The organism is Psychromonas sp. 14N.309.X.WAT.B.A12, from assembly GCF_030397575.1.
Lineage (GTDB): Bacteria > Pseudomonadota > Gammaproteobacteria > Enterobacterales > Psychromonadaceae > Psychromonas.
The window spans coordinates 173014-230684 of sequence record NZ_JAPNXS010000003.1; the positions used below are offsets into that span (position 1 = coordinate 173014).

Below are 57671 nucleotides of genomic sequence, written 5' to 3' on the forward strand. Positions count from 1 at the left end.
ACCTCAACCTGCAGCTGAGAAAAAGCCAGCTGCAAAAGTACCTGTTAAACCTCAAGCAGAACAAACCGTCCGTGTTGATACAAGTACCCTTGATGAAATCATGAATATGGTTGGAGAACTGGTACTGGTTCGTAATAGATTAGTGAGTCTAGAATCTACCTCCGAAAATGAAGAAATATCTCGGGCAGTAGCTAACTTGGCGATCGTTACCAGTGATCTACAAGGCTCTGTGATGAAAACCCGAATGCAACCTATTAAAAAGGTATTTGGTAAGTTTCCTCGTGTGGTCAGGGATTTAGCTCGTCAACTTGGAAAAAATATTCGCTTAGATTTAGTGGGTGAAGAGACCGATTTAGATAAAAATCTAGTGGAAGCATTAGCCGATCCATTGGTGCATTTAGTGCGAAACTCTGTGGACCACGGTATTGAAATGCCTGAAATTAGAATGCAATCAGGTAAAGAAACACAAGGTAGAGTCTTACTATCAGCTGCACAGGAAGGTGATCATATCTTGCTAGTTATCCAAGATGATGGCGCTGGTATGGATGCAGAGAAGTTAAAACAAATTGCTATCGGTAAAGGCATCTTAGATCAAGATGCGGCTGAGCGTATGACTGATAAAGATGCTTATTCACTTATCTTTGCGCCAGGTTTCTCTACTAAAGTAGAAATATCGGATATTTCTGGCCGCGGTGTTGGCATGGATGTGGTTAAAACCAGTATTACTAAGTTAAACGGTACCATCTCTATCGACTCCGAAATTGGTAAAGGCACACGTTTAGAGATTAAAGTCCCGCTAACCTTAGCGATTTTGCCGACCTTAATGGTGTTAGTCGCGAATCAAACATTTGCATTACCTTTAACTAACGTAAATGAAATTTTCCATTTTGATTTAGCAAAAACTAATGTGGTCAATGGACAATTAACCGTAGTAATTCGTGATCATGCCGTACCATTATTTTATCTACGAGATTGGCTCGCGCCACAAGCACCTCGTAATGAGAAAGCGGATGGCTTAGGACATGTTGTTATCGTTCAACTTGGTATCCAACAAGTAGCATTTGTAGTGGATGGATTATTAGGACAAGAAGAAGTCGTTATTAAAGCCTTAGATAAATTGCTATCAGGTACACCTGGGATGGCTGGTGCAACCATTACTAGTGATGGTGGTATTGCTTTGATTTTAGATCTACCTAGCTTATTAAAGCATTACGCATAAAGGAACTGTAAATGGCAATCAAAGTGTTAGTAGTCGATGATTCTAATTTTTTTCGTCGTCGAGTAAGTGAGATTATCAATGCATCTCCTCACTTAGAAGTTATCGCGACGGCTAATAACGGTAAAGAATCTATTGAGATGGTACTCAAACACAAACCTGATGTGATTACCATGGATGTTGAAATGCCGATAATGGATGGCATTACAGCGGTACAAAAAATAATGGATGTCGCTCCGACACCTATTTTAATGTTTTCATCATTAACTCACCAAGGTGCGAGTGCTACGTTAGATGCTTTAGAAGCAGGTGCTTGTGACTTTTTACCTAAAAAGTTTGAAGATATTGCTCGCGATAAAGAAGAAGCGACAACGTTACTACAGCAGCGTATTCAACAAATTGCTAAACGTCGTGTTATGCGAGTTGCTGATAAAAAATCAGGGATTACAGCGAAGGCATCTCCAACGCTAACTAGTAACACAAGTACGGTTGTAAAACCTACTTTGAACCGTTTATCAACGATCAACGATCGCAGTGAACTAACTGCTAAGCCATCACCTATTAAACGCCATAAAGCATCTGGTAAGAATTATAATGTGTTAGCGATTGGTACTTCAACGGGAGGCCCCGTTGCATTACAAAAAATACTAACAGCTTTACCGGCACACTTTAAATTACCTATTGTCTTAGTTCAACATATGCCGGGTACGTTTACCAAAGCCTTTGCTGATAGACTCAATAGTAATTGTAAAATATCAGTTAAAGAAGCGGCTACGGGGGATATTTTAAAGCCTGGCTGTGCTTATTTAGCACCAGGTGGCAAACAGATGTTAATTGGTCCGAATGGCCAAATTAAAATACACCCAGGTAATGAAGCATTAAACTATAAACCAAGTGTTGATATTACCTTTGCTTCATTATCTAAATCTTACGGCAGCAAAGTATTAGCTGTTATCTTGACTGGTATGGGAGCGGATGGTCGAGATGGCGCTCGTTTATTGAAAGATAAAGGTGCTGAAATCTGGGCGCAAGATGAAGCAAGTTGTGTTGTTTATGGTATGCCTCAAGCGGTTGCTAAGGCAGGCATTGCAACAGAGTCAATACCATTAGATCAAGTTGCTCAACGGATATTAGTGGAATTAAAGCATGAGTAAAATAGGGCTACTTGGTTTTATTGTTATTGCTGTAAGCATTGTTTTTGCACAGCTTTATCATGATGCCCCTTTGAGTAGCCTCTTTGATTTTGCTGCATTTTTGATTGTTTTTGGCGGCACACTAGGTGCCATTTTAATTCAATCTTCAGTCAAGCAATTAAGTCATGCCTTTAAACAATTGTTAAGTTTATTTGCAAAACCATCGGTACTGTTGGATACGCAGATAACATTAATAAAACGTTGGTCAGTCATCTCGCGACAAGAAGGGTTGTTAAGTTTAGAAAAGCAAAACAATGAAGGCTTAGATCATTTTTCAGAAATGGCCCTAGCAATGCTCATTGATGGCTGTGATCCGGTTGATTTACAACAGATCTTAGAGCAAGAAATTGAATTAGAAATGGACCAACATGAGCGCAGTGCTCAAGTCTTCGATGCAATGGGAGGCTACAGCCCGACCATAGGAATTATCGGAGCCGTATTAGGCCTTATCCAAGCAATGGCGTTTCTTGACCAACCTGAGCTGTTAGGTCAAGGCATTGCTGTTGCATTTGTCGCAACTATATATGGTGTGGCTTTTGCAAACTTTTTGTTCTTACCGATTGCCAACAAAATACGTTTGAATTACCAGCATAAGGCGTTATTTAACGAAATGACCATGGTAGGTGTGATTGCCATTGCACATGGTGAAAATAGCTTGTTACTAGAGCGTCGATTACATGGGTATTTAGCTAGAGCGGTTTACTAATGCCTATTTATCATAGACGTAACGCACATAAAGCGCATAGTAATCATGTCCATCGTTGGACGGTTTCCTATGCAGATTATATGACTTTGATGTTTGCGCTATTTGTTGTTTTGTATGCAGTCTCTTCGAATAATGAAGAAAAGTATCAAGAGGTAATTGAAATTATTCAGCAAGCGAGCAAATTTGTCGAGGCACCACATAGTGGGTCGAATGCGAATGGTATTTTAACTAAACGCAGTAATGATATAAAAGAGAATACTGGGCCAGCTTTACTCAGTGACGGAGAAGATTTTGCATTAGGGCATGTAAGTGAGCTTGAAAGTGAACAACTATCTAGCCCTGCACAAACTTATACCGGGAAGTCATTACAAGCGTTACAGTTATCCTTAGAATCAGCATTAAAAACAGAATTAGAAAGTGGGGCATTTAGTGTCGACTTAAATGGTGATTGGTTAACCATTGAAATGAGTGGCCCCTTGTTATTTGCTAATGCTAGCCATACTTTATTAAATGGTGCAAAACGTAATATTAAACAGATAGCTAACGTTTTATCACCGGTTAACAATATGCTTAGGCTTCGTGGATATACAGACCCAGATAATATTTCTAATGAAATATATGCATCGAACTGGGAATTGTCAGCCATGCGAGCAATCAGTGTATTAAAAGCATTGAGTGAGCAAGGTGTGGGTCAACACCGCATGGTGATTGAAGCCTATGGGAAATTTCAGCCTGTTATCAATGAGAATGGTGTTGAGGATAAACTTAAAAGTCGACGAGTTGTGATTGCCATTTCTAAATATGCTGTATTTGAAAAGGAAGTGGTTGAAAATAAAAGTAAAAATAATGAAGTAGTAGAGCCAGAGGTTCCACGTGTAGTAACACCAGATAGCGATGAAATTCGTGAAATATACCGTCCAGATGGGCGACTCATCATTACAACAAGGCAGGAGTGAAGGTGAAAATTTGGACGATTTCAAACCAAAAAGGTGGGGTAGGTAAAACCACGACTGTGATTTCACTGGCAGGATTATTGGTAGACCGAGGTTACCGTGTATTGTTAATTGATACGGACCCACATGCATCATTAACCAGTTATTTACAATATGACTCAGACCAGTTACCGGTTAGTTTATATGATTTGTTTCAAGACCCAGCAACAACTCGGTCTGGATTATTACAACTTATCTTACCAACGGAAATTGATAACCTCTCTTTGATTCCTGCTTCTATGTCATTAGCTACCTTGGATAGAGTATTAGGAAACCAAGAAGGGATGGGGTTGTTCTTAAAGAAACAACTAAAATTAGTAGAAGATGATTACGACTTTGTATTGATAGATTGTCCTCCTGTATTAGGGGTAATGATGGTGAATGCATTAGCTGCTTGCGAACGTATTTTGATCCCAGTACAAACTGAGTTTTTAGCCTCAAAGGGCTTACAAAGAATGGTACAAACCTTGGGAATAATGCAATATTCTAAGGGCAATGACTTTAATTATTGCATTATTCCTACTATGTTTGATAAACGAACCAGAGCGTCAATTAATACGTTAAATGATTTACAAAAAACTTATCAGGGCAAAGTATGGAAAGGTGTCATTCCAATCGATACTAAATTCAGAGATGCGAGTTTAGCGCATCTACCAATCTCGCAGTATACAAAGAACTGTCGAGGGGCATTTGCCTATGAAACTTTGTTAAATTATTTGTTACAAACCGAGCATAATTAGATGAAGAATAACAACAACGAAGCAATGAAAAACTATTTTGATTCAATGCTTCGAGATGACCAAGCTACAGAGCAACCAGAGAACAAGCAAACAGAGTTTGCAGATCCTATTCCTGTGGATGTATCAACATTACCAAAGAACTTGGTTTTTTCTGAGTCTATTGTAGGCGTTGAAAAAGCCAGTGATGAAGAGGAACCAGCACCTGCTGAGCAGTGGAAAAATCTTCAGGTTGAAGATAATTTTCAAGTTTTGTTCTTCGAATTAAATCAGGTGACTTTTGCTATTCCGTTAACTGATTTAGGCGGGATTTATCAGTTAAGTGATTCACTTAACTTTTTAATGGGTAAGCCAGCTTGGTTTCGTGGCGTGATGAGCCATAATGAAAGGCTATACAACATCGTTGATACGGCATCTTGGTTACAATTAGACAAAAATGCTGAGGATCTTCAATATAGCCATTTTATTTTATTAGGTAGTACCGCTTGGGGTTTATCTTGTGAAAAGTTAATTGGCACTGAAACGCTAAATAAAGACCAAATTAGATGGCGTGAGGAAAAAGGCTCACGACCATGGCTCGCTGGGATGGTTAAGCAAAAAATGTGTGCTTTAATCCATGCTGAAGAGCTAGTGAAATTATTAGATCAGGGAATGGACATTCGCAGCTAAATTTTTAAGCTGAATTTAATTAACCAATAATTTTAAGTAGAGATAAAATGAATAGAGAATCTAGTTTGTCAGATAAAACGTCTAACGATGAAATTTTACAACGTGTAACGTTTCTTTTAGATAACGAAACCTACGGTATTAACGTAATGCAAGTGCAAGAAATCTTACGTTATACTGAAATTGCTGCCGTACCTGGCGCACCACAGTATGTATTAGGTATCATTAATCTTCGTGGTAATGTGGTAACTGTTATCGATACACGTACTCGTTTTGGATTAATGCCTGCTGATATTACTGATAGTACTCGTATTGTAATTATTGAAGCAGAAAAGCAAGTTATCGGTATTTTAGTAGATAGTGTTGCTGAAGTGGTGTACTTGAAGAAATCAGAGATCGAAGCTGCGCCGCATGTGGGGACTGAAGAAAGCTCACAATTCATCCAAGGTGTATGTAATCGTGATAGTGGTTTATTAATTTTAGTTGATCTTAATAAATTACTTACTGATGACGAATGGGATGAGCTACATTTACTGTAAGTGATTATTACCTAAATTAGGTGCATATGTTTATACAATATATTCCTTGGCTAGCTATTTTGTTAGTCATTGTGAGTTTTGCTACGACGCTTTTTTTATTGAAAAGAGTAAATAAGAAAAACCGTAGTCTTGAAATACTGGTTAAGTCTCTATTAGCGCAGCAAGAAAGTAATAAAAAGCAATTTTCAGAGGTGCACTCTGGAGCAATAGGCTTAGGTAAAAAGTTAAAGCAACTTGATCATACGGTAAATAAGATACAAGAGCATCAAGTAGACCTAGTGGCTTCTGCGCCTGAAAATAGACTCTATACCCGTGCCACTAAAATGGTTGAGTTAGGAGCGAGTATTGAAGAGTTAATGCAGGAATGTGAATTACCACGTGCAGAGGCTGAGTTATTATTAAATTTACATCGTAAATAATGGCTATACACCTCTGAAGCACCACTTAATAGCTTTTTAGGCAGTTTATTATTTAGATAGTGAATTGTGTGATTAATCACAAACAAGTTGGCTAATCACATTCACTTCGACCTTATTGGCTGCAGAGTGGCCCATTAATTACGCTATTTTTTGAGTGTTTAACTCAATATTACCTCACTTAGGTTTTCTTTTATCATTGCTCTTATAATACTCATACTTTTTCTTACTGTTACTAGCCCTTGCTGATAGTTACTCATGTGTGTTTTCTATGTTAGGATCCTCTGCTATTTTGATTGTCTTTTAATAAGGGTAAGCATTAATGCTTGAGTGCAGAAACTTAACTTGTGTTCGAGAACAACGTGTTTTGTTTAAACAGTTAAACTTCATGCTTTCTGCTGGTGAAATATTACATCTAGAAGGGCCTAATGGCGCGGGTAAAACCAGTTTATTACGCTTATTGACGGGCTTGTCCTCAGCTTATTCTGGTGATATTTATTGGCAACAAGAAAACATCATCAAACAACGAGAAAGTTATTATAAAGCACTCCTTTATCTAGGACATAAATCTGGGATAAAACCTGAATTAACCGTTCTAGAAAATCTGCAATCTTTTCAACGTTTATATTCTACACAAGCTGATGCAGACCTATTTGAAGCATTGCTTATGGTCGGGTTAGTTGGTTACGAGTATGTCCCAGCTGCACAGCTTTCTGCGGGGCAACAACGACGTATTGCGTTAGCTAGAATGTATATCACTGATTGTAAATTATGGATACTTGATGAACCTTTTACTTCCCTTGATAAACATGCCGTTCAGGTGCTTGAAAAACGTCTCATTAAGCACGCAGAGCAAGGTGGAGCCATTGTTTTAACCACACATCATGAGCTATCTATACCTGAATCAGCTTATAAAAAACTAAGATTAAGTGCGCCAGCTGAAGAGGAACAATATGTTTGATGCTTTTGTGCAGGTGGTTCGTCAAGATTTATTGGCTGCATTTCGCCATCAAAGTGCCATTTTAAATCCAATTTGGTTTTTTGTTATTGTGGTGACCTTATTCCCCTTAGGTTTAGGCTCTGATCCCACTTTATTATCTCGTATTGCGCCCGGTATTATTTGGGTAGCGGCATTATTAGCTGCATTACTTTCTTTTGAGCGCCTTTTTAAAGATGATTTCATCGATGGGTCACTAGAGCAAATGATGCTTTCACCTTATCCATTGGCTTGGTTAGTCAGCGCTAAAATATTTGGCCACTGGGTATTAACAGGTTTGCCTATTTTACTAGTTTCTCCTTTATTAGCGGTTTTTTTATCATTAAAGATGGATGCTTTTTGTGCACTTTTTCTAACGCTACTCATTGGAACACCAATATTAAGTCTATTAGGCGCTATTGGGGTTGCATTAACTGTGGGTTTGCGTAAAGGTGGAATATTGTTGAGTTTAATCATGTTGCCCTTTAGTATTCCTATTTTAATTTTTTCTACCATGGCTATTGAGGCTGCCTCTTTTGGGCAATCATACTTAGGATTTATCGCTCTGTTATTAGCTATGTTAGTAGGTGCAATTACCTTAGCGCCTTTTGCTATCGCCGCCGCATTACGGGTCAGTGTCAGTTAACTATGTTTAAATTAGAGATTTAATTATGTGGAAGTGGTTACATCCTTACGCCAAAGCTGAGCACAGTTATGCACTAGCGGGTAAGTTGATGCCGTGGTTTCTGGTATTAACAATACCGAGTTTCATCATTGGCATTGTTTGGGGGCTTGCATTTGCTCCGGCTGATTACCAGCAGGGTGATAGTTTTCGTATTATCTATATTCATGTTCCCGCTGCCATGATGGCGATGGCCGCTTATTCAACTATGGCTATTGCCGCTTTTATTGGCCTTGTTTGGCAGCTACGTTTAGCTGAAATGGCTGTTGCAGCTGCCGCACCTGTTGGAGCTATCTATACTTTTATTGCATTATTTACAGGCGCTGCATGGGGGAAACCAATGTGGGGCGCGTGGTGGGTTTGGGATGCGAGACTAACCTCTGAGTTAATTTTGTTATTTGTTTATATGGGGATTATCGCTTTATATAATGCATTTTCCGATAAAGTATTAGCAGGTAGAGCGGCTTCTATTTTAACTTTAGTGGGGGTCATTAATTTACCGATTATTCATTTTTCAGTGGTGTGGTGGAATACCTTGCATCAAGGTGCCACAATCACGAAGTTTGAACAGCCCTCTATTGCTACTGAAATGCTAATTCCTCTGCTAATTATGATTTTTAGTTTTGCCACTTTTCTGGGGGTTATGATCTTATATCGTTTTCGTAGTGAGTTATTACAAAGAGAACAACACCGAGCTTGGGTGATTAAGTTAGTGCAAATTAAAGGGCGAGGTTAATATGGCGTTTACATCATTTTCAGATTTTATTGCAATGGGAGGATATAGCTTTTATGTTTGGCTAGCCTATGGGGTTTCTATCGTCAGTGTGATCGCCTTAATTACCCATAGCGTATTGACCCGTAAAAAAATATTGAAGCAAGTAGAGCAACGCCTTCAACGTGAAAAACGTATAAAAGCAGCTAATAATAGAGAGCATAGTTTATGAATCCTAGGCGTAAAAAACGTTTATTGATTACCTGCTCTTTGATCTTTGGTTTATCCTTGGCAATGGGCTTAACTCTGTTTGCTTTACAACAGAATATCGACCTGTTTTATACTCCTAATGAGATTTTAGAGGGGAAAAATGAAACCGGTGTTAAACCTGAGATAGGACAACGTTTACGTGTTGGCGGTATGGTTTTGACTGGTTCGGTGAAACGTGACCCTGATAGTCTGAAGGTGAGTTTTGATTTAGTAGACAACAAAGCGGGACAAGTGACTGTGTATTTCGATGGGATCTTGCCAGATCTGTTTCGAGAGGGGCAAGGTATCGTTGCTCAAGGTACTTTAAAAAGTAAAAATAGTGTTGATGCTTTTGAAGTGTTGGCAAAACATGATGAAGATTACATGCCGCCCGAAGTAGCTGATGCTGTTAAAGGTATGTCTAATTTAAAAACCGAACAATAAAAGGGCAATATTAATGCTTCCTGAGATAGGCCAATTTTCTTTAATACTGGCATGTATATTATCCTTATTACAGACGGTTTACCCATTGTATGGTGTACGCACTGGTCATCAAGGAGCTATTCGTAGCGCTAAAATGTTTACTGTTTTACAGTTTATTGCAGTGGCTATTTCTTTTGTTATTTTAGCTTACCTTTTCTTTATTAATGATTTTAGTGTGAGCTACATTGCCACTAACTCTAATTCAGCTTTACCCTGGTATTATCGATTATCTGCAGTGTGGGGGGCGCATGAAGGCTCACTATTACTTTGGGTTTTCTTATTAGCAACCTGGAGTATTGCCGTTGCATTAATGAGCAAAAACTTACCTGTTGAATCTATGGCGCGTGTATTAGCGGTATTAGGCTTACTGGCTTTTGGTTTTTATCTTTTCGTTATTCTCACCTCTAACCCTTTTGAACGAACGCTACCGTATTTCCCAATTGATGGTCGTGATTTAAATCCGTTATTACAAGACTTTGGGTTAGTGATTCATCCTCCTATGTTATATATGGGCTATGTGGGGTTTTCTGTAGCCTTTGCTTTCGCTATTGCCGCATTATTAGAAGGACGTTTAGATAGTGCATGGGCTAAATGGTCTCGACCATGGACCATGGCTGCTTGGACGTTTTTAACCGTAGGTATTGCATTAGGCAGTTGGTGGGCTTATTACGAACTAGGTTGGGGTGGTTGGTGGTTTTGGGATCCCGTTGAAAATGCATCCTTTATGCCTTGGTTAGCGGGTACTGCATTAATTCATTCTTTAGCGGTGAGTGAAAAGCGAGGCGTATTTAAGTCGTGGACGGTATTATTAGCATTAAGTGCATTTTCATTAAGTTTATTAGGTACCTTCTTAGTACGTTCTGGTGTTCTCGTATCTGTACATGCCTTTGCTAGTGATCCTACTCGTGGTTTATTTATTCTTAGCTTTCTGATTTTAGTTATCGGCGGAGCGTTACTTCTGTATGCAGTACAAGCATCTAAAGTGAAAAGCCGTGGACGTTATGAATTAGCATCACGAGAAAGTTTACTTTTGTTGAATAATATTTTGCTAATCGCTGCATTGATCGTGGTGTTATTAGGGACGTTATTGCCTTTAGTACACAAAGAAATCGGGTTAGGTAGCATCTCTATTGGCGAACCTTTTTTCAATCGTATGTTTACTATTTTAATTGTACCTTTTGCGTTATTTCTTGGTATTGGTTCGCTATTTCGTTGGAAACGTCAAAAGCTAAGTGAATTAGTTAAGCCTATATTAATTATTCTTTTACTTAGCCTTTGCTCGAGCCTTGTTTTTTTGTTTGTTTTTGCCCCTGCATTAACCTGGTTAGCGATGTTAGGCGTATTTTTAGGCTTTTGGATCATAGTCAGTGTGGGGTATGAAATCTATTTACGTTCAACTCATCGTTATTCATTTATTATTGGTATTACTAAATTAGGCAATAGCCACTGGGCAATGAGTTTAGGGCATTTGGGATTAGCAGTAATGATCATAGGCATTACCATGACGCAAAACTATTCCATTGAAAAAGATGTCAAATTAGCGGTTGGAGAGCACATTAGATTTGAACATTATGATTTTCATTTTGACCAAATTAGTGCGCTTAATGGTCAAAATTATGTGGGAACAGTCGGTACCTTTTCTGTATTACATAACCAACAAAAAATAGCGGTAATGAACGCAGAAAAGCGCATTTACACAGTACAGCGTATGCCGATGACTGAGGCAGCGATTGATGCCGGCTTTATTAGGGACCTTTATATTGCCATGGGTGAGCAATTACCTGATGGTGCATGGGCTGTGCGCATTTATTATAAACCGTTTATTCGTTGGATTTGGTTAGGGCCGTTAATCATGGCGTTGGCTGGCTTTATCATGATCTGTGATAAACGTTATCGAACCAAAAAACAGCCATTAACAGATTCTAAAAATGAAACTGGAGAACAAAATGCTTAACAAACGTCGAATATTAATGTTGTTAGTGCCTTTTGTTATCTTCATTATTGGTGCTGTTTTTTTAGCTACCCCATTATTAAAAGGCAGTGATCCTAGTAAATTAGAGTCAGCGTTAATTGGTCAGCCGATACCTCAGTTTACACTACAAGATATCTTCGACCAGGATAAACAATACAATGCTGATATTTTTAAAGGTCAGAAAATGCTGCTTAACGTATGGGCTACATGGTGTCCAACTTGTTATGCAGAGCATACTTATTTAAATAAATTAGCTAATCAAGGTTTATATATCGTTGGTATGAACTACAAAGATAACCGTAAAAAAGCGATCCGTTGGTTGAACGAATTACATAATCCTTATCAAATCAGTCTATTTGATGAAAGCGGTTTATTAGGATTAGATCTAGGTGTGTATGGCGCGCCTGAAACCTTCTTAATTGATAGCCACGGCATTATTCGTTACCGACATGTTGGTGACCTTAATGAACAGGTGTGGAATGATAAGTTATCTTCTATTTACGAGGAGATGCAATGATTACTATCCGTCATATGTTCTTTTATATTGGGTTGTTAATCTCGCTAATTACTTTAGCAACCCACTCTGCTCAAGCAGCTATTGATACCTTTGAGTTTGATAATGTACAGCAAGAGCAAACTTTCCATGAATTAACTAAATTATTGCGTTGTCCGAAATGTCAAAACCAAAATATTGCCGACTCCAATGCTGAATTGGCAAAAGATCTGCGTAATAAGGCTTATCAATTAGTTAAACAAGGGCAAAGCAAAGAGCAAATAGTAGATTATATGGTGGCTCGTTTTGGGAATTTTGTTCGCTATGATCCTCCGTTAACACCTGCGACTATTTTTTTGTGGTTAGGTCCTTTATTGTTTGTCATTGGTGGGTTGTTAATTTTATTCAAGCAAGTGAAAAAGAACAAAACCAAACAGGCTGCGTTAGCACCACAGGAGCAACAAAAGCTTGCCTCTCTATTAAAGCAGCATACTAAGGGAATAGAAAAATGATCACCTCCCTTGTAATTATTATCGTGATATTATTATTGGTTTTTTCAGGGTTAATCTTGGTGCCTTTTATCCGCCATAGAAAAATGACTGAGATTAATCAACAACGTCGTAATCAATTAAATCATGATCTCTACGACCTCCGCTTACAGGAAGTTGAAGACGACCTAGCACAAGGAGTAGTGTTAGATAAACAAAGTATAGTCGCCGAGTTACAATACAACTTACTCGATGATATTGATGATAACCACCAACTTAAAACTAACACTAATCAATTAATTTGGTTACCTGGTGTCGCATTTTTAATCATTGCTAGTATTGCCTTATATTGGTCTGTTGGGTCGTTCAAACAGGTGAGTGAATGGCAAAATACCTTACAACGCTATCCCGATGTTTATCAAAAGTTATTTGGAGATAATGCAACTGAACCAGAACAGAAAGATCTGCAAGATCTAATGATTGGATTGCGAACTCATCTAGTCGATCAACCCGGTGATGTAAAGGGGTGGGTTTTATACAGCCGTTTAGGCAGTATCTTTAATGATCAACAACTTGCTATAGAAGCAATTGATAAAGCTGTTGCTGCTCAACCTCTGAATACTGAAATTGTACTTGAATCGATTGAATTAAAAATGAAAATTGGTGACGAATATGAAAAGGCTAGAGCAGAATTGCAACTTAAAAACTTTTTAAAGCAGCATCCTGAAAACTATCAAGCTTGGTCTATGTATGGTCTTTTGGCGTTACAGCAAGAGAATTTTGAAACTGCGATTAAACGTTGGCAAACCGTTTTGCCTTTGTTGAGCGATAGTAGCGGCGAGCAATCACGCGTTTTAAATAACAGTATCGCCTATGCTCGACAACAATTGGCCTTACAAAAAGAAAAAAATAATACAGTGGCTGACTTAGAACAATATGAGATCAGTATTACGCTAGCAAAACAGGTATCATATACGCCCGGCAGCAGTATTTTTATTTACGCACAAGCCGTTGATGGCTCCCCTATGCCTATTGCGGCCGTTAAGTTAGCTATTGATACTTTTCCAATACAGGTTTTTTTGTCTGATGCGAATGCAATGATTGAAGGTAATAAACTCAGTAATTATGAGCAATTTATCATAAAAGCACGTATTACAGCTGACGGTACTGCGAATACACAAAGTGGCCAGTGGTTTGGACAAAGTCATATTGTAAAATCAGGTGATACAACGCCTATTAGTATTATTATTAATCAACAATCTTAATTTATATGGATGTATCTATATGTTTATACGAATCTTATTGCCAACGCTCCTGTTAATGGTGAGCAGCTCTGCTTTCGCTCAATCTGTTCAGGGCAATAAAGAAACTTACATGAGTGACCCAATTGAACCGGTTAACCGTTTAGTTTGGGACTTTAACTATTACGTATTAGATGATTACATCTATAGACCAGTTACAGAAAGCTATGTTGATTGGGTTCCAAAAGCTGGTCGTGAAGCAATTAATAATGCAGTACAAAACCTAGAAGAGCCTTCAACGATAGTCAACAACTTGCTACAGCTTGAGTTTCAACACGCAACTGATGCTTTTTTCCGTTTTGCATTTAACTCTACATTCGGTGTATTTGGTTTGTTTGATGTTGCTAAGTACGGCGGGGTAGAGCGCCGTAGAGAAAGTTTTAGTAATGTATTAGGTAATTGGTATGTGCCTCAAGGGCCTTATCTAATGGTACCCGTTACAGGGCCAAGCAGCGCACGTATTGTAGTCGGCAGTATTGTCGATAACCTCTATTTCCCAACGACTTACTTTACTTGGTGGCAAACGGCGACTATCTGGATTTTTGATGGTTTGGATGCCCGCTCAAGTGCATTAGGACAAGAAGTATTAGTAGAGCAATCACTTGATTCATATACTTTTGTAAAAGAAGCTTATATTCAGTCGCGCATAAATGCGCTGCATAAAGATAGCAATGAGTTCTTTGAACTTAAGCAGCAATCTGCTGATAAACAAGTGCAAGAGCAAGCGGATCTAAGCGACTTCTTAGATGAAATAGATTAAAGAATTACAGAATAAAATAGTCAATAAACACGTCAGTTAATTACAAGGTTGGACGCAAAATGTCAGTTTCAAATTTAATCACTATTGATGGTCCAAGTGGGTCAGGAAAAGGCACCGTGTGCCATATTTTAGCGAAAAAGCTAAAATGGCATTTGTTAGATAGTGGTGCGTTGTATCGTATATTGGCATTTGCAGCATTAAAAAAACAACTCCCATTAAATGATTCAGATGCGTTAGCTGCATTAGCTTTAACACTTGATGTATCTTTTGTGTCTAATGGCAGTGGTGTAGATACTTTATTAAGTGGCGAAAATATTGGCGATAAATTACGTACTGAAGTGGTAGGACAAGCTGCCTCTGAAGTCGCTTCAATTGAACAAGTACGTGCGGCACTACTTGCTCGTCAACAAGCTTTTTTACAAGCCCCTGGTTTGATCGCTGATGGTAGAGACATGGGAACCGTGGTGTTTCCAGACGCACCAGTGAAAATATTCCTAGATGCGAGCGCTGAAGAACGCGCTAAGCGCCGTTTTAATCAGTTGCAAGATAAAGGGTTTAATGTTAGCATCGCGCAAATTTTAAGCGAAATTAAAGAGCGCGATTATCGCGACCGTAACCGAGCTGTTGCTCCATTACGACCTGCTGATGACGCATTTGTGATTGATTCTACCTCATTAACTATAGATGAAGTGGTTGAGCAAATACTCAACTTGACGGCGCTGAAATTAAAAATTGCAACTGAATAATCAGTTGTGTACTAAAACTACTTCATGGATGAAGTGGTAATCTTTCTTGCCTCCCATACGAATGGACTGTATGTGGTTGTATAAAATAAGTGTGAATAAATAGATGATGGAATCTTTTGCTGAACTATTTGAAGAATCTCTTCAACAAGTAGAAACTCGCCCAGGTACAATTGTTAAAGGTACAATCGTACGTATTAGCAACAACTTAGTATTCGTTGATGCAGGTCTTAAATCTGAAGCTGCTATCCCAGTTGAAGAGTTCAAGAACGCTGCTGGCGAAGTTGAAGTTGAAGTTGGCGATGTTTGTGATGTAGCGTTAGACGCTGTAGAAGACGGTTTCGGTGAAACTAAACTTTCTCGCGAAAAAGCTAAACGTCACGAAGCTTGGATCCAATTAGAGAAAGCGTACGAAGACCAAGAAACAGTTATCGGTGTTATTAACGGTAAAGTTAAAGGTGGTTTCACTGTTGAATTAAACGGTATCCGTGCTTTCCTACCTGGTTCATTAGTTGACGTACGTCCAGTACGTGACACTGCTCACCTTGAAAACAAAGATATTGAATTCAAAGTGATCAAGCTAGACCAAAAACGCAACAACGTTGTTGTATCTCGTCGTGCTGTTATCGAAACTGAAAACAGTGTTGAACGTGATGAACTTCTTGAGAACCTACAAGAAGGTCAAGAAGTTAAAGGTATCGTTAAGAACCTAACTGACTACGGTGCTTTCGTAGACTTAGGTGGTGTAGACGGCCTATTACATATCACAGATATGGCTTGGAAACGCGTTAAGCACCCAAGTGAAATCGTAACTGTTGGTGAAGAAATCAACGTTAAAATCCTTAAGTTTGACCGTGAGCGCACTCGTGTTTCTCTAGGTCTTAAGCAATTAGGTGAAGATCCATGGGTTGCAATCGCTAAGCGTTACCCAGAATCAACTCGTCTAACTGGTAAAGTTACAAACTTAACTGATTACGGTTGTTTCGTTGAAATTGAAGAAGGCGTAGAAGGTCTTGTTCACGTTTCTGAAATGGATTGGACTAACAAAAACATCCACCCATCTAAAGTTGTTAACTTAGGTGATATGGCTGAAGTTATGGTTCTAGACATCGACGAAGAACGTCGTCGTATTTCTCTAGGTCTTAAGCAATGTAAAGCTAACCCGTGGGAAGAGTTCTCTTCAACACACGATAAAGGACAAAAAGTTTCTGGTAAGATTAAATCTATCACTGACTTCGGTATCTTCATCGGTCTTGACGGTAACATCGACGGCCTAGTTCACCTTTCTGACATCAGTTGGGAAGTTGAAGGCGAAAAAGCTGTACTTGACTACAAAAAAGGCGACGAAATCGAAGCTGTTGTATTACAAGTTGACCCAGAGCGCGAACGTATTTCTCTAGGTATCAAGCAAATCGCTGCTGACCCATTCAATAACTACCTAGCAGAATTCAAGAAAGGTGCTATCGTTACTGGTACTATCTCTGAAGTTGATGCTAAGGGTGCTACAGTTACTCTTACTGAAGGCGTTGAAGGTTACATCCGTGTTGCAGATATCTCACGTGACCGTATCGAAGATGCATCTACAGTACTAAAAGCTGGTGAGTCTGTTGAAGCTAAATACGTAGGTGTTGATCGTAAGAATCGCGTAATCAGTCTATCTATCAAAGCGAAAGATGAAGCTGATGAGAAAGATGCTATCGATAGCTTGAAGCAACAAGACGAAGCAAGCATGGGTAATGCAATGCTAGACGCGTTTAACGCTGCTAAAGGTAAATAATTAAATGTGGCTGTTAACAGCCACGTTTAAAGCATTAACCTGGAGTCTTTTTTAATTTGTATTCACATAATACGAGGTAAGTTATGACTAAGTCTGATCTAATCGAAAGGCTAACCAGCAAACACTTTCAATTGTCGGTTAAAGAAGTTGAAGATAGTGTAAGAGAAACATTAACTCTGATGACGAACTCTCTCGCTTCTGGCGAAAGAATTGAAGTAAGAGGTTTTGGTAGTTTTTCTTTACATTACCGTGCCCCACGTATCGGCCGTAATCCTAAAACAGGTGATAAGGTTGAATTGGGGGGTAAATATGTTCCGCACTTTAAACCGGGTAAAGCGTTGAGAGAACGTGTTAATGCGTTAAATACCTAAATATCCAAATGGTGCCGAAAGGCACCATTTTTTTACTTGTCTATTTTTACCTGCTTTTATCATCCCTTTTCTTATAACTGTATTAATTTGATCACTATCTGAGTCGATAATCATAAACGAAGCATATCAATGATTTATTCCCTGATTGATTTATAATACACTCAGTACTTCTGTTCTTGTGTGGGTATCAGTATGAAAAGATTTCTAACTATATTAATCACAGTGATATTTTTTATTATCGTGATTGTATTAGGTTTACAAAACCAACAGTCGGTTACATTTAATTATCTTATTGCGCAAAATGATTTACGCTTATCAACCTTATTAGCGGTTATATTTTCCTTTGGTTTTATAATTGCGTTGTGTCTTGGTAGCTATTTCCACCTCGCTTTAAAAATGAAATGTCGCCAATTGAATAAATTGAATATAAAGCAGCGCCGAGAGTTGAATGATTTACGTGACCGTATCGAAAAAGATTAATTCTTAGTGCAAGAAATATTCTTCCTCCTACTCCCCGTAGCTGCCTTTTATGGCTGGTACATGGGCGTGCGTAGCGTTTATCAAAAGAAACAAAAGAAAGGTAATCAGCTAAGCAGGGAATATGTGCAGGGGTTAAATTTCCTGTTAAATGAACAGCCGGATAAAGCGGTTGATCATTTTATTGCTTTGCTTGATGTTGATGATGAAACCATTGAAACACATCTTGCTCTGGGTAATCTATTTCGCCAAAACGGTGAAGTTGACCGCGCTATTCGCATCCATCAAAATTTGATTGCTAGGCCTTCTTTGACACTAGAACAACGTGACTTAGCTATGCTGCAATTGGGTAAAGACTTTTACCAATCAGGTTTGTTCGATCGCAGTGAAGAAACCTTTATTCAACTCAAAGAGTCTCCTGAATACAGACAAGTTGCACTTGAGAATCTGTTACTTATTTATCAACAATTAAAAGATTGGCAAGAAGCGATTAATTGCACTGAGCAAATGGATAAGATAGGCAAAGCACAGGCTAAGCCAAGAACCTTATCCTATTTATATTGTAGTTTGGCTGATCAAATGAAAAAGCCTGAACAACAAAAGCAAGCGGTAAAGCTATACCAAAAAGCATTAGTGACCTTTCCAAAATGTATTCGTGCTTGTTTAGCAATGGCTGATTATTATGAGCAAAACCAGCAATTAGATAAAGCCTTACAGATATTAGAGCAAGTTCCTGAACTAGATATAGACTTTACAGAAGTCATCTTAGAAAAGTTGCACACACTACATAAGCAAGCCAATACTGAGCAAGAGCTAATGTTGTATTTGAAGCGAATTATCCAATTAGGTGCTGGCGCAAGTGCGGTTATTTTGCTGGCTAAATTGATTGCAGAATTTCAAAGCATTGAAAAAGCCCAAACCTTTATGTTACAAGAGCTGCGCCGCAACCCAACAATGAAAGGCTTTAATCATTTGATGACTTATCATCTGAGTTTAGCACAATCAGATAATGAAAAAGAGAGCCTGTTATTTTTACATAAATTAGTAAGCGAACAGATTACCTTTAGACCTCAATATCGCTGTCAAAAATGTGGCTATTCCACTAAGAAATTATTTTGGCAATGTCCATCCTGTAAAAGTTGGGGACGAATTAAACCAATTAGAGGTTTAGATGGCGAATAAATATGTTAGTAATAAAAAATTAGTTAACCCTCTAAGATAGGAAAAGAGATGAGTCAATCAGTCGACCCAAAAGTTGTTATTGCTTTAGATTATGATAACAAAGCACAAGCACTTGCGTTTATCGAGCAGCTAGATCCAACCACTTGCCGTTTAAAAATTGGTAAAGAGATGTTTACCCATTTTGGACCTGAATTTGTACAATTATTAGTCTCTAAAGGTTTTGATATTTTCCTTGACCTAAAATTCCATGATATTCCAAATACAGTCGCTAAAGCAGTAAAAGCAGCGGCGGATCTAGGAGTCTGGATGGTAAATGTACATGCTAGTGGTGGCCGTAGAATGATGGAAGCTGCTAAAGCTGTTTTAGAACCTTACGGTGATAAAGCGCCATTATTAATTGCAGTAACAGTATTAACAAGCATGGACCAAAGTGACTTGACTGAGTTAGGTATTAACTTGACACCTGCTGAGCAGGTTAAACGTCTTGCTTTACTCACTAAATCGTCTGGCTTAGATGGGGTGGTTTGCTCTTCACATGAAGCTGAAGAATTAAAAGCCTTACTAGGTGACGAATTTAAGTTAGTAACGCCTGGTATTCGCCCAGAGGGAAGTGATGCCGGTGACCAGCGTCGTATTAAAACACCTAAGCAAGCAATCGATAGCGGCTCTGATTACTTAGTGATTGGTCGACCTATTACACAGGCTGAAGATCCTGTTACTGTGCTACATAATATTAACGATTCATTAAGATAAATTTAGATCGTTATGGAAGCTCAAGCTCTATGAAAAAAATCGATATTAATAAATATAAAACAGAATTCATGCAAAAGATTGCGTTTGATTTTAAGCAATGGATGTCACCAGCAGTGCGCGATTATTATGCGCTGTTTTTAAAAACAACACATTATAAAAGAGCTCACCTTTTAGCTTGGATTAAAGAATATTCGGTTTTAGAAAATGGGCGTTCTGTAAAAGTTGCACAACAACCTATACAAGTTTCATCAGAAGCTCGAGAATTGTTTTTATGCTTACAAACTAAAATTGGTGAAGAAGTTCACGTGGGGGAATGGTTAACAATTACCCAGGATAGAGTTGATCAATTTGCCAATGTAACAGGTGATCATCAGTGGCTTCATAATGATGTTGAACGAGCGCAGAAAGAGTCTCCTTTTAAAACGACTATTGCCCATGGTTTCCTAACATTGTCATTATTACCTTATTTGACAGATAGTGTTGATCCAGAGCGTCCAGCATATGCGAATGCCAAAATGACGGTTAACTATGGGTTAAATAAAGTACGCTTTCCTTACCCTGTTAAAACTGGTTCAGTCATTCGAGCGCATAGTCGTTTAATTAAAGTTTCTCCTATTAAACGAGGCCTTGAGATCGAAAAAGAGATCTCTGTTGAGATCCAAGGGACACGTCGACCAGGATGTGTTGCGGTCTCAGTTGTACGTGTTTACTTTTAATTCAAATAGTTAGATTTAAAAATTGATAGATAAGGCGTTGGATCTGAAGATTCAGCGCCTTTTTTTATGGTTAAAAAATATTAATTAATTTAATAAAAGGGCTAAAGATCTTTTTCCGATGGTCGATATAGTAATTAAGTCTGAACATTGACTGCTTTAACAAGGAACCGTTAACAGAAAGTAATTAATCAAAAACATTAAAGTTATTTTTTAAGCGGTCGATAAAACACTATGACAAACAATTACAACTAACTTCATTATTATGAATTTTAGAAAGATATAAACCAAGGAGCTCATCATGGCATCAGTAGTAAACACAAATGTAATGTCGCTTAATGCACAACGTCAATTAGGCAAAACGCAAGCAGCATCAAACCAAGCAATGGAACGTTTATCTTCTGGCTTGCGTATTAACAGCGCAAAAGATGACGCTGCTGGCTTAGCAATTTCAACGGGAATGAATTCTCAAATTAAAGGTTTAACGCAAGCTGTTCGTAACTCGAATGATGGTATCTCAATGGCACAAACTGCTGAGGGTGCGATGGATGAAATGACTAACATCCTACAACGTATGCGTGAGCTATCTGTACAGTCTGCCAATGATACAAACTCTTCATCTAACCGTCAGGCAATCCAAGAAGAAGTTGATCAACTACATGATGAACTTGACCGTATTGCTAATACCACTGAATTTAATGGTAAGAAATTATTAGATGGTTCTGCGGGGACTGCAACATTACAAATTGGTGCAAACGAAGGACAAACATTAAGTTTTTCTATCGACTCTGTATCAACTAATGATCTTGGCTTAAACGGTGGTTTAAACAAAGGTGAACTTAATGGTGGTCGTGTTGCAGCTGCAACAACAGGCACTGCTGGTGAAATGTTAGTAAATGGTGTTGATATCCCTGCATCTGAAAGTGGTTCAGCAACTGATATTGCAAAAGCAATTAACCTTAAAACAGCTGAAACGGGTGTAACTGCAAGCGCATACAATGTTATTCAAGGTAGTGATGAAAGCACAACAGTAACAGGTGTTACTAACGGTATGACTATTCAAGTGGGTACTAATTCAGCAATAGAATTAGGTGCAACATCTTCAATGGATAGCTTAGTTGAAACAATTAACCGTGATGTATCTGGTGTTACCGCTTCTTTAGGCGATAATGGTGAGTTAATCATGACTAACGACACGGGTGAAGATATCACCGTTGGTGGTGGTCAAGGTGCTTCAACAGGCGTGACTGATGGTACTTACACTGGTTACATTGCACTAGACAGTGCTGATGATAAAGCTATCTCTGTGACGGGGACTGCGACAGCTAATGCTGGTTTCACTGTAGCGAATGGTGCAGATGCTATCACTGGTGGAGTTGCAACAACGGCCAACATTACTGAAGCAGATAAATTACAAATCAATGGTGTTGATATTGGTCCAGCAACACTTGCTACAGATGCTGACGTAATTGCACATATTAATTCTTACTCAGATCAAACAGGTGTAACTATTTCAGGTACAGCTGCAGCAGGTTACCAATTCTCTGCTGAAGATGGTGTTGGTATTGAAGTAACGTCAAGTGCTTCTACGCAAGCAGGTCGTACTGCTGCACTAACAACCTTGGGTATGCAGAGCGAAATGGGTGGTAAAGTAATTGATAGCCTAGGTACAAATGTATCAACGATGAACAGTGCTTCAAATACGATTACTAAAGTGGATGATGCGTTATCTAAAATCAGTTCTTCACGAGCTGGCTTAGGTGCGATTCAAAACCGTTTAGATTCTACTATCTCTAACTTAGAAAATGTTTCTCAAAACTTATCTGCATCTAACTCTCGTATCCAAGATGCTGACTTTGCTTCAGAAACATCTAATATGAGTAAAGCACAGATATTACAACAAGCAGGTACATCTATGCTTTCACAAGCTAATTCATCTGCTCAAAGTGTATTATCACTACTTGGTTAATCCATTAGGATGGCTACTAAGTAATTGATTTAATAGCCTCCTATCGATTAGGGGGCTTTCTTGCTTATTAGATACGATAAAAGAGGTTGATTATGTCAGAGCTCAATAGCGTGATTCCAATGACGGGATATCAAACAGCGAATATAGATAAACCAATGACGTCTGTTAGTCAGGTGATGGATAGTTTAACTCAAAATATTAGAGGTGAAAAAAAATTTACCGATGAGTATACGGAAACAGCAACGCCACTTAGTGCAGAAGAAATAGCCAAAACAGTACAAGAAATGAATGATTTTTTGCATGATATGAAACGTAATTTATCATTTTCAATAGATGATGAGTTAGGTAAAAGTGTCATTATTGTTAAAGATTCAGATAGTGATGAGGTGATTCGACAGATCCCTTCAGAGGAGTTAGTGGTCTTGCGTAAAAAGATGGATGACGTAGCCGGTATTTTATTTGATACTAAAGTATAAATAACTGCTGAATCTAATTAAAATTATGTTCAGTTGTAGTATTTAAAATACTATTATGGCTTAGTTTTTGCTTACTTTTATATATAAGTGTACAGCAAAAAAAACAGAGTAATGAGGAACAACAATGACATCGATTACATCAACAGGCCTAGGTTCTGGTCTTGATATTAATAACATCGTTACTGCCATTGTTGCAGCGGAAAAAGATCCCGCTGCTGCTTCCATATTAGCTGATACCACAGAAGCCACTGAAAAGATCTCCGCTTTTGGTACCATCAACAGTGCGCTCTCAGATTTCCAAGATTCCTTTGCTGATTTATCTCGTGCTTCCACCTTTTCTGCGACGAGTGCCACTAGTAGTGATGAATCGATCTTAACCACAACCTTGGGGCTAGGTGCTGAAACAGGTAGTTGGAGTTTTGAAGTTAAACAACAAGCTAAAGCACAAACCATCGCCTCTTCTCCCGATAAATCTTATTCTGAAGCGACTTCTCAAGTGGGCACAGGCATCATTAGTTTGAGTTATGGCACTTACAATGACGATGGCTCATTTTCTATTAACCCCAATAAACCTGTTGAAACCTTAACCATTGATGCTGAGAATAACTCTTTAGATAAGATGCGCGATACCATCAATGAAGGCGACTATAGCGTTTCCGCGTCATTAATTAATGACGGCAATAATTACCGCTTAGTGTTAATTAATAAGGAGACGGGTGAAGAAAATGCCATGCAACTAACCGTTGAAGATGATGATGGTATTAATAACGACGGTACAGGGTTATCAGCCTTTACTTTTACCAGCGACACTAAAAATATGCAGCAAACCTCTGTTGCTCAAAATGCAATAATGGTTATGGATGGGATTGAAATTAGCCGTCCAAGTAATAACATCACTAATGTGATTGAAGGTGTAACGCTGAATATTGCCGGTGAGACGGAACCAAACTCCAAAGTGTCACTTACTATTGTGCCTGATATGAGTACAGTAGAAGAGCAGATTTATGCTTTTGTTGAAAATTATAATGGCACTATTAAGCAAATGAATGCTTTAAGCAACTATGGAGCAGATGTAAGAAGTAACGGTATTTTAAGTGGCGATTCAACGGTACGAAACATTAAAGGGCAAATGCGTGATATTTTAAACACTAACATCTCACATCTTGATGGTAGTGTGCGCAGTTTCGCCGATTTAGGTATGTTAACGAATCGTGATGGTACTTTAGCGTTAGACGCTGAAAAGTTAAATAAGATCATGAATACCGATATGCAAAGTGTTGCTGACTTCTTCACCGCTTCAGGTGGCGCGACAGATAGTTATATTGATTATGAGAGTAAAGGGCGCTCAACGGTACCTGGTTCTTATGATATTGCCGTAACAAAATTAGCAAGCAGAGGTGAATTAACTGCTTCATCTGCTATTTCTGTTCCCTTCAGTATTGATCAAGATAATGATAGTTTTAAAATGCGTTTAGATGGCTACTTATCTGGTGATATTGAGCTGGCTTCAAAAACCTATGACACTATTGAAGAGTTTACTACAGAGTTACAATCCAAAATAAATTCAGATCCTAATTTCGTCGAAAACAATTTAAATGTCAGTATTCTAGAAAATGCAGGCATGATTTCTATTGTTTCTAATGCTTATGGTTCTATGTCTACAGTCGCAATAACCGAGATAGAAGATCCTAGTTTCTTTTCTTCACAGTTAGGTTTAACGGTTGCGGGCGGAGTCGCTGGTGAAAATGTTGAAGGGTTAATTGATGGAAAAGCCGCGTCAGGTCGAGGCCAATTTTTAGAGTCAACAGAGGGCAAGTCAAAAGGGTTAAAAGCCGAAGTCACAGGCGGGGAGCTAGGAGATAGAGGTAAGATATCCTATTCTCAAGGCATTAGTTCAATGCTCAATAGTATGCTCGATGGCATTATTGACTCTAATGTAAGCTCGTCGGACGGTGATATCGATGTCAGTGGCTCTACTATTGATACTAAATTTGATTCTCTATACAAACAAATTGGTTCGTTGCAGGAAGAAAAAGAGAGTTTAACCTTCCGAATGGAGAATCTAGAAGAGCGCCTATATTCACAATTTAATGCCATGGATACCGCTGTTTCTAATCTCAATTCCATGAAAGACTATTTGAAATCTGCCTTAGATGCGCTGCCAGGGTATACGAAAGAGAAATAAGCTCAACTAGCCGTTAGGCAGGAGAGTGCCGCACATAACTATTGTGCGACTAAAATCAGTCTAATCCATTAAATATGTTCTCTATATCTTGTGTATAAAAAGTGTAAGTGACATAAATAATGGTTGTCTTTATGAAACTTACCACACAGAAATATGTAGTTATAAGCTGTTAAATAACGCTGCGAGGAGTAAGTAAATATTATTTATAAGCTTTTATCTTTTTCTTATTTCGCTGTAGGATAAGCGATTTTTCCTTAAGATCTAGACTGATACCTTCAGCTCTCTGTTGCAATGTATTAAGACTTTCTTGCAGCCGTTTAAGTGGGGCAATCACATCTAGTAATTGCTCCTCTGTATAGCTATCCACACAAGTTTTTAGTTGATTTCCAAAGATCTCTTGCTGTTGCAAAAACTGCTCATATTGTTGTTCATCTAATAATTTATGAAGGTGCTTTTCCGATTCTAGTAACCTATCGATACTTGCTTGTACATTGGTCATGAGGGCCTACTGAATGATTAACGATTATATTGTTGACGTATATCTAATGGAATCCCATCCCAACCAGATTTAATTTCAGTAATTAATTTAAGTACTTCTGTTAATGGCTCAGCATCATTTTGACGATTTGCTTGATTAACTCGGCGGATCATATAAGCGTATAAGTCATAAAGGTTAGTGGATATTTCCCCGCCTTTTTCCATGTCTAAACTATTTTGTAATTCGCCAATAAGCCCAATCACTCGTGTCAGCATAGTATTTCTATTTTCAATTTCTTTACGCTCTATAGCCCCTTTGGCACCGGCTAAGTTTCCCTGTATATGCTGCATGATCAAAGAGACTAAAGTATGAGGATCTGCTTGCTCAATGTTATTCATATTCGAGTTTTTATATTGTTGAAGCGAACGACGCATATTACTTTCCTTGCTAAAAAACAGTTAATCTATGATATTTTTATGTATGTCTAATATTAAAAAACAACAATTGATAGTTGCAGCTATTTTATTTAGCAGCAATTTTGCCTATTTTAGTGCTAGACATGCTTTGTAACATATTTCAAAAGCCAGTTTTATGACTTATTAAGATTTATAGCAATACTTAAGCAAAAATCAGGCCTATTCTATAGCTTATATGGTTAAAATATTTTTCTATGTATACTATTCAACCATATAATAATTATTTTAAGTGTCATTTTACGGTCATTGTCATCTTTTTGACGATTTTACATGCAATAATAAAAAATTACTCTACACTAAGAGGTAGTTTAATTTTTATGGATATTAATTATGCAGCAACGAGCTTCAATTTATTTAGTCGATACCACAACGGAACAAACAGCAATATTAGAAACCGTTTTACAATTTGTTGGGGAAACTTATCAAATTATAAGTATTGAAGATCTCGAAAAGCAGTTAGCTGAAAGTCCTGCCCTAGCAATTATATATGGTGACCAAGCGAGTCATCTTGATGCTGCACTATTACGCTTCCCCAAAGTCCCTTTTATTAGCTTTTCTGGAGATGTAACAGATCTCGATAGCAACCATATTGGTGTGCTAAGTGTGCCTATTGTTTATTCTGAATTAACGCAATTGTTACATTACTGCCAAAACTTCTTGAATCCTAATCATCAGTTAAGCAAAGCCAATAAATATTTGATTACGTCTTTAGTTGGTAAAGGGCGTCGTATTCAAGAGATTCGTTATCTAGTTGAGCAGGTGGCGGAAAGTAACGCTAATGTATTGGTGTTAGGGGAGTCGGGTACAGGAAAAGAAGTTGTCGCTCGAGCAATACATGAAGTATCAAACCGTAAAAAAGGTCCATTTGTTCCTGTTAACTGCGGTGCTATCCCTGCTGAGTTGTTAGAAAGTGAATTATTTGGCCATGAAAAAGGAGCCTTTACCGGTGCATTTTCTTCGCGTAAAGGACGTTTCGAATTGGCAGAAGGCGGTACATTATTTTTAGATGAAATTGGTGATATGCCAATGCCAATGCAAGTCAAGTTGTTACGCGTATTACAAGAGCGCACTTTTGAGCGTGTTGGTGGAACCAAGTCGATTCAGGCTGATGTAAGAGTAGTAGCTGCTACACATCGCAATTTAGAAGAAATGATTATCGAAGGAACTTTCCGAGAAGATCTTTTTTATCGTTTAAATGTCTTCCCGATCGAAAAACCTGCTTTACGTGATCGGCAAGAAGATATTCCTCTATTACTACAGGAGCTTTTATCTCGTTTAGAGGGTGAGCATAAGGCTACATTACGCTTTACTCAGCGTGCATTAGACTCATTAATGCAGCATAGCTGGCCGGGGAACGTCCGTGAATTATCTAATTTATTAGAGCGTCTATTGATTTTACACAGTAATAAAATCATTGATATTACCGAGTTACCAGTCAAATACCGTTATTCGGATAATCAAGGTGAAGTGCTAGATCAAGTACAATATAGTGTGGAACAAGAAGAATTAATGGAGCGTGATGCTTTATCTGGTATGTTTGGTGGTACACCTATTTTATCTGATGAAAGTGAAGCAGAGGAAGAGTCATTGGGGTTTTTAGGGCATTTACCAGCTGAAGGGATGAATTTAAAAGATAAGCTGGTGGAGTTTGAAATTGAGATGATTCGACAAGCGATCGATTCGCAAGATGGTGTGGTGTCACATGCCGCAGAGTTATTGTCAATGCGTCGTACGACTCTGGTTGAAAAAATGAAAAAATATGGCCTGAATAAAGAAATGTAATCTCGTTAATTAACCTTATTTGAGTTTCCTAGAACCGTACTCTTTAGTACGGTTTTTTTATTTTTAATACTGTCATTTTTATGGCGATTTATTTTTATCTACTTGTAAATTAATAGGATTTTTTGGTTGGCATAATAACTGCTTAGTACTGGTATCTGTACTTGTTTATTAGGTGTCGCCATGACCATATCGCAATCAACTCAAGAATCATCGTTACAAACAGAAAGCTATGTAGGGGAACTAGAGCAACTTCGTGCTCAGGCTAACTACATGGATCAGTTGTACAATGAATTACCTTCTGGTTTGATTGTCATTGATGGCAATGGAATCGTTGAACAAGCTAATCGTGTTGCGATACAACTATTAGGGGAGCCATTAGAGAATATGCCTTGGAGGGATATTATCAAACGCTCATTCAGCCCTAAAAATGACGATGGTCATGAAATATCCTTAAAAAATGGTCGCCGTATTCAGCTTTCTATCTCTTCATTAGAGGGGCAACCAGGGCAACTTATCCTACTGACTGATTTAACGCATACTCGCCAATTACAAGAGCACGTCGCGACCTTAAAGCGCTTGTCTTCATTAGGAAAAATGGTGGCGTCATTAGCACATCAAATCCGAACTCCTTTATCAGCAGCCATGTTATATGGTGCTAATTTAGCGAATAAAACACTTAATGAAACTGCTCGTGCACGCTTTCAAGGTAAGTTGATGAATCGTTTACAAGACTTAGAAACGCAAGTGAATGATATGTTGTTATTTGCACGTAGTGGTGAGCAAAAAATTGTAGAAGAGGTATCCGTTGCTGCCCTGTTAGAAGAAGTTAAGAATGCCAGTGATGCGATGATGTTGAGTGTCTCTGGTAATCTGCAATGCAAATTACCAGATCCAGATTTGTTTATATTAGCGAATAAAAATGCGCTCACTAGTGCGATGACCAATTTGATTTCAAATGCCGTAGAAGCAACCGGACAAGGTGCTCATTTGTATATTGGTGCGATACAGCGAGGTGAAGATAAAATTGAAATTTCAGTGATGGATAACGGACCTGGTATCGAAAAACAACGCTTAGCTAAAGTGATGGAAGCTTTTTATACCACTAAATCGCAAGGTACTGGATTAGGCTTAGCGGTGGTGCAAGGTGTGGTTCAATCCCATAAAGGGACTGTTGAAGTTAAATCTGAAGTCGGGAAGGGCAGTTGTTTCACTCTGGTGCTACCACTTCATCGTGTGCAATTAAGTAAAGTGGTAGGAGCGTAATGATGAATCATAATAAATCACAAGGTAAATTATTAGTTGTAGAAGATGATGCTGGATTACGCGAAGCCTTAATTGACACATTATTATTGGCTGGTTACGACTGTCAAGAAGTCGACAGTGCTGAATCAGCATTGATAGAGCTCGGCAAATCAACCTTCGATCTGGTCGTCAGTGACATTCAAATGGGAGGAATGAGTGGTTTAACCCTGCTGCAAAACATTAAAAGCAAATACCCAGAAACACCTGTGTTATTGATGACGGCCTATGCCACCATTGACGATGCGGTAAAAGCAATTCGTGATGGTGCAATAGACTATTTGGCAAAACCTTTTTCTCCGGAAGTCTTATTAAACCAAGTAAGTCGTTATGCGCCTGTGCATAAAGTGCCTTCTTGTACACCAGTATTTGGCGATCCTTCTACAGCTGCCTTATTAAGTGTGGCAGAAAAAGTCGCAGCAACAGATGCGTCAGTAATGATCACTGGGCCAAGTGGATCAGGTAAAGAAGTGTTATCACGATATTTACATGATAAGTCTGCACGTAAAGATAATCCTTTTATTGCGATTAACTGCGGCGCTATTCCTGAAAACATGCTGGAAGCGACTTTGTTTGGTTATGAAAAAGGCGCATTCACTGGTGCGATTCAAGCTTGTCCAGGTAAATTTGAACAAGCACAAAATGGTACGATTCTATTAGATGAAATAACTGAAATGCCGCTTGAATTACAGGTTAAGTTATTACGCGTATTACAGGAGCGAGAAGTAGAACGTTTAGGAGCCCGTAAAACGATTAAATTGAATATTCGTGTATTAGCAACAAGTAACCGAGATCTTAAAAAAGCCGTAGAAGCAGGTGTTTTTCGAGAAGATTTATATTATCGCCTTAATGTATTCCCATTACAGTGGTTACCTTTACATCAACGTAAAGGTGATATTTTACCTTTAGCAAAGCATTTACTTGCTGGTCATGCCACTGACCAAGGGCTACCGATTCCTCAGCTATCTGAACAAGCACAACAGTTGTTAATTAACTATATCTGGCCGGGTAATGTCCGCGAATTGGACAATGTCATGCAACGAGCACTTATTTTGTCCGTGGGGGATATTATTGAGTGTGAAACGTTAATATTGGAAGATCAGCAATTTGAACATATATTGCAACCGACATTAATAGATGCACCGGTTTTTTCTGTTACGGATAATGCTGCACCTATGCACAAAAAACAGGCTCAATCGGAACTTATAGCCAGTGATGATGGGTTAGGGCAAGGGTTGAAGCAACAGGAACAAAAGATGATCTTGGATGCGTTACAAACTTGTCGCGGTAAACGTAAAGATGTTGCTGAATTATTAGGGATAAGTCCACGAACATTACGTTACAAAATTGCACGTATGAAAGAACAAGGAGTTGCCTTACCCGCTTAGTACTTTGAAGATAAGCTATGTTAATTATAAATAATTACTGAAACGAGAGATTACGACAGTTTATGTCTTGAAAATAAGAACTATTATCAATAGAATGGTGTGAAATTAATTCACTACTTATTTAAAGGAAGAAATATGTCTATTAAAAAAGGCCTAACTATTTTACTTGCTGGTGCCTCTGTATTAACTAGCTCGCTCTCTTTTGCAGCGGAAGAGGTCAATGTATATTCTTATCGCCAGCCCTTTTTAATTGATCCCATGATGAAAGAGTTCACTGCTGAAACAGGTATCAAAGTGAATATTTTATTCGCTAAAAAAGGTTTGATTGAGCGTATTAAACGCGAAGGTCAATTATCGACAGCTGATATAATGTTAACTTCAGATTTCAGCCGCTTAGCACTATTCACTGAAGATGGTTTAGCTCAACCAGTGGAAAGTAAAATTTTAGATAAAAATATCCCTGCTAAATTCCAAGGCGAAAATAAGCAATGGTTTGCACTTACTAGTCGAACTCGTAATATTTATTCTTCTGTTGAACGTGTTGGCCCTGCTCCTGATATTACTTATCAAGACCTTGCTACGCCGGCTTTTAAAGGCAAAGTGTGTATGCGTTCAGGTAAACATCCGTACAATGTTTCTTTATTAGCTTCTATTATTGCTCATGAAGGTGAAGCTAAAGCTAAAACATGGTTAGAAGGTTTAAAAGCTAATTTAGCTCGTAAACCACAAGGTAATGACCGTGCACAAGTGAAAGCAGTTAAAGAAGGGTTATGTGATTATGCATTAACTAACAGCTATTACCTTGGTAAAATGCTAAATGATCCAAAACAAGTATCTTGGGCTGAATCAGTGCATATTAACTTCCCTAATCAAGCAACAACTGGTACTCATATGAATGTCAGTGGCGTTGCGTTAGTTAAGCATGCTCCTCACAAAGAGAATGCTATTAAATTGATGGAATTCTTATCAGGTGATGTTGCGCAAAAAATGTATGCTGAAATTAATTACGAATACCCTGTTAAAACTGGTGTAAAAGCATCAGAATTAGTTGCATCTTGGGGAGAATTTAAAGAAGATGAGATTAAATTATCAGAGGTAGCTGCACAACATAAAGCAGCTATTAAGTTACTGGATGAAGTGAAATTTGATCTCTAAATCGTTCAACCCATACAAGTTACTGCCTTGGGCAGTAACTTGTATTTTGTTATCCCCTGTTCTTGCTATTTTTTTAAACGCTTTCAGCTTCGATGAAAGTGGTAGTTTTGAACACCTTCTAAATACCGTATTACCTACCTATATTAGTAATTCTGTCCTAGTTATCGTTTCTGTTGTATTGATTAGTATTGTTTTTGCCCTGCCTTGTGCGTGGTTTGTTGCTTGCTGTGAATTCCCTACTAGGCAAAAGTTGCAATGGATTTTAATGCTACCTTTAGCCATGCCACCTTATATTGTAGCCATTGTATATACAGACTTATTAGATTTTGCCGGTCCTGTTCAGCTTGCTTTACGAGGCTGGTTTGGTTGGCAGTCAATTGATGATTATTACTTTCCTGATATCCGTACCTTGTTTGGTGCTTCATTTATTTTAGCGTTATCACTTTTTCCTTATTTGTATTTGTTGTTACGCGGGGCTTTTTTAACTCAGTCTGCCGGCTTATTTCAAGCCGCGAGAACATTAGGTTTATCGCCTTATCGTGCCTTTTGGAGGGTTAGTATTCCTCTTTCACGATCTGCGATGGCAGTGGGTATTTCATTAATCGCAATGGAAACATTAGGTGATTTTGCTACTGTTAATTATTTTGCAGTGCATACACTAACCACTGCTATTTATGATACCTGGCTCGAGTTAGGTAGTTTAACAACTGCAGCGAAGATATCGTCACTGATGTTATTAGTTTTAGTTATCTTGATCTCATTAGAAAATTATAGCCGTCGTAAACAGCAAGTTTATCAACGTAATAGTAGCGGCAGTACGGATTTGCGTTTTTATTTAACGGGATGGAAAAAGTGGGGCGTTTTGCTCTTCACTTGGTCTTTATTGGGCTTATCTTTATTTATCCCGATCGGTACTTTAATCTATTATGCTTTTCATTATTTTAGTGAATCATTAAATGACCAATTATTTAGCTATACCCTAAATAGTTTATGGTTAGCCTTTTTAGTTGCCATTTTGGCACTGCTGGTGGCCCTTATTGTTAATTTCTATCAGCGTTTAAGCCCAGGAGTCTTTGCCAAGTCTAGTATTCGTTTATCTTCGTTAGGGTATGCTGTTCCAGGCACCGTGGTTGCTATTGGCGTATTAATACCACTGACGAGTCTTGATCTATTATTAAATGATCTGTTAATTAAATGGGATGTATCACCGGTAGGGTTAATCTTTTCTGGGTCATTAGTCATTTTAGTGCTGGGTTATTTAGTGCGTTTCAGTGCTATCGCTGTCGGTAGCGTTGACAGTAGCTTAGTACAAGTGCCGCCTTCATTGGATTTAGCGTCTAGAACCCTAGGTAATGGACCTGCAAAAACGCTGTGGCGTGTTAATATCCCGCTGATAAAAAAAGGTTTATTAACCGCTTTTATTCTAGTGTTTATAGAATCAATGAAGGAATTACCTGCGGCGTTATTATTGCGCCCCTTTAATTTTGAAACATTGGCTACTTATGTATACCAATATGTCTCTGATGAGATGATAGAATACGCCGCTTTACCAGCGTTAATGATTATTGCATTAGGCTTAATTCCATTTATTGTAGTGAACCGTTTGTTGGAGCAAAAGCATTAATGAGTGCGTTAAATATTCAAAATTTAAGTTGTGCGTATCAAAAAACGCCTGTATTGGCGGAATTAGATCTCACTTTAGAAAATAACGAGATTGTTTGTCTTTTAGGTGAGAGTGGCTGTGGGAAGACAACTTTATTACGAGCGGTTGCAGGATTACAAGCTGAGCTTACCGGAAATATTAGTATCCAACAAAAAGTACTGAACGACCCACAAATCAATATGCCACCAGAGCTTAGAAAAATAGGGCTTATTTTCCAAGATTATGCGTTGTTTCCGCATTTAAATGTATTTGATAATGTGGCCTTTTCCTTGGCAACTAATATGCCTAAAAGTGAAAAGCAACAACGTGTTGAAGAAGTGTTACATTTGGTACAACTCAGTGAAATGGGCAAACGTTTTCCACATCAATTGTCAGGTGGGCAGCAGCAGCGCATTGCTATCGCACGTGCATTAGCTTATCAACCTGATTTGATGCTATTGGATGAGCCTTTCTCTAATCTGGATCAGCACGTTCGTTTTCAGCTCATTCATGAAATTCGTCATCTGTTTAAGCAACGTCAAATGAGTGCTTTATTTGTTACTCACTCTAAAGAGGAAGGTTTTGCCTTTGCTGATCGTATTGCATTGATGAAGTCGGGGAGAATAGTGCAAATCGATACCCCACAAAAGTTATATCGAGCACCTAATTCAGCTTATGTTGCCGACTTTATGGGACAGGCGAATTATATTGGCTTGAGCATACTAGATGATTACAGCTATCAAAGTTGTTTTGGTGTGCTATACACGCAAGGTAAAATAACACAACCTAAAGAAGCAGAATTACGCCTTTTATTAAGACCTGAACATATCGATATCACACCTGATGAAAGTGGTGAGGCTGTTGTTAAGCAAGTCGCCTTCCAAGGATCTTCTCAGCAGATCACTGCGCAATTTTCAGGGCAGGACTTTTTGATTAAGTACAGCAATCATACTTGCGATAGTGTTTTCTTCCAAGAAGGGGATAAAGTAACTTTAAGCTTACTGAACCATGACTTTGTTGTGTTTGCTGATTAAATCTGTGATTAACTTTTTAATCTTTAGTTTATCACTTAGTAAAAAGCCAGTGTTTAGAGCACTGGCTTTTTACTATGGTTCTTGATCACATGCTGAGTCTTATGTACTTGGACTTAATTCATACATTAGGCTAGTTTTTAAGGCGTCTTCCTGTTCCTTAGTTAACGCATCACCTTCAACAGTGGAAACGATGAACAAATCTTCTGCTCTCTCACCAATCGTAGTAATTTTTGCTGTATCCAACATTAAACCATGCTCTACAAATACTGTGCCTATATTCGCTAGGATACCTGGTGCATCAAAGGCAACCACTTCAATTTGTGTGCGTTTGCGGCGTGTAGGTAAAAAGGTAATTTGAGGTTCAAATTTAAAAGGCCTTTTTACTCGCTCTAAACGAATAATATTAGAGTTAACTATGTGGGGCTTTAATAATGTATCAATGATCGCTTCTTTTACGCGTTGGATCTTATCAACATCAATATGCTCACCATCTTCTTCTAATACAGTAAATGTGCTGAGTGAATAATTATCACGGCTCGATAGAATTTTTGCATCCTGTACACTGAGTTTTTTATTATCTATTTCAGTAACCACTGATGAAAACAGCGTTCGAATATCTTTACTATAAACAAATATTTCACTACCACGTGTGTTTTCGGTGCTAATTAATACCAAAGGACGCTCGTGATCTTGATGTGCTAACAAATGCTTAGTATGCCAACAGATTTGTGCCGAGGTATAACGGAAAAAATAGTTAAGTCTAAAGCGTTTCCATAAAGGGCGAACTTGCGCTTCACTAATACCTTGCTCGGCTAAAATGGCTAGGGCTTTAAATTGGCGATCTCGAATTCTGTCTCGAACATCAGGCGGGTTTTCTAAACCACGGCGTAACATGGTTAAAGTCTTATAGTATAAGTCACGTAATAGGGACGCTTTCCAGCTATTCCACGTATCTTCATTAGTCGCACAGATATCAGCAACAGTAAGGCAATAAAGTAAATTAAGGTGTTTCTCATCTCTTACTGTTTTAGCAAATTCAATGATCACATTAGGATCACTAATATCACGGCGTTGTGCCGTTACTGACATGGTTAAATGATGTTCAACTAACCAAGCCACTACTTTGCTTTCATAGCGGGTTAAACCATGCAAACCACAAAATGCTAAAGCATCAACAGCACCTAATGTAGAGTGATCTCCCTGTTGACCTTTGGCGATATCGTGGAAAATTGTCGCTAAAAACAGTAGTTCTGGCTTTTCTAAGTTCTTGAATATTTCGTGAGCTAAAGGATGCTCAACTTTACTATTAGGGTAATTATTAATTAACTTAGCAAGTTTGTGTGTATGTGCATCTACTGTATAAGCATGGAATAGGTCAAACTGCATTTGCCCCACAATACGGCTCCATTGTGGTATATAAGCAGCCAATACTCCATGTTCATACATTAAAGTAAAAGGTAAGCCCATGCCTCGAGGATGCTTGATAATCTCCATAAATACCGAACGGCACTCCGGGATATTTTGTAGCCAATGGGTCAAACATCTACGTGCTTCACGTAACTCTCTTAAGGTTGCTGAGTAGATGCCTTTGATACGTGTATCATCTGCGATATGAACAAATAATTGAATAATAGCTTCTGGGTTTTCTTGAAAATAGCCCGAGGTGGTCAATTCAATTTTATTTCCGCGAATTCTAAAGTGTTCGTCAATTTCATGAAACTCTGTTGCAACATTACCTAAGATCGCTTCATCAAAGTATTGTAATAGCATTTCATTAAGCTCTTTAACGCGACGAATGGTTTGATAGAACATTTTCATCATCTGTTCTACGGCTTCATTACGTTGTCCGGTATAACCTAATAACTTGGCTACATCACTTTGAAAATCAAATAATAAGCGGTTATCTGGACGGTTAGTCACGGTATGCAGAGCAAAACGAATTGTCCATAATTGCGATTGGCAGTCACTGATTTCATGGTATTCAGCTTGGGTAATATAACCGTATGAGGTTAGTTCTAATAAGCTTTGTGCATCAAAATGGCGTTTAGAAACCCAAGCGATGGTTTGAATATCTCGTAAACCACCACAACCATTTTTAATATCAGGTTCTAGTGTATAACCGTCACCTCGGCAATTTTTATGGCGACCAAACTGCTCTTCTTTTTTGATGGTGAAAAACTTATCCGATGGCCAAAAGTCATCTTCAGCAATCACTTCTTGTAGCTTATCAAAGGTTTGTTGGTTACCTTTTAATAATCGAGACTCGATCATGCTGGTGGCAATAGTAATATCTGCTTTGCCTTGCTCGATGCAATCTTGAATGGTGCGTACGCTATTACCTACATCGAGCTTTAAATCCCAGAGCAAGGTGATTAACTGGCCTATTTTTTCTTCAGAAGCTTGGCTAAAACCATGGTCTGAGAGTATTAATACGTCAATGTCAGACTTTGGATGTAACTCACCTCGGCCATACCCTCCAACTGCTAATAAACTTAGATCGTAACTTTCATCTAGTCCCACTAGATCCCATAGTCGACCCAGTAGTTCATCCACATACAGTGCACGCATAGCTACAATATCGTTAATATGTTGTTTAGCCTTAAACTGTTCAAGTTGCCAGTCAGAAAATGCTTGGAGATGATTTTTGAGAAAAGGAATCGTTAGATCTTGTGGTTGAATATTTATCGGAGAATATTGTTCAAAGTCCATTTAAAGCCTCGATATTATAGCCCGCACACAAGAGAGTGCATGCAGGCTGTTTTTACGTTTATGCTGGGTTAATAATACGCTCTATTGTCTCTTCAGGACGTAATGTTAAAATTTCAACCCCCGTCTCTGTTACTAATAAAGTATGTTCCCATTGTGCAGATAGTTTTTTATCTTTAGTAACAACTGTCCATTCATCACGAAGTACTTTACAGTCGCGTTTACCGGCATTCAACATAGGTTCAATAGTAAAACATTGTCCTGCTTTTAATACTTCGCCAGTGCCTTTTTTACCGTAATGTAATACTTGTGGTTCTTCGTGGAAACCTGCACCAATACCATGGCCACAATATTCACGTACGATTGAGTAGTTGTGATTTTCAGCATGTTTTTGAATCGCGGCACCGATATCGCCTAAACGTACACCAGGTTTAACCATATTAATACCAATGTATAAGCATTCCTGTGCAACACGAGATAGACGTTCAGCAAGAATAGTTCCTTTACCAACCATGAACATTTTTGATGTGTCACCGTGGTAACCGTCTTTGATTACAGTGATATCAATGTTCAGGGCATCGCCGTCTTTTAATGGTTTGTCATTTGGAATTCCATGACATACAACGTAGTTTAATGAAGTACAGATTGATTTAGGAAAACCGTGGTAATTTAAAGGTGCTGGAATACCACCTTGTACATTGACTATATAGTCGTGACAAAGTTGATTCAACTCATTGGTTGTTACACCTTTCTTAATATGCGGTTCAATCATAGTTAATACATCAGCTGCTTGTTGACCTGCAACACGCATTTTCTCTATTTCTTCTGGGGTTTTGATTAGTCCTGCCATGAGAGTTCTCTACACTTTTTTGAATAAAAATTTATAGCGTAACTATAAAGAATTTTGAGCGTTGGTGCTAGACAAAATAATAGCAACCCTGTTTAAACCAAAGGACTCATTACTATTAAATTACCGACTCAAAAAAAATATTATTCGATACGCTATTTATTGAGCTAATTGGGTAACTATGGTATAAAGCGCACCGAGATTGATAGATTAATTTTTTGGTCGCTTTCTCAAATAATCCAGATAATCTGTTCAGCATCTATAAAATATTGAATATTAAAGATTATTATTTAAATAACACACACGCATCGACACGTCACTCGGGGTGCCTTTTTCTGTTTAAGAAATAAATGGTCGAGTGTATGGGATGTGTGGAGGCCTAACCCCTTAAGAGGAAATTCAAATGGCAACAGTATCAATGCGCGATATGCTACAAGCAGGCGTTCACTTCGGTCACCAAACTCGTTACTGGAACCCAAAAATGAAACCATTCATTTTTGGTGCTCGTAATAAAGTTCATATCATTAACCTTGAAAAAACAGTTCCAATGTTTAACCAAGCGCTTAACTTCTTAGAAGCTAAAGCAGCTAAAAAAGGTAAAATCCTTTTTGTTGGTACTAAACGCGCAGCTTCAGAAGCTGTTAAAGAAGCTGCTATTTCATGTGATCAATTCTACGTTGATCACCGCTGGTTAGGTGGTATGTTGACTAACTGGAAAACAGTTCGTCAATCGATCAAACGTTTGAAAGATCTTGAAACTCAAAGCCAAGACGGTACTTTTGACAAGTTAACTAAGAAAGAAGCGCTAATGCGTACTCGTGAATTAGAAAAACTTGAAAAAACACTTGGTGGTATCAAAAACATGGGTGGTATCCCAGATGCAATCTTCGTAATCGATGCAGATCACGAGCACATTGCAATTAAAGAAGCGAATAACCTAGGTATTCCAGTTATCGCTGTTGTAGATACTAACTCTTGCCCAGATAACATCGATTACATCGTTCCTGGTAATGATGATGCTATCCGTGCAGTTAAGCTTTACTTAAGTGCAGCTGCTGAAGCTGTTAAAGAAGGCCGTACTGCTGAAGTAGTAGTTGCAGAAGGTTTTGTTGAAGAAGAATCAGCTGAGAAATAAGTTCTTCTAATAATAGAAGCTCTTATTAACCAATCATTGGTTGGTTATCAGGGGTCTTTATGACCCCTTTTTTATAGAACTAATAACAGGAATTTATACAATGGCTATTACAGCTCAGCAAGTTAAAGAACTTCGTGACCGCACAGCTGCGGGTATGATGGATTGTAAAAAAGCATTAGTTGAAGCTGATGGTGACATCGAGCTTGCAATTGAAAACATGCGTAAATCAGGTGCAATTAAAGCAGCTAAAAAAGCAGGCCGTATTGCTGCTGAAGGTGCTATCTTTGCTAAAACTGACGGTACTACTGCATTAATCATCGAAGTAAACTGTGAAACAGACTTCGTTGCAATGGATAAAAGCTTCTTAGCATTTGCTGAAAAAACTGCTGATATCGCACTTGCAAACAAAGTTGATTCAGTTGAAACACTAAATGCACTTGCATATGACGACGTTACTGTTGATCAAGCTCGTGAAAACTTAGTTGCTAAAATCGGTGAAAATATCTCTGTACGTCGTTTACAAATCGTTGAAGGTGAAAACCTAGGCGCTTACGTACATAGCCGTAAAATCGGTGTTATCTCTGTGCTAACTGGCGGTGACGCTGAATTAGCTAAAGATATTGCAATGCACGTTGCAGCTGCTGCTCCTCAGTTTGTTAAACCTGAAGATGTACCAGCAGACGTAGTTGCTAAAGAAAAAGAAATTCAATTACAAATCGCGATCGAAAGTGGTAAGCCTGCTGAAATCGCAGAGAAGATGGTTAATGGTCGTATGGCTAAATTTACTGGTGAAGTAAGTTTAACTGGTCAATCTTTCATTAAAGACCCATCAATCTCTGTTGCTAAACTTCTTAAAGGTGCAAATGCAGACGTTGTCTCTTTTGTTCGTCTAGAAGTTGGTGAAGGTATTGAGAAAAAAGAAGAAGATTTTGCTGCTGAAGTTGCTGCAACAATGGCTGCTGCTAAGTAATCTACTTCAAAAACAATAGGTAATGTTTAACACATAGACCGTTGTAAAAAAGAACCGCGGCATGACTGCGGTTCTTTTATATTAAAAAGTAATAGAAATTTTCCGGATAATCACCTACTTTAGACCTATTTTTTAAAACTCTTTTTATAATTTTTTTAAAAAATCGGTATTATTTCAACTTAAGGAATGGAATTATGAGCACTAACCCAAAATCTGCTTATCGTCGTATTTTATTAAAATTGAGTGGTGAAGCTCTCGTTGGAGAAGAAGGGTTTGGTATAGACCCAAAAGTGCTAGATCGTATGGCATTAGAGATTAAGTCTTTAATCGAATCTGGTGTACAAGTGGGTTTAGTGATTGGTGGCGGTAATATTTTCCGTGGTGCAGGTTTAGCGCAAGCAGGTATGAACCGTGTTGTAGGTGACCACATGGGCATGTTAGCAACGGTTATGAATGGTTTAGCAATGCGTGATGCATTACATCGTTCACATGTTAACTCTCGTTTAATGTCGGCTATCCCATTAAACGGCGTATGTGATGATTATAACTGGGCTGAAGCGATTAAATATCTAAAGCTAGGCACAGTGGTTATCTTCTCTGCAGGCACTGGTAACCCATTCTTTACAACGGATTCTGCTGCTTGTTTACGTGGTATCGAAATTGAAGCGGATGCTGTGTTAAAAGGGACTAAAGTAGATGGTGTTTATGATGCAGACCCTGTTAAAAACCCGGATGCTAAGTTGTACAGTGTATTAGATTACCAAACTGTATTGGAAAAAGAATTACAAGTAATGGATTTAGCAGCCTTTACCTTAGCTCGTGACCATAGCTTACCTATTCGTGTTTTCAACATGAACAAACCAGGTGCATTAAGCCGTGTGGTTTTAGGTGGTGATGAAGGTACAACTATTACTCACGCAGAAGAAAATATTTAACTATCAATGAAATAGCATTGATATAGACTCAATAAGTTAGGAAGAAGATATGATTAATGAAATCAAAGATGATGCTCAGACACGCATGAATAAAAGCATCGAATCATTTAAAAGCCAATTAGCAAAAGTGCGTACAGGTCGTGCACACCCAAGTTTGTTAGACGGTATCATGGTGCCTTATTACGGTTCAAATACACCATTACGTCAAGTAGGTAACGTATCAACTGAAGATGCACGTACATTAACGATTACTGTATTTGATGCAACATTAATTGCAGCTGTAGAAAAAGCGATTATGGGCTCTAACTTAGGTTTAAACCCTATGTCAGCAGGAACGGTTATCCGTATTCCTTTACCACCATTAACTGAAGAGCGTCGTAAGGACCTAATTAAAGTTGTTCGTGGAGAAGCTGAAAATACACGTATTGCTATCCGTAATATCCGTCGTGATGCTAACGGTGACTTTAAAGATCTTGAGAAAGAGAAAGAGATCAGTGAAGATCAACAAAGACAAGGTGAAGAATTAGTTCAAAAAGCGACTAATGAAAGCATCAAAAAAGTAGATGAAGTATTAGCTATTAAAGAAGCTGAATTGTTAGAAGTTTAATTCTGGCTATTATTTAATATATGCACCTTCTACTTTGTATCAGGTGCATTTTACTTTTTGTAAAGGATTACTGTGACTTCAGAAACGCTTAATAAAAAACTACCAAGACACGTTGCAATTATTATGGACGGAAATGGTCGTTGGTCTGAAAAACAAGGCAAACATCGCGTTTTTGGCCATAAACATGGCGTGACGGCATTACGTAAAACGATCACCTTTGCAAGAGATAGCAAACTTGAAGCATTAACTATTTTTGCTTTTAGTAGCGAGAATTGGAAACGTCCAGAACAAGAAGTGAGCATGTTGATGGAGCTCTTCTTTATGGTATTAGGGCGTGAAATTAAAAAATTACATAAAAGTAATATTAAACTAACCATCATAGGTGACATCTCAGGCTTTAGTGAGCGACTACAAAAGAAAGTGAAAGAAGGTCAGGAGTTAACAAAAGACAATACTGGTTTGGCGCTTAACGTAGCAGCTAACTATGGTGGACGCTGGGATATAGCCAATGCAACTAAAAATATTGCAACCCAAGTAAAAAATGGTGAGTTATCTGTTGATGATATTGATGAAAGCTTATTATGCAAAACCCTATGTTTAAGTGACTTGCCTAGTGTAGATCTGATGATTCGAACAGGTGGTGATTACCGCATTAGCAACTTTTTATTATGGCAATTAGCTTATGCTGAACTTTATTTTACCGATACATTATGGCCCGATTTTGATGCGGATGCCTTCCAGTTAGCACTCGATGTATTTTCAGGTAAAGAGCGACGTTTTGGACAAACTAGCGCGCAAGTTAACTGCTAACTCATACCAAGCTAGGTATTTTTGGTCTACAGACAATAACGGGACTTTTCTGTGAAACAACGAATTATAACTGCGCTGGTATTAGCGCCATTAGCGATTGCCGCTATTTTCTTCTTACCACTTAAGTTTTTTATATTATTCGCTACGATTGTATTTTTATTAGCTAGTAAAGAATGGGCTGGATTTGTTAGTAAAGAGCCTTCCTCTAAAATCTTATATCTTTTTGCAATTGTTTTAGGCCTCAGCCTATTTTTGATGCCCTCTGAACATATTTGGATAGAGCAAACATTAAACCCTTACATATCATCTAGTCTAATTGTTGCTGCTGTGTGGTGGTGCGTTGCCTTATTAATGGTTATACGTTACCCAGTTTCTGCTACGCTGTGGAAATCTAGCCGAGCTATCAAGGCTTTATTCGGTTTATTAACGTTAGTACCATTTTTCTGGGGATTAGTGGTCTTACGTTCGGTAAATATGAATGTTGATTTCTATTTTGGCTCTCAATTAGTGATGTATGTTTTTCTACTTGTTTGGGCTGCTGATTCCGGTGCTTATTTTGCAGGACGCCAGTTTGGTAAACGTAAATTAGCCCCGAATGTAAGCCCAGGTAAAACGGTTGAGGGTTTATTAGGTGGATTAGTCTGCGCGGTTATTGTTACTTACCTTGCTAGCCAGTATTTTTCGATAGCAGATAATAAACTCACGACCTTTTTCATCGCTTCTATTATTACGACATTAGTCTCTGCGTTAGGTGATTTAACTGAAAGTATCTTTAAACGAGAAGCTGGGCTAAAGGATAGTAGTAATTTATTGCCGGGCCATGGTGGGATTTTAGATCGTATCGATAGTCTTACTGCGGCAGTGCCTGTTTTTGCGCTTATCTATATTTATTGGTTAGCTTAATCATGAAAAATTTAGCGGTATTAGGAGCGACCGGCTCTATTGGTGATAGCACGCTCAGTGTTTGTCGTCAGAATCCAACACTATATAAAGTGAAGTTTCTTTATGCCGCTAGCAATGTGCAAAAAATGCTGGCGTTATGTATCGAATTCACACCTCAGTATGTTGCACTTGCTAGTGTAGAAGCTGCCACCCAATTAAAGCAACAATTACAAGACCATAACTTGTCTTGCCAAGTGCTTAATGAGCAAGATGTACTTGCTTTATTGGGGAGTGACGAGATTGATTCGGTAATGGCCGCGATCGTTGGTGCTGCTGGATTAAAAACAACATTAGCAGCTGTACATGCTGGTAAAGAAATCTTCCTCGCGAATAAAGAATCACTGGTAATGTCTGGAGCACTGTTTATTGAAGCAGTAAAAGCCTCTGGAGCGAAGTTGTGGCCTGTTGATAGCGAACATAATGCTATTTTTCAATCTATGTCGACAAGCTTACAAGACACTATTGGGCACTGCGATTTACAAGAGGCTGGTGTCTCTAAAATATTATTAACGGGATCGGGTGGTCCATTCCTTAATAAAGACTTATCTGAATTCTCGACCATTACACCCGCTACCGCTGTTAAACATCCAAATTGGTCGATGGGGCCTAAAATATCTATTGATTCAGCAACTATGATGAACAAGGGCTTAGAGTATATTGAGGCTAAATGGTTGTTTAATGCTAATAAAGAACAGTTACAAGTCATTATTCATCCTCAATCAGTGATCCATTCTATGGTGCAATATCAAGACGGTAGTGTGATCTCGCAGATGGGGAACCCTGATATGAGAGTGCCTATTGCGCATGTAATGGGTGGTGAAAAGCGTATCAAAAGTGGTGTTTCTGATTTTGATTTCTTCAGCACAAACGATTTTAGCTTTGTAGCTCCTGACTTTAATCGCTATCCATGTTTAAAATTAGCCATTGATGCATGTTATCAAGGCCAACATGCGACGACGACACTCAATGCTGCTAATGAAATTGCAGTACAAGCTTTTTTAGATGAACGTATCTCTTTCCCTGCGATTGCTGTAGTCGTTGAAAGTGTCTTAAATCAGTTAACACCACAAACAATATCAACAATTGACGAGTTACTGTTGATCGATAAAATAGCCAGACAATCAGCTGCTGACATTATTAATCGAGGTATCACTTGTTAGATTTTCTTTGGAATACTGCTTCATTCATTATTGCATTAAGTATTTTAGTAGCGATTCACGAATATGGGCACTTTTGGGTAGCTCGTCGCTGCGGTGTAAAAGTACATCGTTTCTCTCTAGGATTCGGTAAAGTTTTATTTAAAAAAATAGATAAGCATGGCACTGAATTTGCGGTCGCCGCAATTCCCTTAGGTGGCTATGTGAAAATGCTAGACAGCCGAGTCGAAGAAGTGCCTGAAGAACTTGCTGAATTTGCCTTTAATAATAAAACTGTTTGGCAACGTATTGCCATTGTCGCAGCTGGGCCAATAGCTAATTTTTTACTGGCTATTGTTGCTTTCTTCTTTATGTACAGCATTGGTGTAAATAGCGCTAAACCAATTATGAATGGTGTAAAAGAAGGCTCTCCAGCGAGTGTCATCAAACAGCAGTGGTTTGAAGTTGAAGCGGTAAATGGTCAACCAGTACATGACTGGGAAGCATTAAACTTGGAATTAGTCGCTCAAATTGGTGAACCTAGTGTTGAGCTGACTATTGCACCTATTTTGCGTTCTAACTCACAAATAGTTAATGAACCAAGCCAGACTTACACAGTCTCATTACAAAAGTGGTTGTTTGACCCTAAAAAGCAATCAATAGTGAGTAGCCTTGGTTTTATCCCATATTCTCCAAAGGTACATCTCATTGCTGCGAACATAAGCGAAGATAGTGCCGCGCAGCGCAGTGGTATTTTAAAAGGTGATAAACTGCTTACGATTAACGGTCAAGCATTAGATGACTGGGCTCAATTTGTTGAATTAATTCAAAATAATCCGAATAACTCATTACAGTTACAGATTGAAAGACAAGCTGAAAGTAAAACCTTAACATTAACACCTGACTCCAGAGAACTAGCCGATGGGATGGTTCAAGGGTTTATTGGATTGGCACCACAGGTTGATGATTACCCTGAACAATTCCGTGTTAATCTACAATATGGTGTTGTCGATGCAGTGTTAAAAGGTATCGATAAAACTTGGCAATTATCTGAATTGACCTTTAACACCTTAGTCAAGTTAGTCACGGGCGATTTATCGGTTAAAAACTTGAGTGGACCGATTGGTATTGCTAAAGGCGCCGGAATGAGTGCTGACTATGGGTTTGTATACTTTTTAGGGTTTATAGCGCTCATCAGTGTTAACTTGGGTATTATGAACTTGATCCCATTACCAGTATTAGATGGCGGCCACTTAGTGTATTACTTTATCGAGGCTGTGACAGGCAAAGAAGTATCTGAACGAGTTCAAGAAATTGGTTTTAAAATCGGTGCTGCGGTACTGGTTACTTTTATGTCAATCGCCGTACTTAATGACCTTAATTTATTATAAAGTACAAATAAATAGGCAGTGAGAGTAATTATCATTAAATGATAATGATACACTGCGCTATTAATCTATATGTTTAAACTGTTTTGCACTTCAGTGCAGTAAAGGATTTCGTAGAGAATGTTTAAGAAATATTTGTTGGCCATGGCATTAACTGTCACAGGGTGCTTTTCTAACTTTGTTACTGCTGAAGAGTTCACCATTTCCGATTTACAATTTAAAGGCTTACAACGTGTCACTTTAGGCGCTGCATTACTAAGTTTGCCAATTAGAGAAGGAGATGTAGTAGATGATTATGACTTGTCTCAAGCAATAAAAAAGTTATATAGCACCAGCTACTTTGAATCTATTCAATTGTTCAGAGATGACTCTGTACTTGTTTTTAAAGTTAAAGAGCGCCCAACTATCAGTGCTATAGAATTAACTGGTAATGATAAGTTAAGTGAAGAACAAATCTTAGATTCATTAAAGTCATCATCAATACAGGTCGGTGATACGTTAGATAGGACTGTGTTAACCAGTATTGAAAAAAGCTTAGAAGATTTTTATCACAGTGTAGGTAAATATTCTGCACAAGTAGAAACCATTGTGACTCCTCTACCAAGAAATCGTGTTTCTTTACAGTTTGTTTTTCGTGAAGGGTTAACTGCAAAAATAGAACAAATTAATATTGTTGGTAATAGTGTTTATTCAGACGAACAATTATTAAAACGTTTAACACTTAGCGAATCTAATGGTTGGTGGGATCTATTTGCTGATGATAATTATCAAAAGCAAAAACTATCCGGTGATTTAGAAGTTATCAAAAGCTATTACTTAGATCGTGGTTACATTCGTTTTAAAATCGATGAAACTCAAGTTGCTCTTAGACCAAATAAAAAAGGCGTTTACGTGACAGTTAACGTAAAAGAGGGCGATATCTATAATGTTTCTGATGTGACATTTATTGGTGACTTATTAGGTCATGATGAAGATATCAAAAGCCTAGTCTCTTTTAAAAAGGGTGATGTTTATGCGGCATCAGAAGTCGCTGCTGTTGAACAGAGTATTCGAAAATACTTTGGGCGTTTAGGTTATGCTTTCCCTGAAATTAATACTTACCCTGAGATTGATGACGAAACTAATACTGTTGTAGTGAATTTCTCTGTTGACCCAGGGCAACGTGGTTACGTGAGATATATTAATATTTCTGGTAATACTACAACAAAAGATGTGGTACTACGTCGTGAAATGCGTCAAATGGAAGGTGGTTGGCTATCTAGCGAAAACATCGAACTTTCTCGTGCGCGTTTAAACCGTTTAGGCTTTTTCTCAAAAGTGGATATCGATACAGAGCGTGTGAGTGATGATCTTGTCGATGTGAACGTAAACGTAGAGGAGCAATCTTCAGGTAGTTTTAATGCCGGTATTGGTTTTGGTACTGATTCGGGTGTTAGCTTGAGTGGTGGTATCCAAGAAAGTAACTTCCTTGGTAGTGGTGATAAAATATCATTACAAACCAAAGTTAATGATTACAGTTTAAGTGCAGACCTTAGTTATACTACTCCTTACCTAACTAAAGACGGTGTGAGCGGTGGAGCTCAAATTTATTACAATAAATTTGAAGCGGGTGATGCAAACATTGTCGATTATACTAATACAACTTACGGTTTGAAGTTAAGTGCAGGATTCCCTGTCAATGAGATTAACCGTTTAGGCTTCAGTATTGGCTGGGAAAATAATGGTATTTCACAGTTAAATGGTTATGAGCAATTAAGCGATTTCTGGGATATCTATGGCTCATTCCAAAAGTCTGATGGTAGTGCTAACTTTAAGAACTTTGATGCAAGTGCAACATGGACCCGTAACAATCTCGATAGAGGGCAGTTAGCGACACAAGGTATGTCACACACGCTAAAAGGTGAAATGACTATACCCGGTTCAGATTTACAATACTTCAAAATCAATTTTGATATTCGTAATTATCAACGCTTAACACTTGATGGTTCATGGACGACATTATTGCGCGGTAGTTTAGGTTACGGTAATGGTTATGGTACTTTCGAAGGAAGTGATCAAATTCTGCCGTTCTTTGAGAACTATTATGTAGGTGGTTATCGAACTATACGTGGTTTTTCGAGTAACTCAGTAGGCCCTCGTGCTTTCTATACGGGGGTTAATAATAGCGGTAATACAACGAATACTTACACTGATAGTGCGGTAGGTGGTAATGCAAAATATACATTAAGTGCGGAACTTATTTTCCCTACGCCGTTCTTAGATGAAGCTTATTCAAGACAATTACGTAGCAGTGTGTTTATTGATGCCGGTGAAGTTTGGGATACTGAGTTTGATTACGATACTTATTCTTCTTACAGTTGTTCTAGTAATTGTGATTACGCAGGGGACTATTCTAAACCCGGGCGAACGCGTGTTTCAATGGGTACTCAATTAACTTGGGTGTCGCCTTTAGGGCCATTAGTCTTTACATTAGCTGTACCATTAAAAGACTATGCAGGAGATACAACTGAAATATTCTCATTCAATATTGGTGATGTTTTCTAGTTAGTGTGTTGCTTGATTGAGCCAATGAAAGTGCGTATACACGCACTTATTTTTTCTTTTTATAACTATTTTATTAAGACGGAGTTACAACATGAAGACCTTTTTTAAAGTTATTACATTAGCAACTGCAATGGGGACTATTTCAGCTGCAAATGCGGCAGAAGCACAAAAAATTGGTGTAGTATTTCCATCAAAAGTAATGCAAGAATCTCCACAACGCGAACGTATTATTAAAAAACTAGAAGCGGAATTCAAAGGGCGTTATGAAAAGCTACAATCTCTAGAAAAAGAGATTAAAACGTTACAAACTAAAATCCAAAAAGATGGTGAATTGCTAGGTAAGAGCGAAGTAACTAAGTTACAACGTGAACTAGAAGTTAAAGTATCTGAATATAAATTAAGCCGTAAAGCATTTGAAGAAGATCAACGTCGTCGTCAAGGTGAAGAACAGCAAAAATCATTAGCTGTAGTACGTGATGTGATCAGTACGATTGCTAAAGAAGGCCAATACGATATTATTTTAAATGGCGAGCAAATTGTATTCTCTAAACCTGCGTTAGATATATCAGATAAAGTTATTCAAGAAATTAGTACTAAGTAGGTTTTATTATGGCTCACTCATTAGCAAGTTTAGCAACACAGCTATCGGCTCAATTAGGCGGAAATGGTGATTTAATCATTGAGCGCTTGGCAACATTTGATGGTGCAAAACAAGGGGATATTACCTTTGTTTCAGATAAGAAATTACTGACACGATTATCTGAATGCACAGCTAGCGCTATCGTATTGCCTAACGAATTAAAGGACTCTTATACTGGCAATGCGTTATTCATGGATAACCCATACGTGGGATATGCATTATTAGCTCGATTATTTGATACAACGCCAAACTTGAGTGCAAACATTGCAGATTCTGCTGTTATTCATGAAACTGCTAGCATTGGTAAGAACGTTGCTATTGCAGAGAATGTTGTGATTGGTAAAAATGCTAAGGTTGGCGATAATAGCCAGATATTTGCTAATGCAGTGATCGGTGAAGGTGCTGAATTAGGGCAAGGTTGTAAAATCTACCCTAATGTTACTGTTTATCATACCTGCGAGATTGGTAATAACGTAATTATCCATGCCAATACTATTATCGGCTCTGATGGGTTTGGTAATGCACCTTATCAAGGGACTTGGGTCAAAATTCCGCAGATTGGTAAAGTCATTATTGGTGACGATGTGGAAATTGGCGCAAGTACTAGTATCGATAGGGGAGCGCTTTCTGATACTGTGATTGGCAAAGGTGTCAAAATTGATAACCAATGTCAAATCGCACATAACATTCAAATTGGTGAGCATACCGCAATTGCGGGTGGTACCAATATTGCTGGCAGTACAGTGATAGGTAAACATTGTATTGTTGGTGGTAGTGTGGCAATGAATGGCCATATTACAATTACAGATAACGTTGTTATTACTGGTGATACTATGGTTATGCGTAGTATTAAAAAACCAGGCGTCTATTCTTCTGGTGTGCCTGCACAAGAGAGTAAACTGTGGCGTAAAACAACGGCTTATACATTAAAAATTGAAGAATTATTCAAGCGTGTAAAACAGCTTGAAAAGCAATTAGAAGAAAAAAACTAAGGAAGTTATCGTGTCAAACGAATTAAATAGTCTTGATATCAAGGAGATCATGGATCTTCTACCGCATCGTTACCCATTTTTATTACTTGATCGTGTTGTCGATCACGTACCAGGTGAAACGTTACAGGGTTACAAAAATGTATCGTTTAATGAACCTCAATTCACTGGGCATTTCCCAGGTACTCCAGTATTTCCAGGGGTATTAATTTTAGAAGCATTAGCACAAGCAACGGGTGTGCTAGCGTTTACTAAGCACGGGAAGCCTGCTGAAAATGAACTATACTTCTTTGCTTCAATTGATAAAGTAAAATTCCGTAAACCAGTTGTTCCTGGTGATAGACTGGATTTAGACGTGACATGTATCGGCGAAAAACGTGGCATGGGTAAATTTGAGTGTAAAGCTAAAGTTGATGGACAAGTGGTTTGTCAAGCAGAAATTATGTGTGCAAGAAGAGAGATCTAATGATTGATTCAACAGCAAATATTCATCCAACAGCGATAATTCATGAAAATGCAATCATCGGAAAAAATGTAGAGGTCGGTCCTTATAGCATTATCGGCGATAATGTTGAAATTGGTGATGATTGCTGGATTGGTCCACACGTTGTTATTAAAGGCACCACTAAAATGGGCAAGGGTAATAAAATTTACCAATTTGCCTCTATTGGTGAAGACTGCCAAGATTTAAAATATAATGGTGAAACAACCTATTTAGAGATTGGCGACAACAATGTATTCCGTGAAAGCTGTACTATTCATCGCGGTACTGCCCAGGATCAAAGCCTGACTAAAATTGGCAGTAACTGTTTATTAATGGCTTATGTGCATGTTGCTCATGATTGCATGTTAGGAAATAACATTATTTTATCTAATAATGCGACGTTGGCGGGCCACAGTAAGCTAGCTAATAACGTGATTATTGGTGGATTAACTGCCTTACATCAATTCACTCGTGTTGGTGAATATGCAATGATTGGTGGTTGTTCAGCAGTGAATAAAGATATTCCACCTTTCTTTATGGCATCTGGTAATTATGTTCAAGCACAAGGTATTAACTCAGTTGGCTTGAAACGTCATGGTTTCAGTAGTGCAACAATTATGCATATTAAACGTGCTTACAAATCACTATGTCGTCAAGGCAATACACTTGCCGAGGCGAAAGCTGAAATTGCAGCTAATGTTGAAGAATGTCCAGAGTTAAAAACCTTGTTAGATTTTATTTCTGACGAGAATCGCGGTATTGTTCGCTAAGCCGATTTGTTTAAAATATTTTAAAAAATAGGCTCTTTTTGAGCCTTTTTTTTTACCTGTAGTATTAGTTATATTAAATAAGTCTTCTATTAAAAGAGTGTATTTATTTAATGTCATCGGTATAACCTGAAAACTAAAAGAAGAGAGTCATGACTAAACCATTACGTATTGGATTAATCGCTGGAGAAACATCGGGTGATATTTTAGGAGAAGGCTTAATCAAAGCACTGAAGTTGCAATATCCTGATGCTATTTTTGAAGGTATTGCCGGTCCTCGCATGATTGCTCAAGGTTGTACTGCTTTACACCCTTTAGAGGCCTTATCGGTAATGGGGTTTGTAGAGGTACTAGGTAAATTACGTAGTATTTTACGTATTCGTAAATCTATTACTCAGCATTTTATCAATAACCCACCGGATATTTTTATTGGTATCGATGCACCTGACTTTAATTTAACTGTTGAACTTAAGTTAAAACAACAAGGTATTAAAACCATCCATTATGTTAGCCCGTCTGTTTGGGCTTGGAAGCAATGGCGTATTCATAAAATAGCTAAAGCTACGGATTTAGTGCTTGCTTTTTTACCTTTTGAAAAAGCGTTTTACGATAAGTTTGATGTCCCTTGTCAATTCATTGGACACACACTAGCAGACCAATTACCTCTTAAACGTGATCAATTAGGAGCTCGAGCGCAATTACAAATAGGGCCCGATGAAAAAGTTTTAGCTTTATTGCCTGGCAGCCGTAAAGCAGAAGTGGAAATGCTAGGTCCTATCTTTTTACAAGCAGCTCAAGTTATCCACCAAAAATATCCGGATTATCGTTTTGTTGTTCCAGTGGTTAATGAGCGTCGTAAACAACAATTTGAAGCTCAAATAGAAGATCTTGCGTCGCCATTACCAATTACCTTATTTGATGGCCAATCTAGTGCTATTTTACAATCTGCTGATTTAGTTTTATTAGCCTCTGGTACAGCAGCATTAGAAGCTATGTTAGCTAAAGCACCGATGGTCGTGGCCTATAAAGTTTCACCACTGACCTATATGATTGCTAAAGCGTTGGTCAAAGTGAAGTATACTTCCTTACCTAATTTGATTGCCGATAAAGAGGTGGTTAAAGAGTTAAGCCAAGATAATTGCACTGTGGATAAAATTGTTGCTGAATTAACGCGTTTAATTGAGCATGATGGCCAAAAAATGATAGAGACTTTTACTGAACTACATCAACAAATCCGTTGTGATGCAGATACACAAGCAGCCAATGCTGTGATTAACTTATTAAATCGTTAATTTAGATATTATCAATAGAGAAGAGTAAACATGAAAACAGAGTTTCCTGAAGTTGCCTATCCTGATTTACCAAATATTGCAGGGGTAGATGAAGTTGGGCGTGGGCCTCTGGTTGGTGATGTAGTCACAGCTGCAGTTATTTTAGACCCAAATAAACCTATTACTGGTTTAACCGACTCGAAGAAGTTGAGTGAAAAGAAGTTAGCGCTGTTATTTGATCAAATTAATGAAAATGCATTAGCAGTGAGCATCGGAAGAGCTTCACCAACAGAAATAGATAAACTCAATATATTGCATGCAACTATGCTGGCAATGCAACGAGCGGTCCAAGGATTATCTATTCAGCCGAGTTATGTCTTTATTGATGGTAACCGTTGCCCTAACTTGCCAATGCCCAGTGAAGCTGTGGTAAAAGGCGATTTACGTGTAGCAGAGATAAGTGCAGCTTCTATTGTTGCTAAGGTAACACGCGATCGCGAAATGGTAGAGTTGGATAAACGCTACCCAGCTTATGGCTTTGCTAAACATAAAGGTTATCCTACTAAAGCACATTTCGAAGCATTACAAACACATGGTGTGATTGCTGAATACCGTCAAAGCTTTAAACCTGTTAAAGCTATTTTAACTGCCACATCTAAGTAGAATTCTTATGTCTGAAACGAGTGACCAACAACTAACCGTAGCGAATCAAGATCCTAAATTTGTGCACCTCCGTGTACATAGTGACTTTTCAATGGTCGATGGGTTAACCAAAGTTAAACCATTAGTGGCGAAAACAGCGGCATTAAATATGCCTGCTTTAGCGATCACTGACCAAACTAACTTCTGTGGATTAGTTAAATTTTATGGTGCGGCACATGGCGCAGGCATTAAGCCAATCATCGGGGCAGACTTTTGGGTAAAAAGTGAATTATTAGGAGATCAACAATTCCGTTTAACTGCATTAGCAATGGATGCTGCTGGTTATAAAAATGTCACTGAGCTAATCTCAAAAGCCTATTTACGTGGTCATGTGAAAGGTCGTGCAGTAATCGAGCAATCATGGTTAGTTGAGCATCAGGAAGGAGTTATTATACTCTCTGGCGCCAAAGAAGGGGACATGGGGAAAATGCTACTCAAAGGCAATAAAGCTGCTGTAGCTGAAATTAGTGCTTTTTACAAAACCCATTTCCCCCATCGTTACTATTTAGAGTTAATTCGTACTAACAGAGTTGACGAAGAGAATTACCTGCATTTAGCGCTCGACCTTGCTGCTGATCAGCAATTGCCTGTAGTGGCTACTAACGAAGTCGTTTTTGCTGATAAAGAATTATTCGATGCCCATGATATTCGAGTATGTATCAACCAAGGTTATGCACTAGGTGATGAAAAGCGTCCGAAAGATTATAGTCCTGAGCAATATTTACGTAGTGAAGAGGAGATGTGCGAGCTCTTTTCTGATATCCCAGAAGCGTTACAAAATAGCGTAGAAATAGCTAAACGTTGTAATGTGACATTACGTTTAGGTGAATACTTTTTACCTGATTTCCCTACTGACGGCATGCCTATCGAAGACTTCTTTTGTAAAGTATCAAGAGAAGGTTTAGAAGATCGTTTAGATTTTTTATTCGATAAAAACAGTGAAAATTTTGCTGAGATTAGAAAACCCTACGATGAGCGACTTGAAGTCGAGTTAGGGGTTATCAATAAAATGGGATTCCCTGGTTACTTCTTGATCGTAATGGAATTTATTCAATGGAGTAAAGATAACAATATTCCTGTTGGTCCTGGACGTGGTTCTGGTGCGGGCTCTTTGGTGGCTTATGCATTAAAAATTACCGACTTAGACCCACTAGAATTAGAGTTACTTTTCGAACGATTCTTGAATCCTGAACGTGTTTCTATGCCCGATTTTGATATCGACTTCTGTATGGACCGTCGAGACGAGGTAATTGATCATGTTGCTCAATTGTATGGCCGTGATGCGGTATCACAGATCATTACTTTTGGTACGATGGCTGCTAAAGCAGTTATTCGTGATGTAGGGCGCGTCTTAGGTCATGCTTATGGCTTTGTTGATAGCATTTCTAAATTGGTGCCACCGACACCGGGCATGACTTTAACTAAAGCATTTGAAGAAGAGCCGAGACTGCAAGAGCGTTATGATGGTAGTGAGGATGTACGTGCCTTAATTGATATGTGCCGTACTCTGGAAGGTACGATTCGTAATGCGGGTAAGCATGCTGGTGGTGTCGTTATCTCACCGACTACTATTACCGATTTTGCACCATTATATTGTGACGATGAAGGGCATAACCCGGTTACTCAGTTTGATAAAAATGATGTAGAGACTGCTGGATTAGTAAAATTCGACTTCTTAGGGTTAAGAACCTTGACCATTGTGCAATGGGCCTTAGATATGGCCAATGCACATAAACATGAGCGCGGTGAAGAGCCCATTTACATTGAAAAAATAGACCTAACTGAGCCCGCTTGTTTCGAGTTATTAAAACGTTATGAAACCACCGCGGTGTTCCAATTAGAGTCACGTGGTATGAAAGATTTGATTCGTCGCCTTCAACCCGACTGTTTTGAAGATATGATTGCACTGGTAGCTTTATTCCGACCAGGTCCATTGCAGTCAGGTATGGTAGATAACTTTATTGAACGTAAGCATGGGCGAGAGGTCGTTTCTTATCCTGATGAAAAGTGGCAACACGAATCGCTGAAAGATATTCTATCGCCAACCTACGGTATTATTTTATATCAAGAACAGGTTATGCAGATCGCACAGGTATTATCTGGTTATACACTAGGTGGCGCCGACATGTTACGTCGTGCCATGGGTAAGAAAAAGCCTGAAGAGATGGCTAAGCAGCGTGCGACCTTTGAGTCTGGTGCGATAAAAAATGGTATTGATGGCGAATTGGCCATAAAGATATTTGACTTGGTAGAGAAGTTTGCTGGTTACGGTTTTAACAAATCTCACTCTGCTGCTTATGCCTTAGTATCTTATCAAACACTATGGATGAAAACTTTCTACCCATCGTACTTTATGGCTGCGGTTATGTCGGCAGATATGGATAACACCGACAAAGTCGTTATTCTGGTAGATGAGTGTCAAAATATGGGTTTAACGCTTTGCCCACCAGACGTAAATGAAGGTTTATTTAAATTTAATGTCGATAAAGACTTACGTATTATTTATGGTATTGGTGCGATTAAAGGTGTGGGTGAAGGTCCTATTGACGCCATTATTGAAGCTCGTACTGAAGGGGGCAAGTTTAAAGATCTGTTTGATTTTTGTAATCGAGTTGATTTAAAACGCTGTGGTAAACGTATTATTGAAAAATTAATCCTAGCTGGTGCATTGGATAATTTAGGCCCACACCGTGCTGCGTTAATGGAAAACTTGGCTGATGCATTAAGTGCTGCGGCTCAGCATAAAAAAGCAGAGTCATTTGGGCAAAGTGACCTCTTTGGCGTGTTAACTACTGATCATGATGAAATTGAAAATAAATTCTCGGTAGTAGAAAAATGGCCCGAAAAACAATGGTTAAAAGGTGAAAAAGATACCCTAGGCTTATATTTGACAGGGCACCCTATAAATCAATACGAACCGGATTTACGTGCGATTAATTGCTTAAAACTAGGTTCATTAACAGTTAATGGTCGCGGTCAAAACAGTCGAGTTTGTGGATTAGTGTTGGCGATGCGTGTCATGGTTACCAAAGCTGGTAAACGCATGGGTATTTTAACCTTAGATGATAAAAGTGCGCGTATGGACGTTACTATTTTTGCAGATCTGTTAGAGCAACACGAAGCATTATTAGTACCTGATAATATTGTGGTACTGCAAGGGCAAGTAAGTGAAGACTACTTCAATGGCGGACTAAAAATGAATGCCCGAGAAGTAATGAGTATCGATCAAGCGCGAGAGCGTTTTGCGAGTAAGTTGCGTTTATCAATCTCCTCTAACGTATTACAAAAGCAATCATTAGCTGAGTTTCAGGTTCGCTTGAAGGAAGTACTATCACCTGCTGCTGGTGGGTTATGCCCAGTATTTATTAATTACCAAAATCACCAAGCGCAAGTTGAAGTTGAATTAGGCATTGAATGGTCAATTACGCCTAATGATGATTTGTTGTTTGCGTTAGGGCGATTGTTAGGTGAAGACAATGTCACCTTACATTTTGACCAAGGGTAATTGATGCAAGCGCAATTTAACCAAGAGTTATTAAATATAGTTAGGCAACTGCCTACTATCACGACTACTACTCCAAGGTTTGTTGTTGCCTTGAGTGGCGGGGTAGACTCTGTAGTACTATTAAAGCTACTAGTCCTGTTTAATCAACAATATCCTGATTATCAGGTGATTGCACATAATGTAAATCATGGCTTAAGCCCACATGCAGATCAATGGGCTGAGTTTTGTAATAAGCTCTGTGATTCGTTAGGTGTTAAATTATTGAGCTCAAGAGTGACCATTCAAAAGAAGAGCCGTAATAGTTTAGAAGCTTTGGCTAGAGAGTCACGGTATCAATGTTTTTTGAAGCAGATGACTGATAACGACATCATATTGACGGGCCATCATCAAGATGATCAATTGGAAACGTTATTACTTGCTTTAAAAAGAGGCTCAGGCAGTACTGGTTTACAAGGTATTCGTAGTTATCAAATATTCTCTTCTGGATACTTAGTACGGCCTTTATTGCATTTTTCTCGCCAACAGATTATCGATTATGCTGAAGCTGAGGGATTAACCTGGGTTGAGGATGAAAGTAATCAAGATATCCATTTTGACCGTAACTTTATTCGTCATCGAATAGCTCCTCTGCTTTCTGAGCGTTGGCCTGCTATGGCTAAATCCGTATCGCGCACAGCTCAATTATGTCAAGAGCAGCAAAATCTGAACGATGAAGTGGCTTCCGAAGATCTTAAGCAATGCTTAGAAATAAGATTAGGCACTGAAACATTATCAATTACTTCATTAATGAACTTATCAGATCCACGCCGTAA

55 protein-coding genes (2 of these 55 only partly in view) are annotated in these 57671 nt (G+C 38.4%); 51 read left to right on the forward strand and 4 right to left on the reverse strand.

Annotation, left to right across the window (positions count from 1 at the left end; all coding sequences use genetic code 11):
- The 28 genes from OW492_RS05635 to fliD all read left to right on the forward strand — a co-directional run.
- Window positions 1-1219, forward strand: partial view of a chemotaxis protein CheA gene (locus OW492_RS05635; protein WP_290038960.1) — the 3' portion only. Its footprint begins 1049 nt before the window's first position; the window shows 1219 of its 2268 coding nt (coding positions 1050-2268); its start codon lies beyond the left edge, outside the window; it ends in the stop codon at window positions 1217-1219.
- A gap of 11 nt (window positions 1220-1230) precedes the next feature.
- Complete coding sequence (locus tag OW492_RS05640; protein WP_290038961.1) at window positions 1231-2370, forward strand: chemotaxis response regulator protein-glutamate methylesterase; 1140 nt, start codon at window positions 1231-1233, stop codon at window positions 2368-2370.
- Window positions 2363-3115: a flagellar motor protein gene (locus OW492_RS05645; protein WP_290038962.1), complete on the forward strand. Its 753-nt coding sequence runs from the start codon at window positions 2363-2365 to the stop codon at window positions 3113-3115. The genes OW492_RS05640 and OW492_RS05645 overlap by 8 nt, the downstream gene beginning before the upstream one ends.
- A complete protein-coding gene (locus OW492_RS05650) occupies window positions 3115-4071 on the forward strand; it encodes a flagellar motor protein MotB (RefSeq protein WP_290038963.1) in 957 nt (318 codons plus the stop codon). The genes OW492_RS05645 and OW492_RS05650 overlap by 1 nt, the downstream gene beginning before the upstream one ends.
- Before the next feature lie 2 nt (window positions 4072-4073).
- Complete coding sequence (locus tag OW492_RS05655; protein ID WP_290038964.1) at window positions 4074-4847, forward strand: ParA family protein; 774 nt, start codon at window positions 4074-4076, stop codon at window positions 4845-4847.
- Complete coding sequence (locus OW492_RS05660; RefSeq protein WP_290038965.1) at window positions 4848-5513, forward strand: chemotaxis protein CheW; 666 nt, start codon at window positions 4848-4850, stop codon at window positions 5511-5513.
- A 47-nt stretch (window positions 5514-5560) separates the two neighbouring features.
- Window positions 5561-6049: a chemotaxis protein CheW gene (locus OW492_RS05665; RefSeq protein ID WP_290038966.1), complete on the forward strand. Its 489-nt coding sequence runs from the start codon at window positions 5561-5563 to the stop codon at window positions 6047-6049.
- A gap of 26 nt (window positions 6050-6075) precedes the next feature.
- Window positions 6076-6468 (forward strand): DUF2802 domain-containing protein, encoded by a 393-nt coding sequence (locus OW492_RS05670; protein ID WP_290038967.1) that lies wholly within the window; start codon window positions 6076-6078, stop codon window positions 6466-6468.
- Between the two features lie 319 nt (window positions 6469-6787).
- Window positions 6788-7426, forward strand: a complete 639-nt coding sequence (gene ccmA, locus OW492_RS05675; RefSeq protein ID WP_290038968.1) for a cytochrome c biogenesis heme-transporting ATPase CcmA — start codon at window positions 6788-6790, stop codon at window positions 7424-7426.
- Window positions 7419-8087 carry a heme exporter protein CcmB gene (ccmB, locus tag OW492_RS05680; protein ID WP_290038969.1) on the forward strand — a complete coding sequence of 223 codons (669 nt, stop codon included), beginning with the start codon at window positions 7419-7421 and terminating at the stop codon, window positions 8085-8087. Before ccmA ends, ccmB begins: the two co-directional genes overlap by 8 nt.
- 25 nt (window positions 8088-8112) lie before the next feature.
- Window positions 8113-8859 carry a heme ABC transporter permease CcmC gene (ccmC, locus tag OW492_RS05685; RefSeq protein WP_290038970.1) on the forward strand — a complete coding sequence of 249 codons (747 nt, stop codon included), beginning with the start codon at window positions 8113-8115 and terminating at the stop codon, window positions 8857-8859.
- A 1-nt stretch (window position 8860) separates the two neighbouring features.
- A complete protein-coding gene (gene ccmD, locus OW492_RS05690) occupies window positions 8861-9067 on the forward strand; it encodes a heme exporter protein CcmD (protein ID WP_290038971.1) in 207 nt (68 codons plus the stop codon).
- Complete coding sequence (gene ccmE / locus OW492_RS05695; protein WP_290038972.1) at window positions 9064-9528, forward strand: cytochrome c maturation protein CcmE; 465 nt, start codon at window positions 9064-9066, stop codon at window positions 9526-9528. Before ccmD ends, ccmE begins: the two co-directional genes overlap by 4 nt.
- A gap of 13 nt (window positions 9529-9541) precedes the next feature.
- On the forward strand, window positions 9542-11521 hold the full coding sequence (locus OW492_RS05700; protein WP_290038973.1) for a heme lyase CcmF/NrfE family subunit: 1980 nt from the start codon (window positions 9542-9544) through the stop codon (window positions 11519-11521).
- Window positions 11514-12056, forward strand: coding sequence for a DsbE family thiol:disulfide interchange protein (locus OW492_RS05705; RefSeq protein WP_290038974.1), 543 nt, complete (start codon window positions 11514-11516; stop codon window positions 12054-12056). The genes OW492_RS05700 and OW492_RS05705 overlap by 8 nt, the downstream gene beginning before the upstream one ends.
- A complete protein-coding gene (locus tag OW492_RS05710) occupies window positions 12053-12544 on the forward strand; it encodes a cytochrome c-type biogenesis protein (protein ID WP_290038975.1) in 492 nt (163 codons plus the stop codon). The genes OW492_RS05705 and OW492_RS05710 overlap by 4 nt, the downstream gene beginning before the upstream one ends.
- On the forward strand, window positions 12541-13785 hold the full coding sequence (gene ccmI, locus OW492_RS05715) for a c-type cytochrome biogenesis protein CcmI (RefSeq protein WP_290038976.1): 1245 nt from the start codon (window positions 12541-12543) through the stop codon (window positions 13783-13785). The genes OW492_RS05710 and ccmI overlap by 4 nt, the downstream gene beginning before the upstream one ends.
- Window positions 13786-13804: 19 nt before the next feature.
- Window positions 13805-14581: a VacJ family lipoprotein gene (locus OW492_RS05720; RefSeq protein ID WP_290038977.1), complete on the forward strand. Its 777-nt coding sequence runs from the start codon at window positions 13805-13807 to the stop codon at window positions 14579-14581.
- Window positions 14582-14640: 59 nt separating this feature from the next.
- Complete coding sequence (gene cmk, locus OW492_RS05725; protein WP_290038978.1) at window positions 14641-15327, forward strand: (d)CMP kinase; 687 nt, start codon at window positions 14641-14643, stop codon at window positions 15325-15327.
- Between the two features lie 103 nt (window positions 15328-15430).
- The gene (gene rpsA, locus OW492_RS05730) at window positions 15431-17101 is read left to right on the forward strand and encodes a 30S ribosomal protein S1 (RefSeq protein WP_113817975.1); all 1671 of its coding nucleotides are present in this window, start codon (window positions 15431-15433) and stop codon (window positions 17099-17101) included.
- Window positions 17102-17184: 83 nt separating this feature from the next.
- Window positions 17185-17472, forward strand: a complete 288-nt coding sequence (ihfB, locus tag OW492_RS05735; protein ID WP_113817974.1) for an integration host factor subunit beta — start codon at window positions 17185-17187, stop codon at window positions 17470-17472.
- A 192-nt stretch (window positions 17473-17664) separates the two neighbouring features.
- Window positions 17665-17952, forward strand: coding sequence for a lipopolysaccharide assembly protein LapA domain-containing protein (locus tag OW492_RS05740; protein ID WP_290038979.1), 288 nt, complete (start codon window positions 17665-17667; stop codon window positions 17950-17952).
- Window positions 17953-17958: 6 nt separating this feature from the next.
- Window positions 17959-19131 carry a lipopolysaccharide assembly protein LapB gene (gene lapB, locus OW492_RS05745; protein WP_290038980.1) on the forward strand — a complete coding sequence of 391 codons (1173 nt, stop codon included), beginning with the start codon at window positions 17959-17961 and terminating at the stop codon, window positions 19129-19131.
- 48 nt (window positions 19132-19179) lie between these two features.
- Window positions 19180-19884, forward strand: a complete 705-nt coding sequence (gene pyrF / locus OW492_RS05750; protein ID WP_290038981.1) for an orotidine-5'-phosphate decarboxylase — start codon at window positions 19180-19182, stop codon at window positions 19882-19884.
- Window positions 19885-19913: 29 nt separating this feature from the next.
- Window positions 19914-20600 (forward strand): MaoC family dehydratase, encoded by a 687-nt coding sequence (locus OW492_RS05755; RefSeq protein WP_290038982.1) that lies wholly within the window; start codon window positions 19914-19916, stop codon window positions 20598-20600.
- A 298-nt stretch (window positions 20601-20898) separates the two neighbouring features.
- Window positions 20899-22566, forward strand: coding sequence for a flagellin (locus OW492_RS05760; RefSeq protein ID WP_290038983.1), 1668 nt, complete (start codon window positions 20899-20901; stop codon window positions 22564-22566).
- 92 nt (window positions 22567-22658) lie between these two features.
- Window positions 22659-23042, forward strand: a complete 384-nt coding sequence (locus OW492_RS05765; RefSeq protein WP_290038984.1) for a flagellar protein FlaG — start codon at window positions 22659-22661, stop codon at window positions 23040-23042.
- 124 nt (window positions 23043-23166) lie between these two features.
- On the forward strand, window positions 23167-25227 hold the full coding sequence (gene fliD, locus OW492_RS05770) for a flagellar filament capping protein FliD (RefSeq protein ID WP_290038985.1): 2061 nt from the start codon (window positions 23167-23169) through the stop codon (window positions 25225-25227).
- A gap of 199 nt (window positions 25228-25426) precedes the next feature.
- Here fliD and OW492_RS05775 read toward each other — a convergent pair whose 3' ends face one another.
- Entirely contained in the window at window positions 25427-25726 is a 300-nt protein-coding gene (locus OW492_RS05775) for a hypothetical protein (RefSeq protein WP_290038986.1), read from the reverse strand.
- A 17-nt stretch (window positions 25727-25743) separates the two neighbouring features.
- A complete protein-coding gene (gene fliS / locus OW492_RS05780; RefSeq protein ID WP_290038987.1) occupies window positions 25744-26139 on the reverse strand; it encodes a flagellar export chaperone FliS in 396 nt (131 codons plus the stop codon).
- Between the two features lie 372 nt (window positions 26140-26511).
- On the opposite strand from fliS, the gene OW492_RS05785 reads away from it, so the two are divergent.
- The 6 genes from OW492_RS05785 to OW492_RS05810 all read left to right on the forward strand — a co-directional run bounded on the left by OW492_RS05785 (window position 26512) and on the right by OW492_RS05810 (window position 34481).
- Complete coding sequence (locus OW492_RS05785; RefSeq protein ID WP_290038988.1) at window positions 26512-27963, forward strand: sigma-54 dependent transcriptional regulator; 1452 nt, start codon at window positions 26512-26514, stop codon at window positions 27961-27963.
- 180 nt (window positions 27964-28143) lie between these two features.
- A complete protein-coding gene (locus OW492_RS05790) occupies window positions 28144-29226 on the forward strand; it encodes an ATP-binding protein (RefSeq protein ID WP_290038989.1) in 1083 nt (360 codons plus the stop codon).
- Entirely contained in the window at window positions 29226-30650 is a 1425-nt protein-coding gene (locus OW492_RS05795) for a sigma-54 dependent transcriptional regulator (RefSeq protein WP_290038990.1), read from the forward strand. Before OW492_RS05790 ends, OW492_RS05795 begins: the two co-directional genes overlap by 1 nt.
- A gap of 135 nt (window positions 30651-30785) precedes the next feature.
- Window positions 30786-31805, forward strand: coding sequence for a Fe(3+) ABC transporter substrate-binding protein (locus OW492_RS05800; protein WP_290038991.1), 1020 nt, complete (start codon window positions 30786-30788; stop codon window positions 31803-31805).
- Complete coding sequence (locus tag OW492_RS05805; protein ID WP_290038992.1) at window positions 31795-33429, forward strand: iron ABC transporter permease; 1635 nt, start codon at window positions 31795-31797, stop codon at window positions 33427-33429. The genes OW492_RS05800 and OW492_RS05805 overlap by 11 nt, the downstream gene beginning before the upstream one ends.
- Window positions 33429-34481: an ABC transporter ATP-binding protein gene (locus OW492_RS05810; protein WP_290038993.1), complete on the forward strand. Its 1053-nt coding sequence runs from the start codon at window positions 33429-33431 to the stop codon at window positions 34479-34481. The genes OW492_RS05805 and OW492_RS05810 overlap by 1 nt, the downstream gene beginning before the upstream one ends.
- Window positions 34482-34580: 99 nt before the next feature.
- Here the strand turns inward: OW492_RS05810 and glnD are convergent, their stop codons facing one another.
- Both glnD and map read right to left on the reverse strand, forming a co-directional pair.
- Window positions 34581-37190 (reverse strand): [protein-PII] uridylyltransferase, encoded by a 2610-nt coding sequence (glnD, locus tag OW492_RS05815; protein ID WP_290038994.1) that lies wholly within the window; start codon window positions 37188-37190, stop codon window positions 34581-34583.
- Between the two features lie 58 nt (window positions 37191-37248).
- Window positions 37249-38037, reverse strand: a complete 789-nt coding sequence (gene map / locus OW492_RS05820) for a type I methionyl aminopeptidase (RefSeq protein WP_290038995.1) — start codon at window positions 38035-38037, stop codon at window positions 37249-37251.
- A 400-nt stretch (window positions 38038-38437) separates the two neighbouring features.
- Here map and rpsB point away from each other — a divergent pair, with 400 nt between their 5' ends.
- The 17 genes from rpsB to tilS all read left to right on the forward strand — a co-directional run.
- Window positions 38438-39169, forward strand: a complete 732-nt coding sequence (gene rpsB / locus OW492_RS05825; protein ID WP_113817957.1) for a 30S ribosomal protein S2 — start codon at window positions 38438-38440, stop codon at window positions 39167-39169.
- Between the two features lie 100 nt (window positions 39170-39269).
- On the forward strand, window positions 39270-40139 hold the full coding sequence (tsf, locus tag OW492_RS05830) for a translation elongation factor Ts (protein ID WP_290038996.1): 870 nt from the start codon (window positions 39270-39272) through the stop codon (window positions 40137-40139).
- Window positions 40140-40333: 194 nt separating this feature from the next.
- On the forward strand, window positions 40334-41074 hold the full coding sequence (gene pyrH / locus OW492_RS05835; protein ID WP_113817955.1) for a UMP kinase: 741 nt from the start codon (window positions 40334-40336) through the stop codon (window positions 41072-41074).
- Window positions 41075-41123: 49 nt separating this feature from the next.
- A complete protein-coding gene (gene frr / locus OW492_RS05840; RefSeq protein WP_290038997.1) occupies window positions 41124-41681 on the forward strand; it encodes a ribosome recycling factor in 558 nt (185 codons plus the stop codon).
- Between the two features lie 66 nt (window positions 41682-41747).
- Window positions 41748-42491: a polyprenyl diphosphate synthase gene (gene uppS, locus OW492_RS05845; protein WP_290039115.1), complete on the forward strand. Its 744-nt coding sequence runs from the start codon at window positions 41748-41750 to the stop codon at window positions 42489-42491.
- 51 nt (window positions 42492-42542) lie between these two features.
- On the forward strand, window positions 42543-43394 hold the full coding sequence (locus OW492_RS05850) for a phosphatidate cytidylyltransferase (protein WP_290038998.1): 852 nt from the start codon (window positions 42543-42545) through the stop codon (window positions 43392-43394).
- A 2-nt stretch (window positions 43395-43396) separates the two neighbouring features.
- Window positions 43397-44593 carry a 1-deoxy-D-xylulose-5-phosphate reductoisomerase gene (ispC, locus tag OW492_RS05855; RefSeq protein WP_290038999.1) on the forward strand — a complete coding sequence of 399 codons (1197 nt, stop codon included), beginning with the start codon at window positions 43397-43399 and terminating at the stop codon, window positions 44591-44593.
- Window positions 44587-45960 (forward strand): sigma E protease regulator RseP, encoded by a 1374-nt coding sequence (rseP, locus tag OW492_RS05860; RefSeq protein ID WP_290039000.1) that lies wholly within the window; start codon window positions 44587-44589, stop codon window positions 45958-45960. The genes ispC and rseP overlap by 7 nt, the downstream gene beginning before the upstream one ends.
- 117 nt (window positions 45961-46077) lie before the next feature.
- Window positions 46078-48501, forward strand: coding sequence for an outer membrane protein assembly factor BamA (gene bamA, locus OW492_RS05865; protein ID WP_290039001.1), 2424 nt, complete (start codon window positions 46078-46080; stop codon window positions 48499-48501).
- 91 nt (window positions 48502-48592) lie between these two features.
- A complete protein-coding gene (locus OW492_RS05870; protein ID WP_290039002.1) occupies window positions 48593-49102 on the forward strand; it encodes an OmpH family outer membrane protein in 510 nt (169 codons plus the stop codon).
- An 8-nt stretch (window positions 49103-49110) separates the two neighbouring features.
- Window positions 49111-50133, forward strand: coding sequence for a UDP-3-O-(3-hydroxymyristoyl)glucosamine N-acyltransferase (gene lpxD / locus OW492_RS05875; RefSeq protein WP_290039003.1), 1023 nt, complete (start codon window positions 49111-49113; stop codon window positions 50131-50133).
- Window positions 50134-50143: 10 nt separating this feature from the next.
- Window positions 50144-50596, forward strand: coding sequence for a 3-hydroxyacyl-ACP dehydratase FabZ (gene fabZ / locus OW492_RS05880; RefSeq protein ID WP_113817947.1), 453 nt, complete (start codon window positions 50144-50146; stop codon window positions 50594-50596).
- Window positions 50596-51384 carry an acyl-ACP--UDP-N-acetylglucosamine O-acyltransferase gene (gene lpxA, locus OW492_RS05885; RefSeq protein WP_290039004.1) on the forward strand — a complete coding sequence of 263 codons (789 nt, stop codon included), beginning with the start codon at window positions 50596-50598 and terminating at the stop codon, window positions 51382-51384. The genes fabZ and lpxA overlap by 1 nt, the downstream gene beginning before the upstream one ends.
- Window positions 51385-51533: 149 nt before the next feature.
- Complete coding sequence (lpxB, locus tag OW492_RS05890; protein ID WP_290039005.1) at window positions 51534-52673, forward strand: lipid-A-disaccharide synthase; 1140 nt, start codon at window positions 51534-51536, stop codon at window positions 52671-52673.
- Window positions 52674-52703: 30 nt separating this feature from the next.
- Window positions 52704-53315: a ribonuclease HII gene (rnhB, locus tag OW492_RS05895; RefSeq protein ID WP_290039006.1), complete on the forward strand. Its 612-nt coding sequence runs from the start codon at window positions 52704-52706 to the stop codon at window positions 53313-53315.
- Between the two features lie 7 nt (window positions 53316-53322).
- Window positions 53323-56859, forward strand: a complete 3537-nt coding sequence (gene dnaE / locus OW492_RS05900; RefSeq protein ID WP_290039007.1) for a DNA polymerase III subunit alpha — start codon at window positions 53323-53325, stop codon at window positions 56857-56859.
- A gap of 3 nt (window positions 56860-56862) precedes the next feature.
- Window positions 56863-57671: the 5' portion of a tRNA lysidine(34) synthetase TilS gene (gene tilS, locus OW492_RS05905; RefSeq protein ID WP_290039008.1), read on the forward strand. Its footprint extends 553 nt past the window's final position; the window shows 809 of its 1362 coding nt (coding positions 1-809); it begins with the start codon at window positions 56863-56865; the stop codon falls past the right edge of the window.

Excerpts from the sequence above, each read along its gene's own strand:
- pyrH (WP_113817955.1), top strand. The coding sequence starts at position 40,334 with ATGAGCACTAACCCAAAATCTGCTTATCGTCGTATTTTATTAAAATTG.
- OW492_RS05760 (WP_290038983.1), top strand. The coding sequence starts at position 20,899 with ATGGCATCAGTAGTAAACACAAATGTAATGTCGCTTAATGCACAACGT.
- OW492_RS05650 (WP_290038963.1), top strand. The coding sequence starts at position 3,115 with ATGCCTATTTATCATAGACGTAACGCACATAAAGCGCATAGTAATCAT.
- OW492_RS05720 (WP_290038977.1), top strand. The coding sequence starts at position 13,805 with ATGTTTATACGAATCTTATTGCCAACGCTCCTGTTAATGGTGAGCAGC.
- OW492_RS05665 (WP_290038966.1), top strand. The coding sequence starts at position 5,561 with ATGAATAGAGAATCTAGTTTGTCAGATAAAACGTCTAACGATGAAATT.
- OW492_RS05765 (WP_290038984.1), top strand. The coding sequence starts at position 22,659 with ATGTCAGAGCTCAATAGCGTGATTCCAATGACGGGATATCAAACAGCG.
- OW492_RS05660 (WP_290038965.1), top strand. The coding sequence starts at position 4,848 with ATGAAGAATAACAACAACGAAGCAATGAAAAACTATTTTGATTCAATG.
- fliD (WP_290038985.1), top strand. The coding sequence starts at position 23,167 with ATGACATCGATTACATCAACAGGCCTAGGTTCTGGTCTTGATATTAAT.
- cmk (WP_290038978.1), top strand. The coding sequence starts at position 14,641 with ATGTCAGTTTCAAATTTAATCACTATTGATGGTCCAAGTGGGTCAGGA.
- ccmB (WP_290038969.1), top strand. The coding sequence starts at position 7,419 with ATGTTTGATGCTTTTGTGCAGGTGGTTCGTCAAGATTTATTGGCTGCA.
- OW492_RS05790 (WP_290038989.1), top strand. The coding sequence starts at position 28,144 with ATGACCATATCGCAATCAACTCAAGAATCATCGTTACAAACAGAAAGC.
- OW492_RS05710 (WP_290038975.1), top strand. The coding sequence starts at position 12,053 with ATGATTACTATCCGTCATATGTTCTTTTATATTGGGTTGTTAATCTCG.
- glnD (WP_290038994.1), bottom strand. The coding sequence starts at position 37,190 with ATGGACTTTGAACAATATTCTCCGATAAATATTCAACCACAAGATCTA.
- pyrF (WP_290038981.1), top strand. The coding sequence starts at position 19,180 with ATGAGTCAATCAGTCGACCCAAAAGTTGTTATTGCTTTAGATTATGAT.
- bamA (WP_290039001.1), top strand. The coding sequence starts at position 46,078 with ATGTTTAAGAAATATTTGTTGGCCATGGCATTAACTGTCACAGGGTGC.
- OW492_RS05755 (WP_290038982.1), top strand. The coding sequence starts at position 19,914 with ATGAAAAAAATCGATATTAATAAATATAAAACAGAATTCATGCAAAAG.
- OW492_RS05870 (WP_290039002.1), top strand. The coding sequence starts at position 48,593 with ATGAAGACCTTTTTTAAAGTTATTACATTAGCAACTGCAATGGGGACT.
- OW492_RS05800 (WP_290038991.1), top strand. The coding sequence starts at position 30,786 with ATGTCTATTAAAAAAGGCCTAACTATTTTACTTGCTGGTGCCTCTGTA.
- map (WP_290038995.1), bottom strand. The coding sequence starts at position 38,037 with ATGGCAGGACTAATCAAAACCCCAGAAGAAATAGAGAAAATGCGTGTT.
- ccmE (WP_290038972.1), top strand. The coding sequence starts at position 9,064 with ATGAATCCTAGGCGTAAAAAACGTTTATTGATTACCTGCTCTTTGATC.
- OW492_RS05785 (WP_290038988.1), top strand. The coding sequence starts at position 26,512 with ATGCAGCAACGAGCTTCAATTTATTTAGTCGATACCACAACGGAACAA.
- lpxB (WP_290039005.1), top strand. The coding sequence starts at position 51,534 with ATGACTAAACCATTACGTATTGGATTAATCGCTGGAGAAACATCGGGT.
- ccmC (WP_290038970.1), top strand. The coding sequence starts at position 8,113 with ATGTGGAAGTGGTTACATCCTTACGCCAAAGCTGAGCACAGTTATGCA.
- OW492_RS05670 (WP_290038967.1), top strand. The coding sequence starts at position 6,076 with ATGTTTATACAATATATTCCTTGGCTAGCTATTTTGTTAGTCATTGTG.
- OW492_RS05640 (WP_290038961.1), top strand. The coding sequence starts at position 1,231 with ATGGCAATCAAAGTGTTAGTAGTCGATGATTCTAATTTTTTTCGTCGT.
- lpxA (WP_290039004.1), top strand. The coding sequence starts at position 50,596 with ATGATTGATTCAACAGCAAATATTCATCCAACAGCGATAATTCATGAA.
- OW492_RS05775 (WP_290038986.1), bottom strand. The coding sequence starts at position 25,726 with ATGACCAATGTACAAGCAAGTATCGATAGGTTACTAGAATCGGAAAAG.
- rpsA (WP_113817975.1), top strand. The coding sequence starts at position 15,431 with ATGATGGAATCTTTTGCTGAACTATTTGAAGAATCTCTTCAACAAGTA.
- tsf (WP_290038996.1), top strand. The coding sequence starts at position 39,270 with ATGGCTATTACAGCTCAGCAAGTTAAAGAACTTCGTGACCGCACAGCT.
- fliS (WP_290038987.1), bottom strand. The coding sequence starts at position 26,139 with ATGCGTCGTTCGCTTCAACAATATAAAAACTCGAATATGAATAACATT.
- ihfB (WP_113817974.1), top strand. The coding sequence starts at position 17,185 with ATGACTAAGTCTGATCTAATCGAAAGGCTAACCAGCAAACACTTTCAA.
- ccmA (WP_290038968.1), top strand. The coding sequence starts at position 6,788 with ATGCTTGAGTGCAGAAACTTAACTTGTGTTCGAGAACAACGTGTTTTG.
- OW492_RS05700 (WP_290038973.1), top strand. The coding sequence starts at position 9,542 with ATGCTTCCTGAGATAGGCCAATTTTCTTTAATACTGGCATGTATATTA.
- rnhB (WP_290039006.1), top strand. The coding sequence starts at position 52,704 with ATGAAAACAGAGTTTCCTGAAGTTGCCTATCCTGATTTACCAAATATT.
- OW492_RS05740 (WP_290038979.1), top strand. The coding sequence starts at position 17,665 with ATGAAAAGATTTCTAACTATATTAATCACAGTGATATTTTTTATTATC.
- ispC (WP_290038999.1), top strand. The coding sequence starts at position 43,397 with ATGAAAAATTTAGCGGTATTAGGAGCGACCGGCTCTATTGGTGATAGC.
- frr (WP_290038997.1), top strand. The coding sequence starts at position 41,124 with ATGATTAATGAAATCAAAGATGATGCTCAGACACGCATGAATAAAAGC.
- dnaE (WP_290039007.1), top strand. The coding sequence starts at position 53,323 with ATGTCTGAAACGAGTGACCAACAACTAACCGTAGCGAATCAAGATCCT.
- ccmD (WP_290038971.1), top strand. The coding sequence starts at position 8,861 with ATGGCGTTTACATCATTTTCAGATTTTATTGCAATGGGAGGATATAGC.
- OW492_RS05705 (WP_290038974.1), top strand. The coding sequence starts at position 11,514 with ATGCTTAACAAACGTCGAATATTAATGTTGTTAGTGCCTTTTGTTATC.
- lpxD (WP_290039003.1), top strand. The coding sequence starts at position 49,111 with ATGGCTCACTCATTAGCAAGTTTAGCAACACAGCTATCGGCTCAATTA.
- rpsB (WP_113817957.1), top strand. The coding sequence starts at position 38,438 with ATGGCAACAGTATCAATGCGCGATATGCTACAAGCAGGCGTTCACTTC.
- OW492_RS05810 (WP_290038993.1), top strand. The coding sequence starts at position 33,429 with ATGAGTGCGTTAAATATTCAAAATTTAAGTTGTGCGTATCAAAAAACG.
- OW492_RS05795 (WP_290038990.1), top strand. The coding sequence starts at position 29,226 with ATGATGAATCATAATAAATCACAAGGTAAATTATTAGTTGTAGAAGAT.
- ccmI (WP_290038976.1), top strand. The coding sequence starts at position 12,541 with ATGATCACCTCCCTTGTAATTATTATCGTGATATTATTATTGGTTTTT.
- OW492_RS05645 (WP_290038962.1), top strand. The coding sequence starts at position 2,363 with ATGAGTAAAATAGGGCTACTTGGTTTTATTGTTATTGCTGTAAGCATT.